The 55,507-nt window shown below is 49.4% G+C and carries 58 protein-coding genes, 1 other RNA gene and 2 pseudogenes (2 of these 61 only partly in view); 21 read left to right on the top strand and 40 right to left on the bottom strand.

Annotated features, from left to right (window positions below):
* Both RTW80_RS00540 and RTW80_RS00535 read left to right on the top strand, forming a co-directional pair.
* Positions 1–363, top strand: the 3' portion of a protein-coding gene (locus tag RTW80_RS00540; RefSeq protein WP_001300423.1) for an NAD(P)H-binding protein. The gene continues 273 nt to the left of window position 1, outside the view; the window shows 363 of its 636 coding nt (coding positions 274–636); the start codon falls outside the window, past its left edge; the stop codon is at positions 361–363.
* Positions 364–435: 72 nt separating this feature from the next.
* On the top strand, positions 436–1,476 hold the full coding sequence (locus tag RTW80_RS00535; RefSeq protein ID WP_032247317.1) for a permease: 1,041 nt from the start codon (positions 436–438) through the stop codon (positions 1,474–1,476).
* A gap of 113 nt (positions 1,477–1,589) precedes the next feature.
* Here the strand turns inward: RTW80_RS00535 and dolP are convergent, their stop codons facing one another.
* The 4 genes from dolP to lpoA are packed head-to-tail and all read right to left on the bottom strand — an operon-like array spanning position 1,590 to position 5,174.
* Positions 1,590–2,165 carry a division/outer membrane stress-associated lipid-binding lipoprotein gene (gene dolP, locus RTW80_RS00530; RefSeq protein WP_000646033.1) on the bottom strand — a complete coding sequence of 192 codons (576 nt, stop codon included), beginning with the start codon at positions 2,163–2,165 and terminating at the stop codon, positions 1,590–1,592.
* Positions 2,166–2,174: 9 nt separating this feature from the next.
* The gene (gene diaA, locus RTW80_RS00525; RefSeq protein ID WP_001158034.1) at positions 2,175–2,765 is read right to left on the bottom strand and encodes a DnaA initiator-associating protein DiaA; all 591 of its coding nucleotides are present in this window, start codon (positions 2,763–2,765) and stop codon (positions 2,175–2,177) included.
* Positions 2,766–2,784: 19 nt separating this feature from the next.
* Complete coding sequence (locus RTW80_RS00520; protein ID WP_000246830.1) at positions 2,785–3,180, bottom strand: YraN family protein; 396 nt, start codon at positions 3,178–3,180, stop codon at positions 2,785–2,787.
* Positions 3,138–5,174 (bottom strand): penicillin-binding protein activator LpoA, encoded by a 2,037-nt coding sequence (lpoA, locus tag RTW80_RS00515; protein WP_000249103.1) that lies wholly within the window; start codon positions 5,172–5,174, stop codon positions 3,138–3,140. Before lpoA ends, RTW80_RS00520 begins: the two co-directional genes overlap by 43 nt.
* A 64-nt stretch (positions 5,175–5,238) precedes the next feature.
* Between lpoA and rsmI the strand changes: the two genes are divergently transcribed.
* Entirely contained in the window at positions 5,239–6,099 is an 861-nt protein-coding gene (gene rsmI, locus RTW80_RS00510; protein WP_000809271.1) for a 16S rRNA (cytidine(1402)-2'-O)-methyltransferase, read from the top strand.
* A 42-nt stretch (positions 6,100–6,141) separates the two neighbouring features.
* On the opposite strand, the gene RTW80_RS00505 is transcribed toward rsmI, so the two are convergent.
* The 16 genes and pseudogenes from RTW80_RS00505 to kbaZ form a co-directional block, all read right to left on the bottom strand.
* Positions 6,142–7,233, bottom strand: coding sequence for a fimbrial protein (locus RTW80_RS00505; RefSeq protein WP_000816992.1), 1,092 nt, complete (start codon positions 7,231–7,233; stop codon positions 6,142–6,144).
* Between the two features lie 10 nt (positions 7,234–7,243).
* Positions 7,244–9,760: a fimbria/pilus outer membrane usher protein gene (locus RTW80_RS00500; protein WP_032264997.1), complete on the bottom strand. Its 2,517-nt coding sequence runs from the start codon at positions 9,758–9,760 to the stop codon at positions 7,244–7,246.
* A gap of 29 nt (positions 9,761–9,789) precedes the next feature.
* Positions 9,790–10,485: a molecular chaperone gene (locus RTW80_RS00495; protein ID WP_000044774.1), complete on the bottom strand. Its 696-nt coding sequence runs from the start codon at positions 10,483–10,485 to the stop codon at positions 9,790–9,792.
* Between the two features lie 79 nt (positions 10,486–10,564).
* Entirely contained in the window at positions 10,565–11,149 is a 585-nt protein-coding gene (locus RTW80_RS00490) for a fimbrial protein (RefSeq protein ID WP_001032614.1), read from the bottom strand.
* A 400-nt stretch (positions 11,150–11,549) separates the two neighbouring features.
* Positions 11,550–12,305, bottom strand: a complete 756-nt coding sequence (locus tag RTW80_RS00485) for a galactosamine-6-phosphate isomerase (protein WP_001338776.1) — start codon at positions 12,303–12,305, stop codon at positions 11,550–11,552.
* Positions 12,306–13,097 (bottom strand): PTS galactosamine transporter subunit IID, encoded by a 792-nt coding sequence (agaD, locus tag RTW80_RS00480; RefSeq protein ID WP_000534351.1) that lies wholly within the window; start codon positions 13,095–13,097, stop codon positions 12,306–12,308.
* Positions 13,087–13,890, bottom strand: a complete 804-nt coding sequence (gene agaC, locus RTW80_RS00475) for a PTS galactosamine transporter subunit IIC (RefSeq protein WP_000544489.1) — start codon at positions 13,888–13,890, stop codon at positions 13,087–13,089. The genes agaD and agaC overlap by 11 nt, the downstream gene beginning before the upstream one ends.
* Positions 13,891–13,928: 38 nt before the next feature.
* Positions 13,929–14,405 (bottom strand): PTS galactosamine transporter subunit IIB, encoded by a 477-nt coding sequence (agaB, locus tag RTW80_RS00470; RefSeq protein WP_000098021.1) that lies wholly within the window; start codon positions 14,403–14,405, stop codon positions 13,929–13,931.
* A 166-nt stretch (positions 14,406–14,571) separates the two neighbouring features.
* Positions 14,572–15,432: a tagatose-bisphosphate aldolase subunit KbaY gene (kbaY, locus tag RTW80_RS00465; protein ID WP_000022766.1), complete on the bottom strand. Its 861-nt coding sequence runs from the start codon at positions 15,430–15,432 to the stop codon at positions 14,572–14,574.
* A gap of 12 nt (positions 15,433–15,444) precedes the next feature.
* Positions 15,445–16,599 (bottom strand): AgaS family sugar isomerase, encoded by a 1,155-nt coding sequence (locus tag RTW80_RS00460; RefSeq protein ID WP_001125706.1) that lies wholly within the window; start codon positions 16,597–16,599, stop codon positions 15,445–15,447.
* Between the two features lie 350 nt (positions 16,600–16,949).
* Positions 16,950–18,083 (bottom strand): N-acetylglucosamine-6-phosphate deacetylase, encoded by a 1,134-nt coding sequence (nagA, locus tag RTW80_RS00455; protein WP_032247314.1) that lies wholly within the window; start codon positions 18,081–18,083, stop codon positions 16,950–16,952.
* Positions 18,080–18,514 (bottom strand): PTS galactosamine/N-acetylgalactosamine transporter subunit IIA, encoded by a 435-nt coding sequence (gene agaF / locus RTW80_RS00450; protein WP_000948824.1) that lies wholly within the window; start codon positions 18,512–18,514, stop codon positions 18,080–18,082. The genes nagA and agaF overlap by 4 nt, the downstream gene beginning before the upstream one ends.
* 17 nt (positions 18,515–18,531) lie before the next feature.
* Positions 18,532–19,409 (bottom strand): annotated as a pseudogene (agaE, locus tag RTW80_RS00445) (PTS N-acetylgalactosamine transporter subunit IID).
* A complete protein-coding gene (gene agaW, locus RTW80_RS00440) occupies positions 19,399–20,178 on the bottom strand; it encodes a PTS N-acetylgalactosamine transporter subunit IIC (RefSeq protein ID WP_000406214.1) in 780 nt (259 codons plus the stop codon). The pseudogene agaE and the gene agaW overlap by 11 nt, the downstream one beginning before the upstream one ends.
* A gap of 10 nt (positions 20,179–20,188) precedes the next feature.
* Positions 20,189–20,662 carry a PTS N-acetylgalactosamine transporter subunit IIB gene (agaV, locus tag RTW80_RS00435; RefSeq protein ID WP_001295547.1) on the bottom strand — a complete coding sequence of 158 codons (474 nt, stop codon included), beginning with the start codon at positions 20,660–20,662 and terminating at the stop codon, positions 20,189–20,191.
* Between the two features lie 22 nt (positions 20,663–20,684).
* The gene (kbaZ, locus tag RTW80_RS00430; protein WP_000681905.1) at positions 20,685–21,965 is read right to left on the bottom strand and encodes a tagatose-bisphosphate aldolase subunit KbaZ; all 1,281 of its coding nucleotides are present in this window, start codon (positions 21,963–21,965) and stop codon (positions 20,685–20,687) included.
* 248 nt (positions 21,966–22,213) lie between these two features.
* On the opposite strand from kbaZ, the gene agaR reads away from it, so the two are divergent.
* The gene (gene agaR / locus RTW80_RS00425; RefSeq protein ID WP_000072187.1) at positions 22,214–23,023 is read left to right on the top strand and encodes an aga operon transcriptional regulator AgaR; all 810 of its coding nucleotides are present in this window, start codon (positions 22,214–22,216) and stop codon (positions 23,021–23,023) included.
* Between the two features lie 54 nt (positions 23,024–23,077).
* Here agaR and yhaV read toward each other — a convergent pair whose 3' ends face one another.
* The 3 genes from yhaV to garD all read right to left on the bottom strand — a co-directional run bounded on the left by yhaV (position 23,078) and on the right by garD (position 25,597).
* Complete coding sequence (gene yhaV / locus RTW80_RS00420; RefSeq protein ID WP_000347251.1) at positions 23,078–23,542, bottom strand: type II toxin-antitoxin system ribonuclease toxin YhaV; 465 nt, start codon at positions 23,540–23,542, stop codon at positions 23,078–23,080.
* Complete coding sequence (gene prlF, locus RTW80_RS00415) at positions 23,542–23,877, bottom strand: type II toxin-antitoxin system antitoxin PrlF (RefSeq protein WP_001307405.1); 336 nt, start codon at positions 23,875–23,877, stop codon at positions 23,542–23,544. The genes yhaV and prlF overlap by 1 nt, the downstream gene beginning before the upstream one ends.
* A gap of 148 nt (positions 23,878–24,025) precedes the next feature.
* On the bottom strand, positions 24,026–25,597 hold the full coding sequence (gene garD / locus RTW80_RS00410) for a galactarate dehydratase (RefSeq protein WP_001273753.1): 1,572 nt from the start codon (positions 25,595–25,597) through the stop codon (positions 24,026–24,028).
* Between the two features lie 374 nt (positions 25,598–25,971).
* Between garD and garP the strand changes: the two genes are divergently transcribed.
* From garP to rnpB, 5 genes are all read left to right on the top strand, one after another.
* Entirely contained in the window at positions 25,972–27,306 is a 1,335-nt protein-coding gene (garP, locus tag RTW80_RS00405; protein WP_124063959.1) for a galactarate/glucarate/glycerate transporter GarP, read from the top strand.
* A 15-nt stretch (positions 27,307–27,321) separates the two neighbouring features.
* Positions 27,322–28,092: a 2-dehydro-3-deoxyglucarate aldolase gene (garL, locus tag RTW80_RS00400; RefSeq protein ID WP_001058209.1), complete on the top strand. Its 771-nt coding sequence runs from the start codon at positions 27,322–27,324 to the stop codon at positions 28,090–28,092.
* Positions 28,093–28,121: 29 nt separating this feature from the next.
* Entirely contained in the window at positions 28,122–29,012 is an 891-nt protein-coding gene (gene garR, locus RTW80_RS00395) for a 2-hydroxy-3-oxopropionate reductase (RefSeq protein ID WP_209150147.1), read from the top strand.
* A gap of 96 nt (positions 29,013–29,108) precedes the next feature.
* Positions 29,109–30,254, top strand: coding sequence for a glycerate 2-kinase (gene garK, locus RTW80_RS00390; RefSeq protein ID WP_001300387.1), 1,146 nt, complete (start codon positions 29,109–29,111; stop codon positions 30,252–30,254).
* A 32-nt stretch (positions 30,255–30,286) separates the two neighbouring features.
* Positions 30,287–30,663: RNase P RNA component class A (gene rnpB, locus RTW80_RS00385), an RNA gene on the top strand.
* Between the two features lie 507 nt (positions 30,664–31,170).
* On the opposite strand, the pseudogene RTW80_RS00380 reads toward rnpB, so the two are convergent.
* From RTW80_RS00380 to tdcR, 3 genes and pseudogenes are all read right to left on the bottom strand, one after another.
* A pseudogene (locus tag RTW80_RS00380) lies at positions 31,171–32,360 on the bottom strand (YhaC family protein).
* Between the two features lie 21 nt (positions 32,361–32,381).
* The gene (gene yhaB, locus RTW80_RS00375) at positions 32,382–32,921 is read right to left on the bottom strand and encodes a protein YhaB (protein ID WP_000675733.1); all 540 of its coding nucleotides are present in this window, start codon (positions 32,919–32,921) and stop codon (positions 32,382–32,384) included.
* Positions 32,922–33,176: 255 nt separating this feature from the next.
* Positions 33,177–33,395 carry a transcriptional activator TdcR gene (tdcR, locus tag RTW80_RS00370; RefSeq protein ID WP_001301311.1) on the bottom strand — a complete coding sequence of 73 codons (219 nt, stop codon included), beginning with the start codon at positions 33,393–33,395 and terminating at the stop codon, positions 33,177–33,179.
* A gap of 314 nt (positions 33,396–33,709) precedes the next feature.
* Here tdcR and tdcA point away from each other — a divergent pair, with 314 nt between their 5' ends.
* The 9 genes from tdcA (at position 33,710) to cyuA (ending at position 45,434) form a co-directional block, all read left to right on the top strand.
* Entirely contained in the window at positions 33,710–34,648 is a 939-nt protein-coding gene (gene tdcA / locus RTW80_RS00365; protein WP_000104211.1) for a transcriptional regulator TdcA, read from the top strand.
* A 98-nt stretch (positions 34,649–34,746) separates the two neighbouring features.
* A complete protein-coding gene (tdcB, locus tag RTW80_RS00360) occupies positions 34,747–35,736 on the top strand; it encodes a bifunctional threonine ammonia-lyase/L-serine ammonia-lyase TdcB (RefSeq protein ID WP_000548347.1) in 990 nt (329 codons plus the stop codon).
* 21 nt (positions 35,737–35,757) lie between these two features.
* Positions 35,758–37,089, top strand: coding sequence for a threonine/serine transporter TdcC (gene tdcC, locus RTW80_RS00355; RefSeq protein WP_000107723.1), 1,332 nt, complete (start codon positions 35,758–35,760; stop codon positions 37,087–37,089).
* Positions 37,090–37,114: 25 nt separating this feature from the next.
* Complete coding sequence (gene tdcD / locus RTW80_RS00350; protein WP_001295545.1) at positions 37,115–38,323, top strand: propionate kinase; 1,209 nt, start codon at positions 37,115–37,117, stop codon at positions 38,321–38,323.
* Between the two features lie 33 nt (positions 38,324–38,356).
* Positions 38,357–40,651, top strand: coding sequence for a 2-ketobutyrate formate-lyase/pyruvate formate-lyase (gene tdcE / locus RTW80_RS00345; RefSeq protein ID WP_000861734.1), 2,295 nt, complete (start codon positions 38,357–38,359; stop codon positions 40,649–40,651).
* A 13-nt stretch (positions 40,652–40,664) separates the two neighbouring features.
* Entirely contained in the window at positions 40,665–41,054 is a 390-nt protein-coding gene (locus tag RTW80_RS00340) for an enamine/imine deaminase (protein ID WP_000719990.1), read from the top strand.
* A 71-nt stretch (positions 41,055–41,125) separates the two neighbouring features.
* Positions 41,126–42,490 carry an L-serine ammonia-lyase gene (gene tdcG / locus RTW80_RS00335; RefSeq protein WP_000622126.1) on the top strand — a complete coding sequence of 455 codons (1,365 nt, stop codon included), beginning with the start codon at positions 41,126–41,128 and terminating at the stop codon, positions 42,488–42,490.
* A 274-nt stretch (positions 42,491–42,764) separates the two neighbouring features.
* Positions 42,765–44,096, top strand: a complete 1,332-nt coding sequence (locus tag RTW80_RS00330; RefSeq protein WP_000401598.1) for an amino acid permease — start codon at positions 42,765–42,767, stop codon at positions 44,094–44,096.
* 27 nt (positions 44,097–44,123) lie between these two features.
* Positions 44,124–45,434 carry a cysteine desulfidase gene (gene cyuA, locus RTW80_RS00325; RefSeq protein WP_000460514.1) on the top strand — a complete coding sequence of 437 codons (1,311 nt, stop codon included), beginning with the start codon at positions 44,124–44,126 and terminating at the stop codon, positions 45,432–45,434.
* 60 nt (positions 45,435–45,494) lie between these two features.
* Here cyuA and yhaL read toward each other — a convergent pair whose 3' ends face one another.
* Both yhaL and RTW80_RS00315 read right to left on the bottom strand, forming a co-directional pair.
* Positions 45,495–45,659 carry a protein YhaL gene (gene yhaL, locus RTW80_RS00320; RefSeq protein WP_001300823.1) on the bottom strand — a complete coding sequence of 55 codons (165 nt, stop codon included), beginning with the start codon at positions 45,657–45,659 and terminating at the stop codon, positions 45,495–45,497.
* 22 nt (positions 45,660–45,681) lie between these two features.
* Complete coding sequence (locus RTW80_RS00315; protein WP_000633576.1) at positions 45,682–46,383, bottom strand: pirin family protein; 702 nt, start codon at positions 46,381–46,383, stop codon at positions 45,682–45,684.
* Between the two features lie 104 nt (positions 46,384–46,487).
* Here RTW80_RS00315 and yhaJ point away from each other — a divergent pair, with 104 nt between their 5' ends.
* Positions 46,488–47,384 (top strand): DNA-binding transcriptional regulator YhaJ, encoded by an 897-nt coding sequence (gene yhaJ, locus RTW80_RS00310; protein ID WP_001041009.1) that lies wholly within the window; start codon positions 46,488–46,490, stop codon positions 47,382–47,384.
* 50 nt (positions 47,385–47,434) lie between these two features.
* On the opposite strand, the gene RTW80_RS00305 is transcribed toward yhaJ, so the two are convergent.
* The 12 genes from RTW80_RS00305 to exuR form a co-directional block, all read right to left on the bottom strand.
* On the bottom strand, positions 47,435–47,791 hold the full coding sequence (locus tag RTW80_RS00305) for a DUF805 domain-containing protein (protein ID WP_001198807.1): 357 nt from the start codon (positions 47,789–47,791) through the stop codon (positions 47,435–47,437).
* 241 nt (positions 47,792–48,032) lie between these two features.
* Positions 48,033–48,398, bottom strand: a complete 366-nt coding sequence (locus RTW80_RS00300; RefSeq protein ID WP_000384145.1) for a DUF805 domain-containing protein — start codon at positions 48,396–48,398, stop codon at positions 48,033–48,035.
* 292 nt (positions 48,399–48,690) lie between these two features.
* Positions 48,691–49,677 (bottom strand): glutathionyl-hydroquinone reductase YqjG, encoded by a 987-nt coding sequence (yqjG, locus tag RTW80_RS00295; protein ID WP_000531210.1) that lies wholly within the window; start codon positions 49,675–49,677, stop codon positions 48,691–48,693.
* A gap of 69 nt (positions 49,678–49,746) precedes the next feature.
* On the bottom strand, positions 49,747–50,139 hold the full coding sequence (locus RTW80_RS00290) for a DoxX family protein (protein ID WP_000732240.1): 393 nt from the start codon (positions 50,137–50,139) through the stop codon (positions 49,747–49,749).
* A 185-nt stretch (positions 50,140–50,324) separates the two neighbouring features.
* Complete coding sequence (locus RTW80_RS00285) at positions 50,325–50,624, bottom strand: YqjK-like family protein (RefSeq protein WP_000096086.1); 300 nt, start codon at positions 50,622–50,624, stop codon at positions 50,325–50,327.
* On the bottom strand, positions 50,614–51,018 hold the full coding sequence (locus RTW80_RS00280; RefSeq protein ID WP_000785722.1) for a phage holin family protein: 405 nt from the start codon (positions 51,016–51,018) through the stop codon (positions 50,614–50,616). The genes RTW80_RS00285 and RTW80_RS00280 overlap by 11 nt, the downstream gene beginning before the upstream one ends.
* Before the next feature lie 2 nt (positions 51,019–51,020).
* Positions 51,021–51,326: a YqjD family protein gene (locus RTW80_RS00275; RefSeq protein WP_000031415.1), complete on the bottom strand. Its 306-nt coding sequence runs from the start codon at positions 51,324–51,326 to the stop codon at positions 51,021–51,023.
* Positions 51,327–51,363: 37 nt separating this feature from the next.
* Complete coding sequence (gene yqjC / locus RTW80_RS00270) at positions 51,364–51,732, bottom strand: DUF1090 family protein YqjC (protein WP_001295543.1); 369 nt, start codon at positions 51,730–51,732, stop codon at positions 51,364–51,366.
* A 146-nt stretch (positions 51,733–51,878) separates the two neighbouring features.
* A complete protein-coding gene (mzrA, locus tag RTW80_RS00265) occupies positions 51,879–52,262 on the bottom strand; it encodes an EnvZ/OmpR regulon moderator MzrA (protein WP_001166761.1) in 384 nt (127 codons plus the stop codon).
* Positions 52,263–52,265: 3 nt separating this feature from the next.
* Positions 52,266–52,928 (bottom strand): DedA family general envelope maintenance protein YqjA, encoded by a 663-nt coding sequence (gene yqjA, locus RTW80_RS00260; protein ID WP_000422149.1) that lies wholly within the window; start codon positions 52,926–52,928, stop codon positions 52,266–52,268.
* Positions 52,929–52,949: 21 nt separating this feature from the next.
* Positions 52,950–53,033, bottom strand: a complete 84-nt coding sequence (gene yqiM, locus RTW80_RS00255; RefSeq protein ID WP_211180508.1) for a protein YqiM — start codon at positions 53,031–53,033, stop codon at positions 52,950–52,952.
* 239 nt (positions 53,034–53,272) lie between these two features.
* Positions 53,273–54,049 carry a transcriptional regulator ExuR gene (gene exuR / locus RTW80_RS00250; RefSeq protein ID WP_000406488.1) on the bottom strand — a complete coding sequence of 259 codons (777 nt, stop codon included), beginning with the start codon at positions 54,047–54,049 and terminating at the stop codon, positions 53,273–53,275.
* A 295-nt stretch (positions 54,050–54,344) separates the two neighbouring features.
* Here exuR and RTW80_RS00245 point away from each other — a divergent pair, with 295 nt between their 5' ends.
* Both RTW80_RS00245 and RTW80_RS00240 read left to right on the top strand, forming a co-directional pair.
* Positions 54,345–55,061 carry a fimbria/pilus periplasmic chaperone gene (locus RTW80_RS00245; RefSeq protein WP_000225857.1) on the top strand — a complete coding sequence of 239 codons (717 nt, stop codon included), beginning with the start codon at positions 54,345–54,347 and terminating at the stop codon, positions 55,059–55,061.
* Positions 55,062–55,090: 29 nt separating this feature from the next.
* Positions 55,091–55,507: the 5' portion of a CS1 type fimbrial major subunit gene (locus RTW80_RS00240; RefSeq protein WP_000755097.1), read on the top strand. It continues 84 nt past the right edge of the window; 417 of the gene's 501 nt are visible here — the first part of the coding sequence; the start codon lies at positions 55,091–55,093; its stop codon lies off the right edge, out of view.

Genomic DNA, 55,507 nt, shown 5'->3' with positions numbered 1-55,507 from the left:
GTGGATACCGCATTAACCGGGCGGCGACTGGGCGCGCAGCATATGTTGGTAGTCAGTGCGATGGGTGCCAATGCCCACTCGCCGTTTTTCTATAACCGCGTCAAAGGGGAGATGGAAGAAGCATTAATCGCCCAGAACTGGCCGAAATTGACCATTGCTCGCCCGTCGATGTTACTGGGCGATCGTAGCAAACAGCGGATGAACGAAACGCTTTTTGCGCCGCTGTTCCGTTTGTTACCAGGTAACTGGAAATCCATTGATGCGAGAGACGTGGCGCGGGTCATGCTGGCAGAGTCGATGCGGCCTGAGCATGAAGGCGTGACGATTTTAAGCTCTTCAGAATTACGCAAAAGAGCTGAATAATTATTCCCAAGAATTGATAGTGAGCGTAATATTCACGCGCTCAATTATCATAACTTATTCCTGGGGAATGCTATGACTGGTCAGTCTTCATCTCAGGCGGCAACGCCCATTCAGTGGTGGAAACCCGCGCTTTTCTTTCTCGTTGTCATTGCCGGTCTCTGGTATGTGAAATGGGAACCTTACTACGGCAAAGCGTTTACTGCTGCCGAAACCCACAGTATCGGTAAATCTATCCTTGCGCAGGCGGATGCTAACCCATGGCAGGCGGCGTTGGATTACGCGATGATCTATTTCCTCGCGGTATGGAAAGCGGCGGTGCTGGGGGTGATCCTCGGTTCGTTGATTCAGGTGCTGATCCCGCGTGACTGGTTGTTGCGTACGCTTGGGCAATCGCGCTTTCGCGGCACGCTGCTGGGAACGCTGTTTTCGTTGCCGGGCATGATGTGTACCTGCTGTGCGGCTCCGGTCGCGGCGGGAATGCGTCGCCAACAGGTGTCGATGGGCGGTGCGCTGGCATTCTGGATGGGCAATCCGGTGTTAAACCCGGCGACGCTGGTGTTTATGGGCTTTGTCCTCGGCTGGGGTTTTGCGGCGATTCGTCTGGTGGCCGGGCTGGTGATGGTGTTGCTGATTGCGACGCTGGTGCAAAAATGGGTGCGTGAAACACCGCAAACGCAGGCACCGGTCGAAATTGACATACCGGAAGCACAGGGCGGGTTTTTTAGCCGCTGGGGCAGGGCGCTATGGACGCTTTTCTGGAGTACGATCCCGGTTTACATCCTTGCAGTACTGGTGTTGGGTGCCGCTCGCGTCTGGTTATTCCCCCATGCCGATGGTGCTGTCGATAACAGCCTGATGTGGGTGGTGGCGATGGCGATAGCAGGATGCTTGTTTGTCATTCCCACGGCAGCAGAAATTCCGATTGTACAAACGATGATGCTGGCAGGTATGGGAACCGCTCCGGCGCTGGCATTGTTGATGACGCTCCCGGCGGTGAGTTTGCCGTCACTGATTATGCTGCGCAAAGCGTTCCCGGCGAAAGCCTTATGGCTGATGGGGGCGATGGTGGCAGTGTCTGGTGTGATTGTCGGCGGGCTGGCGCTGTTGTTCTGATTTGAGGGAAAACATGTCGGATGCGGCGTAAACGCCTTATCTGACCTACGGTTTGTATCGTTGTAGGCCTGATAAGACGCGGCAAGCGTCGCATCAGGCATTACAAGGGGCTGCTATTTAATAAACGTAAACGCCGTAGTTACCCGCTTCACGCCGCTCACCCGGCTGGCAATATCTGCCGCCGCTTTCGCTTCACGTTCAGTCACCAGCCCCATCAGGAACACTTCACCGTTTTCGGTGGTCACTTTCACGTTGGACGATTTCACCAGGTCGCTGGTTAAGAGCTGCGAACGCACTTTGGTGGTGATCCACGTATCGTTAGATGCTTCGCCCAGACCAATCGGCTGGCCCTGACGAATCTCGTTATACACTTCGTTGGCACCGTCTACGCCCATAGCAATCTGTTTGGCGCGAGCCGAAAGTTCAGCATTTGGTGACTGCCCAACCAGCAGCACTTTGCCCTGATAGGCCGTTACATTAATGCGCGCTTCTTTCTTAATCTGTTCGTCTTTCGACAATGCGCTGTTCACGCGCACTTCCAGGGTACCATCGTCCACCTGGGTGCCGACACTGCGTGGGTCAGTTGCGGCTTTGGTACCCACAGCAGCGGTACCCACTACGGCAGCGGCAACACAACCTTGCAACAGCAGCGCGGAAATAAGGACTGCGATTGGCGATAATGCCTTCATGTATTCTCCTTAATCATCCTGGTGAGGGAAAAGCGTGTTATCGATCAGATCGCACAGGCAATTTACCGTCAGCATATGCATTTCCTGAATGCGAGCACTACGATGCGAAGGAATGCGGATCTCCACATCTTGTGGCCCTAACAAACCTGCAAGTTCGCCGCCGTCATAGCCGGTCAATGCCACAATGGTCATATCACGCGTAACGGCAGCTTCTACCGCTTTTACAATATCGCGGCTGTTGCCACGGGTGGAAATGGCTAACAATACATCTCCCGCATGACCCAGCGCCCGCACCTGTTTTGCATACACTTCATCATGTAAGCGATCGTTGGCAATCGCCGTTAAGACAACATTATCAGTATTTAGTGCAATGGCAGGTAAGCTGGGCCGCTCCGTTTCGAAACGGTTGATCATGCTGGCAGCAAAATGCTGTGCATTGGCAGCGGAAGTTCCATTACCACAACAGAGGATTTTGTTGCCATTGAGCAGAGACTGAACCAGCGTCATGGCTGCACGGGAGATGGCATCCGGAAGCGCCTCTGCCGCCGCAATTTGAGTTTGAATGCTTTCAGTGAAGCAAGCTTTAATTCTTTCTTGCACGCTAATCCTTAAACCTTAATTATGAGTGGTCATTAAAGGCATCCTTAATCCACTCAACCTCATTCCCGGTGAAGGCTACCACATCGAACCGGCAATCCACAGTATCAAAACTCCCATTATGACGCGCGAGCCACAAGCGGGCAGTCTGTAATAATTTGTGTTGTTTGCTGCGGGTCACACTGGCTGCCGCGCCGCCATAAAGCGCAGAGCGGCGATAGCGTACCTCGACAAAAATGGTGGTCCGGCCTTCACGCATTATCAGATCGATCTCGCCGCCACGCTCGTTCACGTTAGCGGCGATAAACCGCAGTCCTTTGCCTTCCAGCCAGCGACGCGCTTGTGCTTCCCACGCATCGCCGGTCTGTTTGGTGGTTAACTGACGGGGACTACCTGACCTTGTTGGTACTGTAGCCATGATAACTTCCTGTTAATCACGCAATCCGGGTTAGCCGTCAGGCTTCCGGTATTACCGTTGATTTCAAAACCCTGAACCTGGCGCATTTGTGAGAAATGATTTGCCAGCGACCAGGCATCGACGCCCATCGCATACATGCGAGCCAGTGAATAATCGTTATTCACCGCGCTGAGTGCCTGCTGCATTAACGGTAGATTACCGCCTGCCAGCATCGGGATTTCGCTGTACTGCAAGCCTTCCATCTCCAGTCGGAAATCCGGGCCAGCGGTCCCTTGCGCACTGCGGGAGCTGGCGTACAGCGTTGCACCGCTCTGGCTACCGTTACGCATGGCGATCATCGGTTTGATAAAAGCGATTTCACCCGGCGTTGCCACAATGTACACCGCATCGACACGACCGCCATTATTGGTGAACTGGTCATCGGTTGGCGTGGTTTGCAGCGTTGGATTGTTGGTCGTCATGCCGGAGTCGGTTGTCGCTCTGAGAGTAATCGGGCTACCCGTTAAAGCAATACCAGAACCGCCGTTAACACCCGCGCGTAATTCGCTGGTGGAACCAAATTTTTGTTGCAGAACGGTGCCGCCGCCCAGTTTCTGCCACTCTTGCGCAAACGCATTGGCTACGCGATCGCCCAATGAACTGCGTGGGATCAGCACCAGCGGCGCTTGTTTACCCTGGTCACGAATATGACGCGCTGCATCGCGCGCTTCGTCTTCCGGTGAAAGCGCGAAGTAACAAATATTGACGCGATTTTCGATATTCTCCGGCTGGTTCAGTGCCAGTACGTTCAGCGGAGTGTTGCTCTTCAGCAACTCTTCAACGTTATTTTTCAGCAACGGACCGACCACAATACTCGCGCCATCCTGCTGAACCTGGCTTAAGATCTGGCTAAGTGGTTGTGATGAGGTATCGTAGATTTTCAGCTCTGCGGATGGATTTGCGGGTGCGCTTACCGCTGCGGTGCTTGTCGCCGGGGCGCTTACAGGCACCGGCTGGGCTGCAGGCTGTTCACCGGTCAGATCGCTAACCGAGGCTTGTGCCGGGCTGGCAACGCCATCCACGGTTTGCGGCTGAGGTTGTTCAGCTACGTCTGCGGCAGGTGCGGCAGCTACCTGAGCTGCCACTGGCTGAGTGCCGATATTTTTCGCCGCTTCAAAGCCTTGCTGAATAGTGCGACCAAATACCGCTGCCTGGCCATTCAGTGGCAACAGCAGGGCGATTTTGTTGGTCGAGGCTGGTTTAAACGCTTTTACGTTAACCAACTGCGTTGGCAGCATTTTCGCGCCCGGGTTGTTCGGATAACGTTTCTGCCAGTCGGCGATCCCGGCTTTCATCATGTCGGGATCGTTACGGTTATCAAACCAGACGCGCTGCAGATCCAGCCAGCCTTGCAGAATATTTTCGTCGGCGTTGATCACCAGCGTATTCGCCTGTTCCTGAGTCATGGAGGAGAGCGCCTGCCAGGTGGCGTCAATATTCTGCTGCTTTTCTTTCGCGCCGAGCAGCGGTTCCTGAGCAATTAACGCGCGCAGTAAATCAATGGAAGGACGCCCCTGGCTGGCATCGATTTTTGCCTGCCAGTAACGGGCTTGCTGGTTTTGTTCTAAATCGGCAGGTGTGATTTTCGCCAGCAAGTTTTGCGCGCCAGCAAAATCTTTCTGCGCCAGTTTAATCTCTACCGCCAGCAGTGTTTTCTCGCGGCGCTGAGCATCGTTCAGTTCTTGCGGTAGTTGGTTAAACAACTCCACCGCCTGCCCGGTTTTACCTTCTTTCACCAGTGCACGAATGGCGAGTAATTGCCAGTTGATCCTGGTATCATCAGAGCTTTGCTGCATCTGCTGAAGATAAAAGGCAGAATCAGCCTGCGCCGTACCCTGCATATAAGCAGTGGACTGATCGGGAGTATGGGTGCCACAACCGGCGAAAATCAGGGCTGCCAGAACAACAGGCAGACAACGCGCGGCTTTCAAACGAGAAAATGTTGAGGGTACCATAATGTATCCAGTGATATTTTTTTTACGCAATGCTCAATATTAAATCGGCAATACGGACGACACAATGAAACAACACCAATCGGCGGATAATTCTCAGGGCCAGCTTTACATTGTACCGACGCCAATCGGCAATCTGGCGGATATCACCCAGCGTGCGTTAGAGGTATTACAGGCCGTTGATCTGATTGCCGCCGAGGATACTCGTCACACCGGTTTATTGCTGCAACATTTTGGGATTAATGCCCGGTTGTTTGCGCTGCACGACCATAACGAACAACAAAAAGCTGAAACGCTGCTGGCGAAGCTGCAAGAGGGGCAAAACATTGCGCTGGTTTCCGATGCCGGAACGCCGCTAATTAACGATCCTGGCTACCATCTGGTGCGTACCTGCCGTGAATCGGGGATCCGCGTGGTGCCGCTACCCGGGCCGTGTGCTGCTATCACTGCGTTAAGCGCAGCGGGTTTACCCTCTGACCGTTTCTGTTACGAAGGCTTTTTACCTGCCAAATCAAAAGGCCGCCGTGATGCGCTAAAAGCCATTGAAGCGGAGCCGCGCACGCTGATTTTTTATGAATCTACCCACCGTCTGTTAGATAGCCTGGAAGATATCGTTGCGGTATTAGGCGAATCCCGCTACGTGGTTCTGGCGCGTGAGCTGACCAAAACCTGGGAAACCATTCACGGCGCGCCCGTTGGCGAGCTGCTGGCGTGGGTAAAGGAAGATGAAAACCGTCGCAAAGGCGAAATGGTGCTGATTGTCGAAGGTCATAAAGCACAGGAAGAAGACTTACCCGCCGATGCCCTGCGCACGCTGGCGCTGCTACAGGCAGAACTGCCGCTGAAAAAAGCGGCGGCGCTGGCCGCAGAAATTCACGGCGTGAAGAAAAATGCGCTGTATAAGTATGCGCTGGAGCAGCAGGGGTAACAGTGCCGAAGCGTTGCGTTAATCAAAACGCAACGTCTTCTTTTACCGCACGATGACGGTAATGGTGGCTGTGCCCTGAAATTTTCCTGTTTCCAGCTCACCACCGACCAGATTAACTGGCCAGGCGCGCATATTGACGGTGCCATGCCCGGAAGGATCAACGGGAAGGATACCGTTCTGAAAAGGAATATTTGCAACTCCGCCGCCGAGATTTTCAATACGAATACCGACATCGGGCACATTGTCTGAACTTCTTCGCCTGGCGACCAGGTTGTACTGGTCTACTACCCCAGTTGTACCGTCGATGCGCATTTGCAACGAGTTTTTAATCTTTGAAGTATCACCACAGTCATAAGTGATATCAAAGTCTACTGGAGTAAAACCGTCTGGCATGGCATTGCGGGTGGTAAACTTCTGACCATTGATGAATCCAAAATTAACCTTAATAACATCGCCCTGATTAATTTTGCACGACTGTGGGGCGGTGAGATTTCCCTGAATCGATAACTTGACTAAATCATGGAAGTCACCTGTAGACGGGCTTCCCATTCCATCGACCCACGCGCCTTTAATGACGGCAATATCCGTTTTCGGAATGGTCATCGAGCCGAGAAATGGCTTGGTGACATACAGGGTAAAGGTGGTGTTCGCACCAATATTAACGGGTCCATAACGAGACGTATCACCCTGGCAAACACCCGTTTGGGTTGCAGCAGAATATACCGTGTTGTTTTTTATCTGTGTGAATCGGGTGTTAACAGAGACAACCTGGTCGGTTGTGAGTCCTGGAATGTCGTTTGCCTGTAATGTGGTTTTAATATCCAGGCTGTCATTGAGTTTGTAATATCCTGTCTGATGTCCAGTGGTGGTAAGTACGGGGCTGACCATATAGACAAGTTTAACTGCCTTACCCGCAGAGCAGGAACAGGCGTATTGCCAGTTAGTGCTACTTAGCGTTGCAGAGGTAAACTCCCGTCCTGTCACGTTATCTGTCTGGTTCACCGTAACATCATCAACCACACTGCTGTAATTTGTCGCACCGCTAGTGCTATCGGCTCCACACCCTCCTGAGGAGGCATAAGCGCAGGATGTGGATATCAACAAAAGTCCTGTTATAAGAGGCGCTCTTTTCATTTTTTTATCCTTAATGGCACTGCGCCGTGCCTTGTAATACAGAGGTTGTGGGTTCTGAATCCGGTGTACTAAAAGCAAACTGACATTGTTGATCTGCCTGATTTCCCCAGCGTACAGTCCAGCTTTGTGATTTACTCGATATCCCAGAGAGATATAGTATGCCGCCCTCATCGACGATACTTTGTTGCCCCGTCTCATCGTTGCTGGCAAGAGCGCCAAAGGGCAACGGTTTACCGTTGCGATCGCTGACTGTAACAAGTACGCGATAACCGATATTGGCGTTGAAACGCGCCGCTACCATTGCACCTCTGTTGGGCACCACAAACTGTGTTGTTTGCTCAAGATCGACGTTATCGGGCAGCTGCGTAGTATCTACCGAGAGACGGTTTTCCTGGTAAGTCGTGAGATAAGGAACCACTGCATAGCCAAAGGGATCGGTAGCAATCCCCGGATAGTTTTGTATCCTCACGCCAGAAGCCCCATTAGCATCGATAAGCGCAAAAGCGTTGCCCAGATATTGCGAGAGCGTCACGCCATGAGGATGGATAACCACGCCGCCGGTAACGCCGTAATTGTATTGGCTGCTGTCATTACCGTAGCTGTATCCGGCACTGAAGGTTCCATAAGGTGAACGGTAACTGGCGTTCAGGCTACTGTTATGGTTGTTATCGTCATCCAGACTTTGTTCCAGGCTATAGCTCAGGCGACCATCATCCAGCAGTGAGCCATCAAGACGCATTTCATGTTGGGTTGGGCGATCTTTCTGGCTGGTCATCTGATAGGAAACCCGGCTACGCGGTAACCAGCGTTCTAACGGAATACTGAGATTCAAAGAGAGTGCGCGGTCATTATTTTGATCAGTGTAGCGGCTGTATTGATAATTCAGGCTGTAACCAACTCCCCATTGCTGGCCGGAAACCCCAACAGAGATATTCCTGTTTTTATCGTTATTGCCCCAATAGTCTTGCTGCGAACCGGAGGCATACAGACTTACCCCATCAAATATTGTCTGGCTGATGTTGAATTGAATTTCACTTTTTTGGCGACTGTTATAGTTCCAATTACGGGTATTGGCTTCATCAAAACTAAAATAGCCATCGTTGGTATAGCGATAGTAGCTGACAGCGATATTGGTGTTGGTTTCCGGGATATCTTTGATGTACTGCGTACGCCATTGATAGCCATGAAAAGAGTGCTGGTTATCGAATTGGGTGTCAGCTCTGTTGATATCCATCGACAACGCGCCCAGTGCGCCAAGTGTGCCGCCGATACCGATCCCCAGCGCATAATAATCTTCAGAACCGAGCAGGCCGCCATACAGCGTAAAAGTATTATTCAAACCATATATTGCCGTGGCTTCAGCAAATTCGGGTTCCTTGCTATCACTGTTTGCATCAGCGCGATAGCGTCCAGCGGTCGCGCTATACTTTAGATGCCCAGGTCGCTGCATCATGGGTAATGAAGAATAAGGCTGGATAAAGCGACGTTGCGTACCGTCACTTTCTTCAATCGTGACTTCTAAATCGCCGCTGTTGGAAGAGGGGTAGAGATCGTTAATTTCAAAGGCACCCGCTGGCACGTTGCTTTGATAGATCACATAACCATTTTGCCTGATAGTCACGATTGCACTACTGTTTGCGATACCGCGTACCGTTGGGGCAAATCCGCGCTGGCTGTTTGGCAGCATATTATCGTCGGAAGCGAGTTGAACGCCAGTAAAGGTGTAGCTGGAAAAAATACTGCCGCTGGTGGCGCTTTCTCCCAGAAGCAACTGAGACTTCAATGCCTTGATATCACGTTGTAAATAACTACTGATGGTATTCCAGCTTGATGTCTGATCGTTGCGTGTCCATGTGGAATAGTTGCGTAATCGCCAGGGGCCAAAATTAGCACCATTTTGCATATTCAGGTACTGTCGTTGGCTACGATTGCCCTGGCGGTAACGGTTATCAGAACCTGTAAACGAGTAGTTGGTAAACAGCGTTGGTATACCATCGTCCCAACGAGAAGGGGAGACGTAACCTCTTGCATCACGGTACAGTGCAATTTGGGGAATGCTCAAATTAAGTCGCTGATGATTGAAATCAAATTCAGCAGCTGTACCGGGAATGATTTGTTCAAGCGAGTTGATCACGCTATCGTCATCTTTTTCAGCCAGCGCCGGGATTTCATCCACCTTAATACCCAGCTCACGTAGTTGTTCTACCGTAAACTGTGGCTGCAGAAGTTGCTCTGCATTGGCGGTAAATGTAATTTTTTTCTGTGAAACCTTCTTTTTATTCAGCCAGATATCAACCTGATAAGTTCCTGGTAGTTGTGCGTATTTCTTTGAAAATCGTGACAGATCGGTTGTTTGCATACCACTTTTTGTGGTTTCCAGCATAATGGGGTCGAAATAATACTCTTCGGCGTTAGCGGTAGTGCAAAGCATGCCGCTGCCAGTGAGCACCATCGGCAAACAGCGTTTGATAATGAGCGCCAACTGTTTCGGTGTGCGTTTATGTCCCTGGTGGTGTCGTTGTGGCATTCCCTGATGACCTGTGTTTTTTATATTTGTTATTGCAGTGGACGAGTTTCTGTCCCGGAACTGCCGCCATAATCATTGATCGCAGCCCATTTCACGTTCTTTCCGCCAGATGCAGGAAGTGGTAACTGTTTATGTTCTCCGGGCGCGATATATTCAATTTTGCTTGTGAGATCGATTTTATCGACTGCCAATCCGGCAAATACGACGTAATATTCAGTTGGGTTATATATATTGAGTGAATGATCACTACGTTTAAATTCCAGTGATTTCCACGCATCGTTTACCCGTCCCTTCAGGTGTGCGGGGCGATAAAACATTTTGATCCGTGTTTTAAATACCAGCGTCAACTCGTTAGCATTAACATCATCTGATTTTTTCTTTGCTGGAATGGCACGAACATTAATGTAGAACAGCGACTCTTTATTTTCAGGCAGGTTATCAGCTGTTTTAATAATTCGCAGTGATGAGTCATCGCCAGCCTCAAGACGAAATAGCGGTGGGGTTATAATAAATGGGGCACGGCTTTTACCATCTATATTATCTACCCATGATTGCAGTAAATAAGGCGTTTCTGCGCCTTTGTTTGCGACAGGTAACGCAGCCTCTTTGCGGCTGGCATCATAGATCACTCGCGTTCGCTGTAAAACGATTCCTCCTGCAAGCGCCTGGCCAATACAGAAGCTACACAACAAGGTTAATATCACCGCGAATGTTCGTTTTGACATAGTTATTTTTCAACCTGATACAACGAGAAAGAGGAAGGAAAAGGGCGTTATCTGACAGGTCAGATAACGCCGTAACGTATTAACGGTAATCCAGCGTTACGTTAACGACAGCGTCTGCTTCCCCTGGGGTGATTTCTGATGCTTCAACGGTTGATACGTAGTAAGCGATGAGGTCAACATTGACAATACCATTGGAGTCCGCCGGGATCTGATAAACCGTGTTATCATTGCCCATAGCATTCAGTGGCATAATGTTTCCGCTTTCCGCATCGTCAATACGGATACCCACACCTGTTGCCGCTATGCCAGCAAAAGAGCCTACTTTTGCCAGATTAGGGAAGTTAGGAACGGTACCATTATCCCGCGTTTCTAGCCATAGACGGAAAGACGCTTCAACGTTGCCGTTATCGTGCTCCCACCCAGTCATTGGGCAGTTAACTAAAGGAATAGTGAATGGAATTTTTGGGCTACGATCGCCAACAGAACGAAACTGTTCGGCATTATAGTGACCAAGAGCAACTTCAATTTTCTTATCAGAGTCATTGATTTCACAAGCGGATTTTAAAATCTCGCCATCAAAAACTATTTCACCATCTGTTGCAGCGGCATTACCTGCGAAAAGCGCAAGTAAGCCCGCAATGGCTATTTTTGTACCTTTATTCATATATAACCTTATCCTTGTAACAAGTACATAATCATATTTAATGTGAATATATGTTCAACATCTTTAAAGATTATACAGGCAGAAATATTTCATTGAACATTAAATAGACTGAACTTTAAGATTATATTTATATGCAAATATTTGATATTTTCATTATATTGATATCAATTTTCTATGTATTCAAAAGAGTATAAATGCCTGACTTTGCTGCGCCAGGGGGCGAGTCAGAATACGAGGTGATTTATTAATAGAACAAGTTATATGTATATCTAAAATTAAATTGTTGAACATAACTCCTTTTGCTATCGGCGTTATGTTCAACCCAGTCAAATGTTATTTAATATAATGCGTGACTGTTACATAAGTTAATTTAAACATTTTGAGCAAATTTTTCATCTGGTTAGGTGTTAATTAAACAAATAAAGTTACTGTGCAGCCATAAAAATGAAGCCGGGATAGCGGTAGAGACTTTAGCCGTGAGAAAACGATCTGTCGCATCCTGCTTTCCTTCGCCAGTCACCAGTAACAAAACTTCGCGGGCATTGAGAATATCCTTCAGGCCTAAGGTGATCCCACGAGTCACGGGGCGACCCGCGGTTTTTAACATCTCATGTTGCTGTGTTCTGGCATCAAGTTGACTGATATGGCAGGCCGGTTGCAGGCTTTCTCCCGGTTCGTTCAGCCCAAGATGACCGTTTTTCCCCAATCCGAGAACGCATAAATCCAGACCGCCTTTGCGCGCAATCAGGTTCGTTACCCGTTCGCACTCTGTCTCATTTATCTCTTCGGAGCGAAAGCTGATGAGCTGGTCTTCACGTAGCCCCAGCGGCTGCACGATATGCTGTTGCAGGAAAGTTTCGCAGGTACTAGGCATCGTTAATGGCAGATCCACCCATTCGTCGAGCTTCACGAAGGTGAGCTGGCTGACATCAACCTGCTGCTGGTGGATTTTTTCTACCAGATAATGATACGTCAGTAATGGCGTGGCTCCGGTCGCCAGGCAAATCACGGCATCCGGTTTGCTACGGATCACGGCCAATAAATATTCGCTGGCACGTTCACTTAACGCCGTATAGTTTTCAACTTGCTGAAGGGTTTGCACAGGATGAAATTCCTTAAGTAAAGAGGCACCACCAGACGCAGTGCCTCGTTCCATTTACAAAATGCCGAATGCGGAACAAACAATAGAGAGCACAAAAGTCACGCCGATTAACAGCACCGGATGCGCTTTTTTCACCCGCAGGAAGTAATACATCAGCAGGGTGTAGGCCATCGGTAAAATGTTCGGGAAGACTTTATCGAAGAAATCCTGCTGCAGCGCGACGCTGTGGGTACTGTCGATGGCAAACGATGTCACCACGTTAATATGCACATACGAAGCGATCAGCCCGCCGATTACCGTGATCCCGAGGATGGTTGCCGAACGGGCAATCATCTGCGAGTTCTCTCGCACTTTATCGATCGCCTTCACGCCGACTGAATAACCGACGTGGGTCCAGCCGACGCGCAGGAAAAAGATAAGCAGGTAAACGGCGAAAAATAGAATCGGCCCCAGCAGGTTTCCCTGGCTGGCAAATGATGAGCAAATTCCCGCCATAATCGGCAACAAAGTAAACCAGAAAATCGCATCGCCAATCCCGGCGATTGGGCCAAACAGTGCCACTTTGAGGCCTTTAATGGTGTCGCGGTTTTCTCCTTTTTCTTCCATCGAAATTAATAACCCCATCAGGAATCCGACCAGATTCGGGTGGGTATTAATAAATTCGAGGTTATCTTTCATCGCCGCGCTTAAGCCCGGTTTGTCGTCCTTATAAATCTTTTTCAGGATCGGCAACATCGCCCAAGTAAAACCGCCCGCCTGCATCCTTTCGTAGTTAAAGCTCGCTTGCAGCAGCGACGAACGAAAGCCCAGACGGGTGATATCTTTTTTACTGATTTCAGATCCCATTGCTGTAGTCCTCTTCTTCATTTTTACTGGCAACGGGCTGCGGTTGCGCTTGCTGCCGGGATTTCGCATTGAAAAACTCATACACCGCAAAGCCTGCGCCCAGTACGGCAACCGGCAACAGGTTGCTGACCTGGATGTAGCAAACAAACAGGAAACCAGCGATCAGGTAAGGGATATATTGCGCTTTGAACATTACGCGCAGCAGCAAGCCAAAACCAACGGCAGGCAGAATACCGCCTGCCACTTCAAAGCCGTGGGTCAGCCAGGCGGGCATCGCTTTCACCAGCGCCTGCATCGCCCCCTGTGCCAGGTAAGTACAGAGGAAAGCAATCACCGCATACGCTGAAGCGACGATGAGCATCGTTGTCCAGTTAAGCCGGGAAAACGCTGCCGTATCCGCCTCTTTCGCGCATTTATCGGCTTTGGTCATAAATAATGAGAAAGCGGAATAGAAGAACAGAATGACGTACTGCATTAACAAACTAAACGGCAGGCCAAGACCAATTGCTGTTTTGGCATCAACGCCCGTAGACCATGCAATGACGGTGGTCATCAGACCCGCCATAATCGGGTTGGGCGGCTGAACACCACCTGCAGGGGTTAATCCGGCGAAAGCCAACTCTGTCAGACCACCGGTAATTAAGCCAGTCTGAATATCACCGAGAATAGCGCCAGTTAGGGTACAAACGATTATCGGGCGGAATAAAAATAAGGCTTCCAGCCAAAAATCAATCCCCAGAACAAAAACTAACGCCGCCAGGGATAATCCCTGAAGTAGGGTTATTTCATGCATTTTTATTACCTCAAACCAATATTAAGGCGATTTTAGATTTAGTCAGGGATTTGTTCTTTTTGATCGCCAGGGACGTCATGAATGAAAACATTCACGCCACGTTGTTTAATAAAACGTAAGTCCGCGAGATCCTGGTCATCGACATAAACTTTACTGCTGATTTGCTTTTTCCCTTCCGAGAAATGCATATTGCCGACGTTGACATCTTTCAGGTCAATGCCACCTTCTACCAATTTACGTACCGTTTGTGGCGTACGGCAAATCAGGAAGATCTTCTGATGCGGTGCAGCTTTGCCGATGACGTTAATGGTTTTTTCGATAGTAAAGAAACGAATGCCAAAGCCGTAGGTTTCCGCGGTAATACCCATTAATTTCTGTTGAATATCATCGTTAGCGACAACATCATCCACGACTACCAGCAGATTTGCACCGATGGTGGATGTCCAGGTCACGCCAACCTGGCCATGAACCAGACGGTTATCAATACGGGTTAAGAGAATATTTGGACTGCTCATTGTGTAATCCTCACCATAAAGTTGAATAATATAATTTTTTTAAATATATTATTGTTGCGATATTGTACTGATGTATTTATTAAGGTTTAGTTATCTCCTTTTCCATTAAGGCACTCCCCGATATTAATCGGGAAGTACATTGGGATAAATCATAAAAAACTAATGATTATGCTGAAATTCGATTCGCTGAACCACAGACATTAATTTTATTTCTGACAACTTCTTTCATCGCATCCATTCCGACGCGCATATAATAACGAGGATCATTACCCTGCGGATTTTCCGCAAACCAGGCTTTAACCGCGCCAGCGAAGGCTATTTTTAATTCTGTGGCAACGTTCACTTTTGTGACGCCAAGTTCAATAGTGCGACGGACAAATTCATCCGGAACATCGCTGGCACCATGCAGCACCAGAGGAACATCCACCACTTCACGAATTTCCGCCAGCCGCTGGAAATCAATCTTCGGCGTTTTGCTGTATAAGCCGTGCGCCGTACCAATCGCTACCGCCAGGCTGTCGACGCCAGTCAGTTCGACAAAGCGTTTAGCTTCTTGTGGATCGGTCAGGAATGCACTTTCGGCGTCAACGCTCATGTCATCTTCAACACCGCCCAGGCGGCCCAGTTCTGCTTCCACGCTGCAATCTTGTGAGTGGCAGAAGTCAACAACCGATTTCACCAGCTTCACGTTCTCGGCAAACGGGAAGTGGCTGCCGTCGATCATCGCACTGCGCACACCTGCGTGGACTTTACGGCGAATATCATCCAGCGATTCGTGGTGGTCGAGATGCAGCGCCAGTGGCATGTTGTAGGTTGTGGAATAGGCGCTACACAGGGCGTAGATCTCTTCCAGCGCGATGTGTTTAAAGGTCCCCGGCGTTCCGGCGAGGATCACCGGCGATCGCATTTCACTGCACACTTCGAGGATCGCTTGGATCGTCTCGGCGTTATGAATGTTAAAAGCAGGCACCGCGTAGCCATTGGCCTGGGCGTCCTGTAACAGATATTTAGTGGAGATAATGCTCATAATGCGATCCTCTTATGCCTGCCACGGATGAATGATTACGCCTTGCACCACGCGGTTAACGGTGCCACTGGCTGATGGGGTATCCGGCGTATTGCCCATGTGCAGCGACTGCATCAGTGCAAACGTCTGGGCGTACATCAGGAAGCAAAATGCCTGCTCAACGTCGATAAAGTGACGTGACGGTGGCAGGATGATATGTGGACCGGCAGCGACGATGTCGCTGCTTTCCGCGGCGATGGCGATTACACGCATTGCCTGGTTGTCACGGCGAAGTTCAGCCAGCAGATCAAGATCATACTGACGGGTGTAAGGGTGGCTGGAGACAAATACCACCACCAGCGTTTCGTCATCGACCAGCGATTTTGGTCCATGACGGAATCCGGTTGGAGAATCATAAAAGGCCGCCAGTTTACCCGCCGTCAGTTCCAGCACTTTCAGCGCCGACTCGCGTGCTGCGCCCTGTAAGCCACCGCTACCGAGATAAACGATCCGTTTCCACGGTGCGTAACCAAACACACCTTCGCTGAAATCGCCCAGTGAGGTCAGGATCGCCTGGCAACGATCCGCCACGTCGCGGAAGGTTTGGCTGTTGATCGTCTCAGGTGCGAAAACCGCGAGGCAGCTGGCCATCATGGTGGTAATGCTGCTGGTCATCGCAAAGCCGCGATCGTGCGTTTCTGCGGGCATCAGCAGGGCAAACGCGTTATCGCTGTTGATCGCGTTTTGGTAAAGAGCGCCCGCTTCGTTGCAGGTGATCGGCAGGTGATAGCATTCCGGTACAAATTGATTTGCCAGTTCCACGGCTGCGACGCTTTCCGGGCTGTTGCCGGATCGACCGAAGGAGATCAACAGCAGCGGATGGGCTGGGTTCAGGTAGTCCATCGGATTAGTGACCAGATCGGTGGTCGGTACGGCGCTGAAGTTTTTACCGGTATGGCTGGCGAGCCACGGCGCGATGATGTCACCGATAAATGCCGAGGTTCCGGCTCCGGTCAGGATGATCCGCAGATTCTCTTTGCGCAGTAACGGTTCAAGGAAGTTATTGAGCGCGGAACGTAGCGCGTCGATGTTGGTGAGTGAACGGATCCATGCGCGAGGCTGATGGCGGATCTCTTCTTCAGTCCATGTACCGGTTGCGGCGGCAGCAGGGGTGTAATTTTTTGGCATAACTCAATCCTTAGTCTGATGAACTTGACGTCGGGCGTTGTCGCTTTCACTTGCCTTTCGTTTCATTTCACTTGGTGATGTCTTTCGTTGATTAAAATCTATAGAAAAGAAATCGAAAGTTCAATGGAGAAAAAGGAAATAAAACGAAATCTGTGATCATTGAAAGAAAAGACAAGGGAAGATTAAAGAATTGCGTAATGACGTCGCTATGTTCACCGATTGCTGGATGCGGCGTACCGTAGGTCGCATAAGACGCGTTAGCGTCGCATCCGACACCGCTGCACAGATCAAAACGAAAGAAAAAGAAAGGCCTTACGGGGGAAGTGAAGGCCCAATAAAGGAGCAAACTATCAAAACGAAGCTAATTGACTCTGAATCCAGATTTGTTGCACATGCAGCCCGCTATCCAGCGCAACGATGCTGGCGCGTTTGCCCGGTTTAAGCGATCCCAGAACACCATCAACACCCAGCATTCGCGCCGGATGCAGCGATGCCATATGAATGGCTTCCGCAGGCGTTACGCCCGTCAACTCGACCATGTTGCGCACTGCCGCATCAACAGACAGCGTACTGCCCGCCAGCCCACCGGACGCGGTACGGACAACGCCACCGTGCATCTGCACTTCTTCGCCACATAACGTATAGCGACCATCCGGCATCCCGGCTGCCTGCATCGCGTCGGTGATCAGCACGATTCTCTCTTTTGCACAGCAACAACACAGCGACATCGCCGCCGGATGCACATGATGACCATCGGCTATCAGTTCCAGCCAGGCGCGCTTGTCCGTTAATCCCGAGCCAACCATTCCCGGTTCGCGGTGATGTAAACCTGTCATCCCGTTATAGCAATGCACCAGGCCGTCGGCACCAGCATCAAACGCGGCGCGAGTTTGTTGCCAGGTCGCCGCGCTATGCCCCAGCATCACTCGTACATTTTGCTGTTTAAGATGGCGGATGGCCTGCAATGCCCCCTCTTTTTCCGGTGCCAGCGCTACCACGCGTAAGGTGTGCTGAGAAACGGCAATCAATTGATCCAGCTCGGCAATTTCAAGCTCGCGAAACAACTCCGGCGGATGCGCGCCTTTATTCTGCGGCGTGAAGTACGGTCCTTCGAGATAACTCCCCAGCACTTGCGCACCAGGTCCGCCGCGTTGGCAACGTTGCGCAATACGTTTCAGCGCCGCATGAATGGTATTAAGCGGCGCGGTTACGGTAGTCGGTAACCAACTGCCGACACCTTCGCGTGCCTTGTGCATTGCCAGCTTGTCGAGCACATCCGGCGCGTCATCCATTACATCAACGCCCGCACCACCGTGTACATGGGTGTCGATGTAAGCGGGGCAGAGCAGTTCCGCATCGCGTTCAGTCACGCCCACTGGAATCGGTTCGATTGCTGCGATGACACCGTCAGCAATACGCAACTGATGGTCATCGAGCCATCCCTCTTCAGTCAGCAGCCTTCTGGCGCGCAGAACGTGTGTCATATCCCTTCCTCGACCGGACATTCTTCATGGCAGCGGCCTAACTCGTCCACCAGACTGGTCAGCCCACGATGTCCACACTCCAGTGCCTGTACACGGAATTCTTCACCGCTTAACCCTTCGCGCTCCAGCACCATCTCCAGTAGCAGTTGCAAATTGGTGCCGGTGATCACTTCACAGCCCGGTTTTTGCATCGCCAGCGTTGAAGCTACGCGAAACGGCGTGCCGCCCAGCAAATCCGTCAGAAAAACAATGCCGTCTTCACAATCCAGTTGGGCGATGGCCTCTTCAAGCTGCGATGTAAGCAGCGCGGTGCTTGAGGTTTCCGGAAAATCGATGGCGATAAACTGCGATTGCTCACCGAGAATTTGCTTCATTGCTTTTTCCATGCCGCTGGCAAACCCGCCATGCCCTGTCAAAATAATACTTAACATCTAATACCTCATTGTATTTAAAGGAAATGGCAGAATTTACCGACGATGCCGAGAACCACGGTAACTGCAATCAGACGCAGCGGACTCCAGCCGCGGCGTACCAACCAAAACATGGTCAGGGTGTAGACCAACGGTAAGAAGGCCGGCATCAGTTTGTCGATAACATCAGCCTGTAACTTAACCACTGCGTCGCCCGCCGTGATTTCCAGCGTGGTGCTTAAACGAACATAGGTTGCCACCAGCGCACCGATTACCGTCATCCCAACGATAGACGCAGCATGGCCGACTTTTTTGGTATTCGCTTTAATCAGTGGAATCGCCGCCACGCCCATGCGGTAAGCATAATGCGCAGACCAAAACGCAGCCCCAGGTGTACCACGTTGAACAGCACAATAAAGACGACTGCGCCAAGAATGGAGCCTTGCAATGCCAGACTGGCTCCAATCCCGCCACAAATCGGCAGTAGCGTTAGCCAGAACATTGCATCGCCAATCCCGCCGAGCGGCGCACCGACGGCAATTTTGGTGCTCTGAATACTGTTAACGTCCTGCTTAGAACGCTCCATCGCAAGGATAATGCCGATAACAAATGTCACCAGAAACGGATGGGTATTGAAGAAACCCATATGCCCCTTCATGGCGCGCGCCAGGTCGCGTTTATTAGTGTGGATCTTTTTCAGAGCAGGCAGCAGACCGTACAACCAGCCAGAAGCCTGCATACGTTCGTAGTTAAAAGACGCTTGTAACAGCATGGAACGCCAGGCGACGCGGTTGATATCTTTTTTCGTCAGCTCCGCGCCAATGCTCTGATCTTCATACACGTTTTCATTGACGCCAGTCAGCAATGTTTCTTCGTTTTCACTGACGTTCGGCAGGGTGGTTTGATTAGATGCCATCTTCAAATTCCTCTTTCTGTGCCGCAGGTTGAGTCGGTTCAGGAGATTTACGCAGCAGGTCGATCAGCGCCATCGCCAGCGCAGCGGCAGCAATAGCCAGCACCGGTAACTTGAGCCAGGCTGCGGCAACAAAGCCCAGGATGAAGTAGGGGATGTAGACGTTTTTCATCATGATTTTCAGCAGCACGGCAAAACCGATTGCTGGCATGATGCCGCCCGCGACGCCGAGGCCGTCGATTAATCGTTGCGGCAGGACATCAATGATGGTTTTTGCATGTTCCGCGCCGAAGTAGATAGGCAGGAAAGCGCAGAGAAAATAGAAAGTGCCGAGTGCCAGCAGTGCCAGATAGTTCACGCGTTCAATGCCGCGAGTATCGGCGTTCTCCGCCATCCGGTCGCAGCGAGACATCACGCCGGACATCACCGAGAACAGGAAGGTAATCCCCATCTGTACTGCGACAGCGAAAGGTACGGCGACACCGACTGCGACATCGGGTTTCACGCCAGTAGTAATGGCAAACGCCGTGCCGACGATAGTACCGATAATCACGTTAGGCGGCTGTGCGCCCGCCAGCGGGGCCAGCCCCATCCACACCAGTTCCAGCGTACCGCCGGTTAAAATTCCGGTATGCAGATCGCCAAGTACCAGCCCGACCAACGGGCCGAGGACCACCGGGCGGTGCATATGTGTTAGGCCGTTAAACATATCCAGGCCAGCGATAAAGGCGATAATGCCCAACGCAAATGCCTGCAACAGGCTGATTTCCATGATGAATCCCTCAAAGTAATTTAAAGAGGTCCACAGCAGGCTCTGTCGGGACGCCCTGAACGAAGCATTCCACCCCAGCGGCTTTCAGGTCGTTAAATGCTGCGATATCGCCCGCATCCACAGAAACCGTTTTGGCGATTTGTTGTTTGCCATTGGCGTAGTGCATATTGCCAACGTTAATGCGATTCACCGGAACGCCACCTTTCACCAGCGTCAGGAAATCGGCGGGTGTTTTACAAACCAGCAGGATTTTCTGTCGATCGGCGGCGCGATGAATGTTGTCGATAACTTTTTGCAGCGTCCAGAAACGTACGGCGATCCCTTCTGCCAGTACCATTTCCATCAGGTTTTGTTGTACCGGATCTTCGGCAACCTCATCGTTGGCTACCAGCACCAGATTTGCCCCCGCAAATCCGACCCATTGAACGCCGACCTGACCGTGAATCAAGCGTTCATCAATCCGGCTTAAAACAATATTTGGCATAGCGTGTTCCTCTTTGTTTTGCTTATTGGCCTTCACAGGCTGTGTGGTACTGCGCCAGGATGTCCTGAATATGGTTGATAATGAGTTCCCGTGGCGTTGGCTGCAGCTCGCCGGAGCGAACTTTCACGTACTGCAGCGGCAGATACTGGCTGATCAGCGGCAGCGGAATTGGTGAATCCGCCAGATTACGTACCAGATGAGCGAAAGCGTCATCAATCTGGCTGTCCGGCCAGTAATAGCGCACGCGATCCGAGTAGCTATAACCACGCGCCAGACGACGCGCGTTGCCGTCACCGTGGTAGTGGCTTTGCCAGTATTCCGGGCGGTCGAGCATCACGTCTTCCAGCACCTGACGCAGACCAGAACAGACTTTCGCTGGCACCAGTTCTTCTTCAATCGCCGCCAGAGAGAACAGAGCTTCACGCAGGGCGAAGGTCAGCGCTGGGCCAACTTTCAGAATGGCAAAGTGGTCAATCACCAGCTGGCGCAGCGATTGCGGCGTTTGATAATCGGTAGAGTGCGCTTCGAAAATCAGCGTTTCGTAGTTTTCGACCATCTGGCTTAAGGCGCTCGCTTTAGCGGGCTGATAATCAATAACGTTGGTGTGATCGAATTCGACGCCGGGTTGAACCACCAGGGCAATGATGCGTGGCCAGATGGCATTCAAACCTTGCTTTTCAAAGGCGTGACGATGGGCTTCCAGCGTGGCGCGGGCGGCATCCGGCGTGGTGACCGCCAGCTCGCTTAAGGTTTCATGCGCGCCGCCAGGTACCGGCACTTCGGTACCAATGACATACTCCAGATCGGCTTCGCCAAAGTGTTCAAGACAGGTTTCTTCCGCCACTTTCGCCAGACGGGCGGCGCGTTCAGCCACGATGTCATCAGTTAAGGGAATTGGATCGTCCTGACAGGACATGCTGCAATCAAGGTGGATTTTTTTGAATCCTGCCGCAACGTAGCTTTTAATCAAATCATCGGCATTGGCCATTGCCTGAGCGGCTGGCAGGTTTTGCCAGCGGTTTGGCCCCAGATGGTCACCACCCAGAATCAACGCATCCTGCGGGAAATTCAACGAGTCGGCGAGCTGACAAACAAAGCCGCGAAAATCGGCGGGCGTCATTCCGGTATAACCGCCGAACTGGTCTACCTGATTGGAGGTTGCTTCAATCAGTAACGGCGTTTGGTTTGCACTGGCGTAGCGGATTGCAGCTTCCAGCACCAGCGGATGTGCGGAACAAACGGCATAAATTGCATTTGTTTTGCCCGCTTTGTGCTGTCTCACCATTTCTGTTAGATGTTTCACTTTCCTCTCCAGTTCAGATTACTGCGATATTAATCTTTCGTTTTGTTTCAGTTGATACTGCGTCATGGTGAGATAAAAATAAAACGAAAGACAATAGTTTTCTGATCTGATTCACAAAAGAAACATAATGAAAGTTACTGAAACGAGAGTAGCTTGCGTCAATGGGCAAGGTGGGCTTGCATTTGCTTAATAGAAAGGCGTTAATAGGCAAAACGAAATGAAACGAAAGTTTTACGAAAGGACTTACTATGAGTAATACCGACGCTTCAGGTGAGAAGCGAGTGACAGGCACCAGCGAGCGACGAGAACAGATCATTCAGCGTCTGCGACAGCAAGGGAGTGTGCAGGTTAACGATCTGTCGGCATTGTATGGCGTATCTACCGTGACGATCCGCAACGATCTGGCGTTTCTGGAAAAGCAGGGGATCGCTGTGCGTGCCTATGGTGGCGCGTTGATCTGCGATAGCACGACGCCGTCAGTCGAGCCATCAGTGGAAGATAAAAGCGCACTGAACACCGCGATGAAACGCAGCGTTGCGAAAGCTGCCGTTGAGTTGATTCAGCCAGGTCATCGGGTGATCCTCGATTCCGGGACCACCACTTTTGAGATTGCTCGTCTGATGCGCAAGCACACTGACGTAATTGCGATGACCAACGGTATGAACGTGGCTAATGCTTTGCTGGAAGCGGAAGGCGTTGAGCTGCTGATGACCGGCGGGCATTTGCGCCGTCAGTCGCAATCTTTTTACGGCGATCAGGCTGAACAATCGCTGCAAAATTACCACTTCGATATGCTGTTTCTTGGTGTAGATGCGATCGATCTGGAGCGCGGCGTCAGCACGCATAATGAAGATGAAGCCCGTTTAAACCGCCGGATGTGCGAAGTTGCGGAACGGATCATCGTAGTCACCGATTCCAGTAAGTTCAATCGTTCCAGTTTACATAAGATCATTGATACTCAACGTATCGACATGATCATTGTTGATGAAGGCATTCCTGCGGATAGTCTGGAAGGACTGCGAAAGGCTGGGGTTGAAGTGATTCTGGTCGGGGAGTGAGAAAGGGTGCCCGCTGGTCAACACGAATACGTTCGGCGGGCATTGTGAACACCATCAATGGTTTTCTTCTGTCTCTTGGGTGAGGCTTTCCCAGTCGGCAGGAGGATGTCCTCTTTTTAACATTTTACTGAATACGGTATAGGCATCTGTTTTTTTACCGTAGGTGCGCAGCGTGTTTTCATCGTTCATCCATCCCAGAATGATGACTTTCTCTTTTTCACTGTAACGAAAGAAGAGACGATAGCGACCAGCACCAAATTTTACCCGTGACCAGTCTTTATTTTTCCCAGAGCCTAACGACTTGCCATGACGGAATGCCGGTGATGATGGATTGACCGTGATATGCTCCTCAATCACTTTATGGACCACCGCCAATAACTTTGTGGCAGCTTTTCTCTGATAATTTTCAGGATCTTTTCCCTTTAATGCCTCGACTTCGGCAACTAAAGCATCGTAGGTTTCCTGAAAACAGGGATGAGCATATAGCGCCCAACCATTAACCCTTTGTGGAAAATCCATTATTCGTCGTCGCCAATCTCATCATCAATGTTGACGTCCATGCCAGCGACAAGTTTCTTTCCTTGTTGAATGTTGAATGGACGAGTTTTTTGCGGGTTGTTCTGGATATCTGCATCCAGAAAACGCAAAAATGCATTCATAGTATGATCCTCCTGTTCATCTCCCAGTCGGCACATAAAGACTTGCCCACCAGGCAGAATTTCGTAATGAATGCTGTCCTGGCCTGGCTTCAGTTTTAAGGCCTCACGCACTGGCGCGGGGATAGTTGTTTGTCCGCGTATCGTGACCTTTGATTCAGTGGTCAGTACAGCGTGAGAGCGAGCATTAGCGGGCATGATTCACTGTCCTTTTACAGCCTGTTTTCTGCTCAAATTATAAGCTTGAACTAAGGTAATGCAAATGCATTATTAATGGACGTGGGGGCTTTAAACAATAAAAACATGGCACTAAGGCCATGTTTTGCGAGGGACGTTCCAAAAGAAATCAGGTCACCGGTGCCGGGTTAAACACCGCCAGCTGGTTATGCAGCCCCCATTGATCCGAGAAGGTTTTCTTCTTCCCGCTGGCGACGTCGAGAATAAAGTGGAACAACTTCCAGCCCACCTCTTCAATAGTTTCTTCGCCGGTAGCGATGGTGCCCGCATTAATATCCATTAAATCAAACCAGCGGTTCGCCAGCTCGGTGCGGGTTGCCATTTTAATGACGGGTACCGCCATCAGGCCGTACGGCGTACCACGACCGGTCGTAAACACTTGCACTGTGATACCCGAAGCCACCTGTTGCGTGCCACAGACAAAATCGCTGGCTGGCGTCGCGGCGTAAATTAATCCGCGTTTAGTCGGGCGTTGACCGGGCGACAGCACTTCAACAATTGCGCTTTTACCCGATTTAGCAATGGAGCCGAGTGCCTTCTCTACCACGTTTGCCAGACCGCCTTTCTTGTTGCCCGGCGAAGGGTTGGCGCTGCGGTCGGTTTTTCCCATATTGAGATAGTTATCGTACCACTCCATCTCCTCCAGCAGCCGTTTGCCGACCTCTTCGTTCACTGCGCGTGGTGTCAGCAGATGGATCGCGTCACGCACTTCCGTTACTTCTGAAAACATCACCGTTGCGCCGCAGCGCACCAGTAGATCAGACGCATAGCCAACCGCCGGGTTTGCCGTTACACCAGAAAACGCATCGCTGCCACCGCACTGCATACCAACGACCAGTTCTGAAGCCGGGCAGGTTTCTCGCTGCCGTTGATTCAGTTTTTGTAGATGGCGTTCGGCGATCTGCAAAATATCCTCGACCATGGACTGAAAACCGACATGCTTTTCATCCTGCAAACTGACAATGCTGGCGCTTTCTACTGGAATAGCTTGCACATCATCCGTTCCAGTCAGCAGGCGCTCAGGCTGCAACTTTTCACAACCCAGGCCAATCACCATTACTTCGCCGCCAAAGTTAGGATTCAGCGAAATATTGTGAATGGTACGGATAGGTACAACTGCCGCCGGTGCGTTAATCGCCACGCCACAACCGTACAAATGATTCAGCCCCACCACGCCATCGACGTTCGGGTATTTCGGTAGCAGATCGCGTTCAATGATTTTTACTACATAGTCCACCACGCCTGCCACACAGTGGACGCTGGTGGTGATACCGAGCAGGTTTTTGGTGCCCACGCTGCCATCGGCATTGCGATAGCCCTCAAAGGTGTATCCTTCCAGCGGCGGTAAGGGTTCCGGGACTTTGGTTGCCAGTGGCAGCGTGTGTAACGGCGGCGCTTCCGGTAGTACAACCATTGATTCGTCGATCCAGCTTCCGCGTGGGATTGCACGCACGGCGTAACCAATCACTTCGCCATAACGAATAATTTCACCATTAGCCGGAATGTCCAGCAATGCGACTTTATGCCCCTGGGGAATATGTTCAATTAATTCCAGCCCATCCGGAAAACGCGTTCCTGCTTTCAGGCCATTATCATTAACAATAATTGCCACATTATCTGTGTCGTGAACTTTTATATAAAACGCAGTTGGCGTTTCTTGTCTGATTTCGATGTTGGCCATTGTGCAATATTCTCCAGCCAGGGGTTATTAAAATGAGGACCTGGTCTCATTTAAAAATAAATGACTTCATTGGGTGAAATAAGAATGTCAGGAGTTTAAACGCAGAAATGTGATCAATGTCAATCATTTCAGGGATTGCAGTGCCGCCCGGTAAGGTAAAGCGCAAATCTGTGCTTTAGCGCGCAACCTTATGTGCATATGCTCAAAATAATATTTAAATAGTATTAATTAAATTAGCATTTGCACAATGATTATTATTCTCGCGCTGCTTATACTAATTCCCGAGTTCATTGTCGTTACGGCATAAATGAAACTCATAAATAACACCTTCCCCATAATAATAAAAATCAGCATAAGTACCCGAGGTAAATAAAATGATTCTGGACACCGTTGACGAAAAAAAGAAAGGCGTGCATACCCGCTATTTAATATTACTGATTATTTTTATTGTTACCGCCGTTAACTACGCCGAGCGTGCAACGCTGTCTATTGCTGGTACCGAAGTGGCAAAAGAGTTGCAGTTAAGTGCGGTTTCGATGGGTTACATCTTCTCCGCTTTTGGCTGGGCCTACTTGCTGATGCAAATCCCCGGCGGCTGGCTGCTTGATAAGTTTGGCTCGAAAAAAGTTTACACCTACAGCCTCTTTTTCTGGTCGCTATTCACCTTCCTGCAAGGCTTTGTTGATATGTTCCCGCTGGCCTGGGCAGGGATCTCCATGTTCTTTATGCGCTTTATGCTCGGCTTCTCGGAAGCGCCATCATTCCCGGCGAACGCCCGAATTGTCGCCGCCTGGTTCCCGACGAAAGAACGTGGTACTGCCTCCGCCATCTTTAACTCGGCGCAATATTTCTCGCTGGCGCTCTTTTCGCCGCTGCTTGGCTGGCTGACTTTCGCCTGGGGCTGGGAGCACGTCTTTACCGTTATGGGGGTGATTGGTTTTGTGCTGACGGCGCTGTGGATCAAGTTGATTCATAACCCGACAGATCACCCACGTATGTCTGCGGAAGAGCTGAAGTTTATCTCTGAAAATGGCGCGGTGGTCGATATGGACCACAAAAAGCCGGGCAGTGCGGCAGCAAGCGGACCCAAACTGCATTACATCAAGCAATTGCTCTCTAACCGCATGATGCTGGGCGTATTTTTCGGACAATATTTTATCAACACCATCACCTGGTTCTTCCTCACCTGGTTCCCGATTTATCTGGTGCAGGAAAAAGGCATGTCGATTCTGAAAGTGGGTCTGGTCGCCTCGATTCCAGCACTGTGTGGTTTTGCGGGCGGCGTGCTGGGAGGTGTCTTCTCGGATTATCTGATCAAACGCGGTTTATCCCTGACCCTGGCACGTAAGCTACCGATTGTGCTGGGAATGTTGCTGGCTTCCACCATCATCTTATGTAACTACACCAACAACACCACGCTGGTGGTCATGCTGATGGCGCTGGCTTTCTTTGGCAAAGGATTTGGTGCGCTGGGCTGGCCGGTGATTTCTGACACCGCGCCGAAAGAGATTGTTGGCCTCTGCGGCGGCGTCTTTAACGTCTTTGGCAATGTTGCCTCCATTGTCACTCCACTGGTGATTGGCTACCTGGTAAGTGAACTGCACTCCTTCAATGCAGCACTGGTTTTCGTGGGATGTTCAGCGCTGATGGCGATGGTCTGCTACCTCTTCGTAGTTGGCGACATTAAACGTATGGAATTGCAGAAATAAGCAAAGGTATAAGCGATGAATAACGATGTTTTCCCGAATAAATTCAAAGCCGCACTGGCTGCGAAACAGGTACAAATTGGTTGCTGGTCAGCACTCTCTAACCCGATTAGCACTGAAGTTCTTGGTTTGGCTGGGTTTGACTGGCTGGTGCTGGATGGCGAACATGCGCCAAACGATATCTCCACGTTTATTCCGCAGTTAATGGCCTTGAAAGGCAGCGCCAGCGCGCCAGTAGTGCGAGTGCCGACCAACGAGCCGGTAATTATTAAGCGTCTTCTGGATATCGGTTTCTATAACTTCCTGATTCCTTTTGTAGAAACAAAAGAGGAAGCAGAGCTGGCGGTGGCATCAACCCGTTACCCACCGGAAGGCATTCGCGGCGTCTCCGTTTCTCACCGCGCCAATATGTTTGGCACCGTGGCGGATTATTTCGCTCAGTCGAACAAGAACATCACTATTCTGGTCCAGATAGAAAGTCAGCAGGGCGTAGATAACGTCGATGCCATTGCCGCTACCGAAGGCGTAGACGGCATCTTCGTCGGCCCCAGCGATCTGGCCGCGGCATTAGGCCATCTCGGCAATGCATCACACCCGGATGTACAAAAAGCAATTCAGCACATTTTTAACCGTGCCAGCGCGCACGGCAAACCCAGCGGTATCCTCGCGCCGGTCGAAGCCGATGCGCGTCGTTATCTGGAATGGGGCGCGACGTTTGTGGCTGTCGGCAGCGATCTCGGCGTCTTCCGCTCTGCCACTCAGAAACTGGCTGATACCTTTAAAAAATAACCACCACCGCAACAAGAGAGATGATTGATATGACTATGAAAGTTGGTTTTATTGGCCTGGGGATTATGGGTAAACCAATGAGTAAAAACCTTCTGAAAGCAGGTTACTCGCTGGTGGTTGCTGACCGTAACCCAGAAGCTATTGCTGACGTGATTGCTGCAGGTGCAGAAACAGCGTCTACGGCTAAAGCGATCGCTGAACAGTGCGACGTCATCATAACCATGCTGCCAAACTCCCCTCATGTGAAAGAGGTGGCGCTGGGTGAGAATGGCATTATTGAAGGCGCGAAGCCAGGTACGGTATTGATCGATATGAGTTCTATCGCACCGCTGGCAAGCCGTGAAATCAGCGAAGCGCTGAAAGCGAAAGGCATTGATATGCTGGATGCTCCGGTGAGCGGCGGTGAACCGAAAGCCATCGACGGTACGCTGTCAGTGATGGTGGGCGGCGACAAGGCTATTTTCGACAAATACTATGATTTGATGAAAGCGATGGCGGGTTCCGTGGTGCATACCGGGGAAATCGGTGCAGGTAACGTCACCAAACTGGCAAATCAGGTCATTGTGGCGCTGAATATTGCCGCGATGTCAGAAGCGTTAACGCTGGCAACTAAAGCGGGCGTTAACCCGGACCTGGTTTATCAGGCAATTCGCGGTGGACTGGCGGGCAGTACCGTGCTGGATGCCAAAGCGCCGATGGTGATGGACCGCAACTTCAAGCCGGGCTTCCGTATTGATCTGCATATTAAGGATCTGGCGAATGCGCTGGATACTTCTCACGGCGTCGGCGCACAACTGCCGCTCACAGCTGCGGTTATAGAGATGATGCAGGCACTGCGAGCAGATGGTTTAGGAACGGCGGATCATAGCGCCCTGGCGTGCTACTACGAAAAACTGGCGAAAGTCGAAGTTACTCGTTAATGACGTCGTGCCCGGATGGCGTATTGCAATCCGGGCCTGGAATCCAGGCCGAATAAGAGAAACGCCCTCCGGCGTCATGTGGTAACAGGCATAGGTATGAAAATCGTAATCGCCCCAGACTCTTATAAAGAAAGTTTATCTGCCAGCGAGGTTGCGCAGGCGATAGAAAAAGGATTTCGGGAAATTTTTCCTGATGCACAGTACGTTTCTGTTCCGGTTGCCGACGGTGGCGAAGGAACGGTGGAAGCGATGATTGCAGCCACCCAGGGGGCTGAACGTCACGCCTGGGTTACAGGGCCGCTGGGCGAGAAAGTGAATGCCAGTTGGGGGATCTCCGGCGATGGCAAAACCGCGTTTATTGAAATGGCGGCGGCCAGTGGGCTGGAGCTGGTACCTGCGGAAAAACGCGATCCACTCGTGACCACTTCACGCGGCACAGGCGAGTTAATCCTGCAGGCGCTGGAGAGCGGTGCGACAAACATTATTATCGGCATTGGCGGCAGCGCTACAAATGATGGCGGCGCAGGCATGGTACAGGCGCTGGGGGCGAAATTATGCGACGCCAACGGCAATGAAATTGGTTTTGGCGGCGGTAGTCTTAATACTCTGAATGATATTGATATTTCCGGCCTCGATCCGCGCTTAAAAGATTGCGTCATTCGCGTCGCTTGTGATGTCACCAATCCGCTGGTGGGCGATAACGGCGCATCGCGCATCTTTGGCCCACAAAAGGGAGCCAGTGAAGCGATGATTGTTGAGCTGGACAATAACCTCTCTCACTATGCCGAGGTCATTAAAAAAGCGCTGCATGTTGATGTGAAAGATGTCCCCGGTGCAGGAGCTGCGGGTGGTATGGGCGCGGCGCTAATGGCGTTTCTTGGTGCGGAACTGAAAAGTGGTATTGAAATCGTCACTACGGCGCTGAATCTGGAGGAACATATTCACGATTGTACGCTGGTGATCACCGGTGAAGGGCGTATTGACAGCCAGAGTATTCACGGGAAGGTACCGATTGGTGTCGCAAACGTGGCGAAGAAGTACCATAAACCGGTGATTGGCATTGCGGGTAGCCTGACCGATGATGTTGGCGTTGTACATCAGCATGGCATTGATGCGGTCTTCAGCGTATTGACCAGCATAGGTACGTTGGACGAAGCATTCCGCGGGGCTTATGACAATATCTGCCGTGCTTCACGTAATATCGCCGCGACACTGGCGATTGGAATGCGCAACGCGGGGTGACAAGGGCGCGCAAACCCTCTATACTGCGCGCCGAAGCTGACCAGACAGTCGCCGCTTCGTCGTCGTCCTCTTCGGGGGAGACGGGCGGAGGGGAGGAAAGTCCGGGCTCCATAGGGCAGGGTGCCAGGTAACGCCTGGGGGGGAAACCCACGACCAGTGCAACAGAGAGCAAACCGCCGATGGCCCGCGCAAGCGGGATCAGGTAAGGGTGAAAGGGTGCGGTAAGAGCGCACCGCGCGGCTGGTAACAGTCCGTGGCACGGTAAACTCCACCCGGAGCAAGGCCAAATAGGGGTTCATAAGGTACGGCCCGTACTGAACCCGGGTAGGCTGCTTGAGCCAGTGAGCGATTGCTGGCCTAGATGAATGACTGTCCACGACAGAACCCGGCTTATCGGTCAGTTTCACCTGATTTACGTAAAAACCCGCTTCGGCGGGTTTTTGCTTTTGGAGGGGCAGAAAGATGAATGACTGTCCACGACACTATACCCAAAAGAAAGCGGCTTATCGGTCAGTTTCACCTGATTTAACGAAAACCCGCCAGCGTAAACCGGCGGGTTTTTGCTTTGGGAGGGGCAGAAAGATGAATGACTGTCCACGACGCTATACCCAAAAGAAAGCGGCTTATCGGTCAGTTTCACCTGATGTACGTAATAAACCGTTCCGGCGGGTTTCAGATTGTTGAGTGCGCTTTATTCATGCCGGATGCGGCGTGAACGCCTTATCCTGCCTACAAAAGCACGCAAATTCAATATATTGCAGAGATGGCGTAGGCCTGATAAGCGTAGCGCATCAGGCATTTTTGCGGTTGCCATCAGTTTCAAACCCGCATCGATAAGTTTTTGCTTTTGGTGCACAGGGTAAGAAGCATGAATATTTACGGTATTAATAATAGACTTTGTAAGAAGTTATTAAGTCTATATTGCATTTAAAAGGTCGTAATCATACGTATAGTCCTCTCTGGTAAAATATAGTTCCTCTGAGTTATATGCTTCATGTGTGTTATATTTTTTCGACCTCAAAGTAATTGTCAGAAGAATTATCGTCTTTCTCGATACCATTATCTGAAAGTAACTCTTCTGAGCTAGAGTCTTCTATGTTTAAATCCATAGTATAATTAATTTGGGGAATGACCAGATAAGCATTTTCTTTGATATTTTCATAATCTTCAATGATTATGTCGATATAATCATGTATTTTTTTCTGATGAGAAATCTATCATCTCTGGTAATTTAATTCTGTTCAAGCAATTGTTGATTTTCGATGAGCTTTTATATATTTCTTTTGTTAATTCATTTTCTAATTTATCTGTAAGAGTTGCTCTTGGTATAGATTTTATAATTGCAAATCTCATAATTTTTAATTGTTCTTCGGTAATGTCTCCAGGCTCATTCAAACAACTTTCGACAAACTTGATTTTTTCTTCAGAATACATATCGCTAATGCTTATTAAAACAGGTGTTATTTTTAGTAAATAATCCCAGGAGATTGTGGCGTTTTGTGTTGAACTAACAAAATTAACCTGAAACATGTTGGCATTAGTAAAATTTGTTGAATTCAATTTAAAAGGATTTAAAATAGTATTAGCCATATGTTTATCTGTGAAATCATAATAATCTAAATCGACATTACGTAAGTCCAGAGAGGATAGATCAACGATATCTCCAGTCCCACAACTAAAAATTACGTTTAACCTCCTGATTTAATTGTAAATATCTTTTAATGGGCAATTAATATTGATATTACCTGTGGATATTTCCTGGTTTTTTAACGGTTCATTAATGGTAAGTTCACAAGTATTGTCCGATCGTTGAATAATTTGGGCGTTATAACCTAAAAAATCCAGACGAAGAGACGAGACATTATAAAGAATTACATTTTGTAAGTACGCTAATTCTTTTTGAAAATCACCAGTGATAATGCATTTTCCACCAGGTTGTAACGTGTTAAGTAAAGTGACCATTTCAATAGAGGTCTGTTTTAGTTTTTCTATACCTGGTGCTAGTGCTTCGAGGTTATTTCCTGTTGGGCTTTCAGGAAGGTCATTCATTTTTCGACGGACTAAATCACTACTAATATCATTACCAATTGATGAAACAGGGAACATTATTTTATCCTTTATAAATAATCAATAAAAATCATTATTAAAATGATCGGGTGAAAAAAAGAGAATTTGCCAACAATCTGAAGTAATGCTGGTTTTATTAAAGTGCACAAGGGGTGTTAAGATGGCTTCTTTTCGGGTGAATTTTGCACAATACTTAGAAATTGTCTCCTTAATACATTCCAGCTCTTTTTTATTGACGGCTGAGCAAGTACATTGTTCACCAAAAGGTGCAAAAGTGCCTACATCTAATGTTTGTATGATATAATCATCATGTTCTCCTGTAGAAATATCTATAATGAATGGACTCATATTTTCCGGTTGGATTCGGATCATGACAGAAGGAACATCGCCATGATAGAAATTCAATGCAGTTATTGCAGATAATACTCTCCGCAGTTCATTACTTATACTGTAAATTTTATTAACGTCATTGGTGGAGACAATTTCTGCAAACTTTCTTTTTACCGTCCAATAATCAATATTTCTATTGTGATTGTTAACCACTGCGTGCATTGGCGGGATTGAAGGGTGAAAAATATGCGCAATTGGGAAGCCTTTCATTGATGCCTGCCTTGTCATCATGACAAACAATAATAGATGCTTATTTTCCTCGCAGGGTTCTTTCGCACTATCAAAAAACGCTCATTTACCCGGCGTTACAGTAAACGAAGCAACATTCTGTGGCCTACGCCGATCAAAAGCTCTGTGAAAATTTCCCTTGTTGTCTTTGTCTGACCTTATCGCGGCGATCAGCAATTATTCGTTTTGTGATCCTCAACACAAAATGCTATTCGTCGCCTATGAGGGGAGAAGAATTTATGGAAAACGATTGCATTCACAAAATGACGTCCTGTCAGAAGAGAAAAAGTTGACGTTAATCAATTGTTCGAGATGATCAATACATGTATTCGAAATTTTAAAATATTGATAAAATAAATGTTTGTTCTCCAACAAATAGCGTGAAAAAATGTGACATGCCGCATTATTTATCACTGAAAATGGTTTATTTATAATAAAATTTGAGAACTTGCTCATTAAATTTAACTCAAATTTTGCCTGGTAATTATCCGGTAATTGCTTGAAATATGGTCTCAGCCCCTTTTTTGTATTAACCACATAACGAATGATGTTATCGCCATAAAATATGGTTATCCCCGTCATTTTTTTTGACAAAAATCAGGGTTTATGCTGATTTTTATACTTTAACTTGTTGATATTTAAAGGTATTTAATTGTAATAACGATACTCTGGAAAGTATTGAAAGTTAATTTGTGAGTGGTCGCACATATCCTGTTCATTTCATTTTGATACACTTCATGCCGTCAATGAGGTAATTAACGTAGGTCGTTATGAGCACTATTCTTCTTCCGAAAACGCAGCACCTGGTAGTCTTTCAGGAAGTCATTAGAAGTGGTTCTATCGGCTCGGCTGCAAAAGAATTAGGGTTAACTCAACCGGCCGTCAGTAAAATCATTAACGATATTGAAGATTATTTTGGTGTGGAATTAGTGGTGCGGAAAAATACCGGTGTAACATTAACACCTGCCGGTCAATTGTTACTCTCCCGTTCCGAATCCATTACCCGTGAAATGAAAAATATGGTTAATGAGATAAGCGGTATGTCTTCTGAGGCGGTGGTGGAAGTCTCATTTGGTTTTCCTTCATTGATTGGTTTTACTTTTATGTCAGGGATGATCAACAAGTTCAAAGAGGTGTTCCCGAAAGCGCAGGTTTCTATGTATGAAGCGCAACTGTCTTCGTTCTTACCGGCAATCCGCGACGGTCGACTGGATTTTGCGATTGGTACGTTAAGTGCAGAAATGAAGCTTCAGGATTTACATGTTGAGCCGCTGTTCGAGTCCGAGTTTGTGCTGGTAGCCAGTAAGTCCCGAACATGCACCGGCACCACCACGCTGGAGTCGTTGAAGAACGAACAGTGGGTGTTGCCACAAACTAATATGGGGTACTACAGCGAACTGCTTACTACGTTACAAAGAAATGGCATCAGTATTGAAAACATCGTTAAAACCGACTCAGTCGTGACAATTTATAATCTTGTTCTCAATGCTGATTTCTTAACTGTAATTCCTTGTGATATGACGTCACCTTTTGGTTCTAATCAATTTATTACTATTCCGGTTGAAGAAACATTACCTGTGGCACAATATGCCGCGGTATGGTCGAAAAATTATCGTATTAAAAAAGCAGCATCGGTTTTGGTGGAATTAGCCAAAGAGTATTCATCTTATAATGGGTGTAGACGAAGGCAATTAATAGAAGTTGGTTAGTTATTTGTTTTTATTTAAACATAAATAATCCACCTGTCTGTCTTGCAGGTGTCGGTTACGGTTACCTACATATTTAATTCAGGCGAAGAGGTTTTATAATGCATATTACATACGATCTGCCGGTTGCTATTGATGACATTATTGAAGCGAAACAACGACTGGCTGGGCGAATTTATAAAACAGGCATGCCTCGCTCCAACTATTTTAGTGAACGTTGCAAAGGTGAAATATTCCTGAAGTTTGAAAATATGCAGCGTACGGGTTCATTTAAAATTCGTGGCGCATTTAATAAATTAAGTTCACTGACCGATGCGGAAAAACGCAAAGGCGTGGTGGCCTGTTCTGCGGGCAACCATGCGCAAGGGGTTTCCCTCTCCTGCGCGATGCTGGGTATCGACGGTAAAGTGGTGATGCCAAAAGGTGCGCCAAAATCCAAAGTAGCGGCAACGTGCGACTACTCCGCAGAAGTCGTTCTGCATGGTGATAACTTCAACGACACTATCGCTAAAGTGAGCGAAATTGTCGAAATGGAAGGCCGTATTTTTATTCCACCTTACGATGATCCGAAAGTGATTGCTGGCCAGGGAACGATTGGTCTGGAAATTATGGAAGATCTCTATGATGTCGATAACGTGATTGTGCCAATTGGTGGTGGCGGTTTAATTGCTGGTATTGCGGTGGCAATTAAATCTATTAACCCGACCATTCGTGTTATTGGCGTACAGTCTGAAAACGTTCACGGCATGGCGGCTTCTTTCCACTCCGGAGAAATAACCACGCACCGAACTACCGGCACCCTGGCGGATGGTTGTGATGTCTCCCGCCCGGGTAATTTAACTTACGAAATCGTTCGTGAATTAGTCGATGACATCGTGCTGGTCAGCGAAGACGAAATCAGAAACAGTATGATTGCCTTAATTCAGCGCAATAAAGTCGTCACCGAAGGCGCAGGCGCTCTGGCATGTGCTGCATTATTAAGCGGTAAATTAGACCAATATATTCAAAACAGAAAAACCGTCAGTATTATTTCCGGCGGCAATATCGATCTTTCTCGCGTCTCTCAAATCACCGGTTTCGTTGACGCTTAATTAATTCGTTGAGGATAGGATATGAGTACTTCAGATAGCATTGTATCCAGCCAGACAAAACAATCGTCCTGGCGTAAATCAGATACCACATGGACGTTAGGCTTGTTTGGTACGGCAATCGGCGCCGGGGTGCTGTTCTTCCCTATCCGCGCAGGTTTTGGCGGACTGATCCCGATTCTTCTGATGTTGGTATTGGCATACCCCATCGCGTTTTATTGCCACCGGGCGCTGGCGCGTCTGTGTCTTTCTGGCTCTAACCCTTCCGGCAACATTACGGAAACGGTGGAAGAGCATTTTGGTAAAACTGGCGGCGTGGTTATCACGTTCCTGTACTTCTTCGCGATTTGCCCACTGCTGTGGATTTATGGCGTTACTATTACCAATACCTTTATGACGTTCTGGGAAAACCAGCTCGGCTTTGCACCGCTGAATCGCGGCTTTGTGGCGCTGTTCCTGTTGCTGCTGATGGCTTTCGTCATCTGGTTTGGTAAGGATCTGATGGTTAAAGTGATGAGCTACCTGGTATGGCCGTTTATCGCCAGCCTGGTGCTGATTTCTTTGTCGCTGATCCCTTACTGGAACTCTGCAGTTATCGACCAGGTTGACCTCGGTTCGCTGTCGTTAACCGGTCATGACGGTATCCTGATCACTGTCTGGCTGGGGATTTCCATCATGGTTTTCTCCTTTAACTTCTCGCCAATCGTCTCTTCCTTCGTGGTTTCTAAGCGTGAAGAGTATGAGAAAGACTTCGGTCGCGACTTCACCGAACGTAAATGTTCCCAAATCATTTCTCGTGCCAGCATGCTGATGGTTGCAGTGGTGATGTTCTTTGCCTTTAGCTGCCTGTTTACTCTGTCTCCGGCCAACATGGCGGAAGCCAAAGCGCAGAATATTCCAGTGCTTTCTTATCTGGCTAACCACTTTGCGTCCATGACCGGTACCAAAACAACGTTCGCGATTACACTGGAATATGCGGCTTCCATCATCGCACTCGTGGCTATCTTCAAATCTTTCTTCGGTCACTATCTGGGAACGCTGGAAGGTCTGAATGGCCTGGTCCTGAAGTTTGGTTATAAAGGCGACAAAACTAAAGTGTCGCTGGGTAAACTGAACACTATCAGCATGATCTTCATCATGGGCTCCACCTGGGTTGTTGCCTACGCCAACCCGAACATCCTTGACCTGATTGAAGCCATGGGCGCACCGATTATCGCATCCCTGCTGTGCCTGTTGCCGATGTATGCCATCCGTAAAGCGCCGTCTCTGGCGAAATACCGTGGTCGTCTGGATAACGTGTTTGTTACCGTGATTGGTCTGCTGACCATCCTGAACATCGTATACAAACTGTTTTAATCCGTAACTCAGGATGAGAAAAGAGATGAATGAATTTCCGGTTGTTTTGGTTATTAACTGTGGTTCGTCTTCGATTAAGTTTTCCGTGCTCGATGCCAGCGACTGTGAAGTATTAATGTCAGGTATTGCCGACGGTATTAACTCGGAAAATGCATTCTTATCCGTAAATGGGGGAGAGCCAGCACCGCTGGCTCACCACAGCTACGAAGGTGCATTGAAGGCAATTGCATTTGAACTGGAAAAACGGAATTTAAATGACAGTGTGGCCTTAATTGGCCACCGCATCGCTCACGGCGGCAGTATTTTTACCGAGTCCGCCATTATTACCGATGAAGTCATTGATAATATCCGTCGCGTTTCTCCACTGGCACCCCTGCATAATTACGCCAATTTAAGTGGTATTGAATCGGCGCAGCAATTATTTCCGGGCGTAACTCAGGTGGCGGTATTTGATACCAGTTTCCACCAGACGATGGCTCCGGAAGCTTATTTATACGGCCTGCCGTGGAAATATTATGAAGAGTTAGGTGTACGCCGTTATGGTTTCCACGGCACGTCGCACCGCTATGTTTCCCAGCGCGCACATTCGCTGCTGAATCTGGCGGAAGATGACTCCGGCCTGGTTGTGGCGCATCTTGGCAATGGCGCGTCAATCTGCGCGGTTCGCAACGGTCAGAGTGTTGATACCTCAATGGGAATGACGCCGCTGGAAGGCTTGATGATGGGTACCCGCAGTGGCGATGTCGACTTTGGTGCGATGTCCTGGGTCGCCAGCCAAACCAACCAGAGCCTGGGTGACCTGGAACGCGTAGTGAATAAAGAGTCGGGATTATTAGGTATTTCCGGTCTTTCTTCGGATTTACGTGTTCTGGAAAAAGCCTGGCATGAAGGTCACGAACGCGCGCAACTGGCAATTAAAACCTTTGTTCACCGAATTGCCCGTCATATTGCCGGACACGCAGCTTCATTACGTCGCCTGGATGGAATTATATTCACCGGCGGAATAGGAGAGAATTCAAGCTTAATTCGTCGTCTGGTCATGGAACATTTGGCTGTATTAGGCTTAGAGATTGATACAGAAATGAATAATCGCTCTAACTCCTGTGGTGAGCGAATTGTTTCCAGTGAAAATGCGCGTGTCATTTGTGCCGTTATTCCGACTAACGAAGAAAAAATGATTGCTTTGGATGCCATTCATTTAGGCAAAGTTAACGCGCCCGCAGAATTTGCATAATTTAGTTGAAGTATTGTAGAGAGATTATTTTTCATGAAGGTAGATATTGATACCAGCGATAAGCTGTACGCCGACGCATGGCTTGGCTTTAAAGGTACGGACTGGAAAAACGAAATTAATGTCCGCGATTTTATTCAACATAACTATACACCGTATGAAGGCGATGAATCTTTCCTCGCCGAAGCGACGCCTGCCACCACGGAATTGTGGGAAAAAGTAATGGAAGGCATCCGTATCGAAAATGCAACCCACGCGCCGGTTGATTTCGATACCAATATTGCCACCACAATTACCGCTCATGATGCGGGATATATTAACCAGCCGCTGGAAAAAATTGTTGGCCTGCAAACGGATGCGCCGTTGAAACGTGCGCTACACCCGTTCGGTGGCATTAATATGATTAAAAGTTCATTCCACGCCTATGGCCGAGAAATGGACAGTGAATTTGAATATCTGTTTACCGATCTGCGTAAAACCCATAACCAGGGCGTATTTGATGTTTACTCACCGGATATGCTGCGCTGCCGTAAATCTGGCGTGCTGACCGGTTTACCAGATGGCTATGGCCGTGGGCGCATTATCGGTGACTATCGCCGCGTAGCGCTGTATGGCATCAGTTATCTGGTACGTGAACGCGAACTGCAATTTGCCGATCTCCAGTCTCGTCTGGAAAAAGGCGAGGATCTGGAAGCCACCATCCGTCTGCGTGAGGAGCTGGCAGAGCATCGTCATGCGCTGTTGCAGATTCAGGAAATGGCGGCGAAATATGGCTTTGATATCTCTCGCCCGGCGCAGAATGCGCAGGAAGCGGTGCAGTGGCTCTACTTCGCTTATCTGGCGGCAGTGAAATCGCAAAATGGCGGCGCGATGTCGCTGGGCCGCACGGCATCGTTCCTCGATATCTACATTGAGCGCGACTTTAAAGCTGGCGTACTCAATGAGCAGCAGGCACAGGAACTGATCGATCACTTCATCATGAAGATCCGTATGGTACGCTTCCTGCGTACACCGGAATTTGATTCGCTGTTCTCCGGCGACCCAATCTGGGCGACGGAAGTGATCGGCGGGATGGGGCTGGACGGTCGTACGCTGGTGACCAAAAACTCCTTCCGCTATTTGCACACCCTGCACACTATGGGGCCGGCACCGGAACCTAACCTGACCATTCTTTGGTCGGAAGAATTACCGATTGCCTTCAAAAAATATGCCGCGCAGGTGTCGATCGTCACCTCTTCCTTGCAGTATGAAAATGACGATCTGATGCGTACTGACTTCAACAGCGACGATTACGCGATTGCCTGCTGCGTCAGCCCAATGGTGATTGGTAAGCAAATGCAGTTCTTTGGTGCACGCGCTAACCTGGCGAAAACGCTGCTCTACGCAATTAACGGCGGGGTGGACGAGAAGCTGAAGATTCAGGTCGGGCCGAAAACAGCACCGCTGATGGACGACGTGCTGGATTACGACAAAGTGATGGACAGCCTCGATCACTTCATGGACTGGCTGGCGGTGCAGTACATCAGCGCGCTGAATATCATTCACTACATGCACGACAAGTACAGCTACGAAGCTTCGCTGATGGCGCTGCACGATCGTGATGTCTATCGCACTATGGCATGCGGCATCGCGGGCCTGTCGGTGGCGACGGACTCCCTGTCTGCCATCAAATATGCCCGCGTGAAACCAATCCGTGACGAAAACGGCCTGGCGGTGGACTTTGAAATCGACGGTGAATATCCGCAGTACGGCAACAACGACGAGCGCGTAGACAGCATTGCCTGCGACCTGGTTGAACGCTTTATGAAGAAAATTAAAGCGCTGCCAACCTATCGCAACGCCGTCCCTACCCAGTCGATTCTGACTATCACTTCTAACGTGGTGTACGGCCAGAAAACCGGTAATACGCCGGACGGTCGTCGCGCCGGAACACCGTTCGCGCCGGGCGCTAACCCGATGCATGGTCGTGACCGCAAAGGTGCCGTGGCCTCATTGACGTCGGTGGCGAAACTGCCGTTCACCTACGCCAAAGATGGGATCTCGTACACCTTCTCAATCGTTCCTGCGGCGCTGGGCAAAGAAGATCCAGTACGTAAAACCAACCTTGTCGGCCTGCTGGATGGGTATTTCCACCACGAAGCGGATGTCGAAGGCGGTCAACACCTCAACGTCAACGTAATGAATCGGGAAATGCTGCTGGATGCCATCGAGCACCCGGAAAAATATCCTAACCTGACAATCCGTGTCTCTGGCTACGCCGTGCGCTTCAACGCACTGACCCGTGAACAGCAACAGGATGTTATTTCACGTACCTTTACCCAGGCGCTCTGACGCCGGAGGATGTATGAAAAAGATTATCGAAACGCAACGTGCCCCAGGCGCAATCGGCCCTTATGTTCAGGGCGTTGATTTAGGCAGCATGGTCTTCACCTCCGGGCAAATACCGGTTTGCCCACAGACCGGTGAGATCCCGGCTGATGTGCAAGATCAGGCGCGTTTAAGCCTCGAAAACGTCAAAGCGATCGTGGTTGCTGCCGGGCTGAGCGTGGGCGATATCATCAAGATGACCGTGTTTATCACCGATCTGAATGATTTTGCCACCATCAACGAAGTCTATAAGCAGTTCTTCGATGAGCATCAGGCGACCTATCCGACCCGGAGCTGTGTGCAGGTCGCGCGTTTGCCGAAAGATGTGAAGCTGGAAATTGAAGCCATCGCAGTACGTAGTGCGTAAAGCCTCGTGAGCGGGACGGTCGTAAGGTCGTTCCGCTCCACTTCACTGAACGGCAATCCGAGGGTGTGGATATGATTAGTGCATTCGATATTTTCAAAATTGGGATTGGTCCCTCCAGTTCGCATACCGTGGGGCCAATGAATGCCGGAAAAAGTTTTATTGATCGGCTGGAAAGTAGCGGCTTATTAACCGCGACGAGCCATATTGTGGTCGATCTGTACGGGTCGTTGTCACTGACGGGCAAAGGCCATGCCACGGATGTCGCCATCATCATGGGACTGGCAGGAAACAGTCCGCAGGATGTTGTCATTGATGAGATCCCTGCATTTATAGAGTTAGTAACGCGCAGCGGGCGGCTGCCAGTGGCATCTGGTGCGCATATTGTTGATTTTCCTGTAGCAAAGAACATTATCTTCCATCCCGAAATGTTGCCTCGCCATGAGAACGGAATGCGGATCACTGCCTGGAAGGGACAGGAAGAGCTATTAAGTAAAACCTATTACTCTGTCGGCGGCGGGTTTATTGTCGAAGAAGAACACTTCGGCCTGTCGCACGATGTCGAAACGTCCGTACCTTACGATTTCCACTCAGCAGGTGAACTGCTGAAAATGTGTGATTACAACGGCCTGTCTATATCTGGTCTGATGATGCACAACGAGCTAGCGCTGCGCAGCAAAGCGGAAATTGACGCCGGTTTTGCCCGTATCTGGCAAGTGATGCATGACGGTATTGAACGTGGGATGAACACTGAAGGCGTGCTGCCTGGTCCGCTCAATGTGCCGCGCCGTGCCGTAGCGCTGCGTCGTCAGCTGGTTTCCAGCGATAACATCTCTAACGATCCGATGAATGTCATCGACTGGATCAACATGTACGCGCTGGCGGTTAGTGAAGAAAACGCAGCTGGCGGGCGCGTGGTAACGGCACCGACTAACGGTGCGTGCGGCATTATTCCGGCAGTACTGGCTTATTACGATAAGTTCCGTCGTCCGGTAAACGAGCGGTCAATTGCCCGCTATTTTCTGGCCGCGGGGGCTATTGGCGCGCTGTATAAAATGAACGCCTCCATCTCTGGCGCGGAAGTCGGCTGTCAGGGGGAGATTGGCGTGGCCTGTTCAATGGCGGCGGCAGGGTTAACTGAACTACTGGGCGGCAGTCCGGCGCAGGTATGCAATGCGGCGGAAATCGCGATGGAGCATAACCTTGGGCTGACCTGCGATCCGGTTGCCGGACAGGTACAAATCCCGTGCATTGAACGTAATGCCATTAATGCCGTGAAAGCAGTAAACGCCGCGCGGATGGCGATGCGCCGCACCTCGGCACCGCGTGTTTCACTCGATAAAGTGATCGAGACGATGTATGAAACCGGCAAAGATATGAACGATAAATACCGCGAAACATCACGCGGAGGACTGGCCATTAAAGTGGTCTGCGGCTGACATTGCTGTCAGCTTTCATCCTTGGGTGCACAAATGTGCACCTTTTTTTTGTGATCTGCCGCAAATAGAGAATGAATATTCTCTTGCGATTAATTTAGTAGAAAATTCTTATCCATCTCCGTTATTTCAAAGTCTTGATTGTGAAGATTTTCTCTGACCTCGCGCGTATCATTTCTTTATTCTAATAACTCGCCTGCAAAAACGTAGACCGCATATCGCCTTGATGCGGCTCGGAAAAAAATAATAAGCCCTACAAAATTTTGAGCGAGAAATTATGGAAATTGCATCGAATAAAGGCGTCATTGCAGACGCTTCGACCCCGGCGGGTCGTGCTGGAATGAGTGAGAGCGAGTGGCGAGAAGCGATCAAATTCGACAGTACTGACACCGGCTGGGTGATTATGAGTATCGGGATGGCGATTGGCGCGGGGATTGTTTTTCTCCCGGTGCAGGTCGGTTTGATGGGATTGTGGGTATTTTTGCTCTCATCGGTGATTGGTTACCCGGCAATGTATCTGTTTCAGCGGTTGTTTATTAATACGCTGGCAGAATCACCAGAATGTAAAGATTACCCGAGTGTCATTAGCGGTTATTTAGGTAAAAACTGGGGCATCCTGTTAGGTGCGCTCTATTTCGTAATGCTGGTGATTTGGATGTTCGTCTATTCCACCGCCATCACCAACGATAGTGCTTCCTATCTGCATACCTTCGGCGTGACGGAAGGGTTGCTGTCAGACAGTCCCTTTTATGGTCTGGTACTGATTTGCATTCTGGTGGCGATCTCTTCACGCGGCGAGAAATTGTTATTCAAAATTTCGACCGGCATGGTGCTGACCAAGCTGCTGGTGGTCGCGGCGCTGGGCGTGTCGATGGTGGGAATGTGGCATCTGTATAACGTCGGTTCGCTACCGCCGCTGGGGCTGCTGGTGAAAAACGCCATTATTACGCTGCCGTTTACCCTGACGTCGATTCTGTTTATCCAGACGTTAAGCCCGATGGTGATCTCTTATCGCTCGCGGGAAAAATCAATTGAAGTGGCGCGGCATAAAGCATTGCGGGCAATGAATATCGCGTTTGGCATTTTGTTTGTCACCGTCTTTTTCTACGCCGTGTCGTTCACGCTGGCGATGGGACATGACGAAGCGGTAAAAGCCTACGAGCAGAATATTTCCGCGCTGGCGATTGCCGCACAGTTTATTAGCGGTGACGGCGCAGCGTGGGTGAAAGTGGTCAGCGTCATTCTCAATATCTTTGCTGTCATGACTGCATTCTTTGGCGTCTATTTAGGCTTTCGCGAAGCAACGCAAGGGATCGTAATGAACATCCTGCGTCGCAAGATGCCTGCCGAGAAGATTAACGAAAATCTTGTTCAGCGCGGCATCATGATTTTCGCCATTTTGCTGGCCTGGAGCGCCATCGTACTGAACGCACCGGTGTTGAGCTTCACCTCTATCTGTAGCCCGATTTTCGGCATGGTAGGGTGCCTGATCCCGGCGTGGCTGGTTTACAAAGTACCGGCATTGCACAAATACAAAGGGATGTCTCTGTACCTGATTATCGTCACTGGTTTGTTGCTTTGTGTTTCTCCGTTCCTGGCATTTTCTTGATTTACCTGAAATTTTAAGGTTTTTAATATGTTTGATTCGACTTTAAATCCGTTATGGCAGCGTTACATCCTCGCCGTTCAGGAGGAAGTAAAACCGGCGCTGGGATGTACTGAACCGATTTCACTGGCGCTGGCGGCGGCGGTTGCTGCGGCAGAACTGGAAGGTCCGGTTGAACGTGTAGAAGCCTGGGTTTCGCCAAATCTGATGAAGAACGGTCTGGGCGTCACCGTTCCCGGCACGGGAATGGTGGGGCTGCCGATTGCGGCGGCGCTGGGGGCGTTAGGTGGAAATGCCAACGCCGGGCTGGAAGTGCTGAAAGACGCAACTGCGCAGGCAATTGCCGATGCCAAAGCACTGCTGGCGGCGGGGAAAGTCTCCGTTAAGATCCAGGAACCTTGCAATGAAATCCTCTTCTCACGCGCCAAAGTCTGGAACGGTGAGAAGTGGGCGTGTGTCACCATCGTCGGCGGGCATACCAACATTGTGCATATTGAGACGCACGATGGTGTGGTGTTTACCCAGCAGGCGTGTGTGGCAGAGGGCGAGCAAGAGTCTCCGCTGACGGTGCTTTCCAGAACGACGCTGGCTGAGATCCTGAAGTTCGTCAATGAAGTCCCGTTTGCGGCGATCCGCTTTATTCTCGATTCTGCGAAGCTAAATTGTGCGTTATCGCAGGAAGGTTTGAGCGGTAAGTGGGGGCTGCATATTGGCGCGACGCTGGAAAAACAGTGCGCGCGCGGTTTGCTGGCGAAAGATCTCTCTTCATCCATTGTGATTCGTACCAGCGCGGCATCCGATGCGCGTATGGGCGGCGCTACGCTTCCGGCAATGAGTAACTCTGGCTCGGGTAACCAGGGGATCACCGCAACAATGCCTGTGGTGGTGGTAGCAGAACACTTCGGAGCGGATGATGAACGGCTGGCGCGTGCGCTGATGCTTTCGCATTTGAGCGCAATTTACATCCATAACCAGTTACCGCGTTTGTCTGCACTTTGTGCCGCAACGACCGCAGCAATGGGGGCCGCCGCCGGGATGGCATGGCTGGTGGATGGGCGTTATGAAACTATCTCGATGGCGATCAGCAGTATGATCGGCGATGTCAGCGGCATGATTTGCGATGGAGCGTCGAACAGCTGTGCGATGAAGGTTTCGACCAGTGCTTCGGCTGCGTGGAAAGCGGTGTTAATGGCGCTGGATGATACCGCCGTGACCGGCAATGAAGGGATCGTGGCGCATGATGTTGAGCAGTCGATTGCCAACCTGTGTGCGTTAGCAAGCCATTCGATGCAGCAAACCGATCGGCAGATTATCGAGATTATGGCGAGCAAGGCCAGATAAACGCCAGGTTTTGGGTATTGTGCCGGATAAGGCGTTTTCGCCGCATCCGGCAACTTGTCTTTACGCGGTAGCTTCATCCTCGACTAAACGCGTTTCAGCATCCGCGACGATAGCTTCCAGCTCGCTCAACATCTCTTCATAGCCAAAATTTTTGGCGGTGCGAGCAGGTTCTTTCGCCACCACGGGCTTCACCGGCTGGCGCTTTTTGGCCAATTTTTTACTCATCATCATCTCCCTGTAAAAACAACTAGACAGGCAAATCTATCAGCAAAGCGCGCAGTGGGGAATCGGCAACCAGCGTAATGTTAGCCTCGTCACGAATAAACGCCCCATCACCGCAGGTCAGCGCCGCTTTCTCTTCATGATGCGTAAGCGCATGAAATTTCCCGTGAATCGATTGCAAATACGCGCGTGGCCCATGCAACTGGAAATTCGCACTTTCGCCTTTGTCGAGCACGATATGGTGCAGCCACACTTGCTGGCGTAATTGCAGGCTTCCCATCGCACCCTCTGGCGAGGCGATTAATTGCTGTTTGCCCATATTAAGCGCCAGCTTTTGAATCAGCGGATTCTCTCGCTGCGGGCAGGCGTCCAGCCAAAGCTGCATTCGCGTTAACGGTTTGTCTTTGCTGAGATTGTGTTCGCTATAGCTGACACCCGGCTGGGTAGAGAGTAGCAACGCCTCTCCGGCGCTGGCCTGAACATGATTGCCTTCGCTATCGCGATACTCTGCTTCTCCATCCAGAATCACATTTAAAATATCGACTTTGGGATAGGTTCGCGGCTGAAAGGCGGCACCTGGGGCCAGCACTTCCTGGTTAAGCACACGCAGGGAGGCATAGCCTAACAATTTCGGGTCGAAGTAGTGTCCAAAGGAAAAAGTATACCGGGCCTGCAACCATCCGTAGTCTGCTTGTCCACACTGCCTGGCAGTTCGGGTAGTAATCATAATTCTTGACCTCTCTTTACTTCCTTTTATGGTAAGGGGCTGGACGCTACATTGTTAGCCAGATATTCTGCCCGGTATGTTCAAATTTCCTGAATGAGAACGAAATGGCCAAAGAAAGGGCATTAACGCTGGAAGCACTACGGGTTATGGATGCGATCGATCGCCGGGGCAGTTTTGCGGCGGCGGCGGATGAGCTGGGACGCGTGCCTTCCGCACTTAGCTACACCATGCAAAAACTGGAAGAAGAGCTGGATGTGGTGCTGTTTGACCGCTCGGGCCATCGTACCAAATTCACCAATGTCGGGAGGATGTTGCTGGAGCGAGGGCGCGTTTTGCTGGAAGCCGCAGATAAACTGACTACTGATGCGGAAGCTCTCGCGCGCGGTTGGGAAACGCATCTCACCATTGTGACCGAAGCGCTGGTACCGACACCTGCCTTTTTCCCGTTAATCGACAAACTGGCGGCAAAAGCCAATACCCAACTGGCAATCATCACAGAAGTGCTGGCGGGGGCGTGGGAACGGCTGGAGCAGGGGCGGGCGGATATTGTTATCGCGCCGGATATGCATTTTCGTTCCTCGTCGGAGATCAACTCGCGCAAGCTCTATACGTTAATGAACGTCTACGTTGCCGCGCCTGATCACCCGATTCATCAGGAGCCGGAACCGTTATCTGAAGTGACGCGTGTGAAATATCGTGGAATTGCGGTGGCGGATACCGCTCGTGAGCGCCCGGTGTTGACCGTACAGCTGCTGGACAAACAGCCGCGCTTAACGGTGAGCACGATTGAAGATAAACGTCAGGCATTACTGGCGGGGCTTGGCGTGGCGACGATGCCGTATCCTATGGTCGAAAAAGATATTGCGGAAGGGCGGTTGCGTGTCGTCAGCCCGGAATCGACCAGCGAGATCGATATTATTATGGCCTGGCGTCGTGACAGTATGGGGGAAGCGAAATCCTGGTGTCTGCGGGAAATTCCCAAACTTTTTAACGGAAAATAATATTTATTATTGTTAATAAAAAGGGGCGAAATATCGCCCCAATTCTAAGATTAATTTGAACCAAACTTCGGATCGTTTCCGTAACGATTGCTGCCAGAAGTACCTTCTGTGCAGAAAAAAACCAGAAGCACGAGCCAGCCAATAAACGGAACAAAAAAGAGCAAGGCCCAGGCACCTGAACGGTCGGTATCGTGTAAGCGACGGATAGCAAGCGCAAGGACGGGAAGGAAGGTTGCCAGCAAATAAAGCATAGACAGATATGGAAGCTCCAGACCTAAAATCAATTGAATGACATTGATAATAGCGCCGACGATGGCGTTAATCAGAGTAAACATCCAGTACTCTTTACGACGTGCGCGACCAGAGAAACCAACATAATTTTTTAATACGGACAAATACCACTGCATAAAAACATCCCTTTAATTAAAAGTGATGAAAGTCTATTCCGGGTATTGTGTAAATGCTATTCGTATCTTTCTTTTTCGGATGTTATAAAGGTTTTGATATTTAAGATAAATACATGGTTATTTTTTATAGGTAATTTATATAACGACATTGAAATATTTTAAATAAATATTAGTAAATTATTCATTCATTAACATGATGATAAAAGCCGGATGAGTCAGACATCCGGCGAGCAGATTTGTTTTAAGGTTCCAGTTTTGGATCTGGTCCAAAGCGGTTCTCGCCTGGCGTACCCGCCTGGCAGTTAAAGACGATGATAATAAGCCAGCCGATAAACGGGATTAAGAATAGCAGTGCCCACCACGCCGAGCGGTCGGTGTCGTGCAGGCGGCGGAACTGAACTGCCCACCACGGTAAAAACACCAGAATACCGTAGATTGTCGTCAGGATGCCTTCGCCACCAGCGCGTTGCCAGCCTAACATTTTATCCAGCAGCCCCAGCACGAACGTAAAGATGATGTTGACCAGAATAAACATCCAGTACTCTTTGCGCCGCGCACGACCCCGGAAACCGACATAATTTTTTAGTACTTTCAGATACCAGTCCATTTTTGCCTCAATTTTGCTCAATCACTTGTTTTTAAAGCAGCAAATTAAGAATAGACGTGAATGAAATGGCAGTAAATATTCGTTCAAGGAATTAATAAAGGGCTATGAAGGCGTGCTAAGACTGATGACAAGCGCAAAATCGCCAGATGCGCTACGCTTATCTGGCCTGCGCGGTCATTGCAACATATTGAATATAAATGTTTTGTAGGTTTGATAAGGCGTTCACGCCGCATCCGACATGAACAACATGCACTTAGCTAATTATCAGAGGCACCTCGTAAGGTGCCTTTTTTTAACCGAAGCGAACATCTCGTCCATGCGGTTCATCGAGATCCTGCCACGGACCAATTGAAATAATCCCCGTAGGGTTGATGGTCTTATGGCTGCGGAAGTAATGATTACGGATGTGATCGAAATTGACTGTTTCGGCAATTCCCGGCATCTGGTAGATATCGCGCAGGAAGCCATACAGATTAAGGTAATCGCTGATGCGGTGCTTATCACACTTGAAGTGGGTCACATACACTGGATCAAAACGGACCAGCGTGGTCCACAGGCGAATATCGGCTTCGGTTAGCTGGTTGCCGGTCAGGTAACGATGCTGACCTAAAATCTGTTCCAGTCGCGCCAGCGATTCAAACACTTTCTCCACCGCTTCGTCGTAGGCTTGCTGGCTGGTGGCAAAACCAGCTTTATACACGCCGTTGTTAACGGTGTCATAAATCCAGCCGTTAAGTTCGTCAATTTTCGTTTGCAGGGCTGGTGGGTAGTAATCACCCGCTTTCGCGCCCAGCGCATCAAACGCGGTATTAAACATGCGGATGATTTCTGCTGATTCGTTGCTGACGATGGTGTGGTTCTTTTTGTCCCACAGCACGGGAACAGTAACTCGTCCGCTGTAGTGGGGATCGGCGCGGAGATAAAGCTGATACAAAAATTCATGTTGATAGAGCGTGTCTCCGGTTGCTCCCGGAAAACTGTCATCAAAGGTCCAGCCGTTTTCCAGCATCAGCGGGTTCACTACGGAAACGGAAATAAACGGTTCCAGTCCTTTGAGTTTGCGCATGATCAGCGTGCGGTGCGCCCACGGGCAGGCGAGTGAAACATAGAGATGATAACGATCTTTCTCTGCGATAAAACCGCCTGTGCCAGTGGGGCCAGGAGCGCCATCGGCAGTGAGCCAGTTACGAAATGCGGAAGCTGAACGTTGAAATTTACCGCCGGTAGATTTGGTATCGTACCAGGTGTCATGCCAGACGCCGTCAATCAGTTGACCCATTTTTCTCTCCTCCAATAGCAAAAACGAGGAGCTTCCTCCTCGTTTTTTATCGTTAAGTATAGCGCGTGCTTACCACTTTTTATTCAGCAGGCGGTCGATGCTATACGCGCCCGGACCGGTAATTGCCAGCAGCAGGAATCCGCCAGAAATTGTCAGGTTTTTCATGAACATCAGCGAGTTGACGCCTTCAGCAAAGTTGCTGTGAAATAAAAATGCCGTCAGCAGCGTAAAGCCCGCAGTAAACAGGGCAGTGGTGCGAGTCAGGAAACCGAACAGGATTGCCAGACCACCACCGAACTCAAGCAGAATCACCAGCGGCAGCATAAAACCCGGGACGCCCATTGCTTCCATATATTGTTGGGTACCCGCGTAGCCAGTAATTTTTCCCCAGCCAGCGGTAATAAACAGAATCGGCATTAAAATGCGTGCTACCAGTACACCAACATCTTCTAATTTTTTCATCATACTCTCCACTGCGCCACTCAGGCTGCTGATTGTTTTTTTGTGCAAGGGCGCGGTATTAGCGTCGTTGCTGTCGATGGAGAGAATCATAAACGTGGTGAATGATGATTGTTAGCAAGGAAAACTGTCAAAAATCTTCAAAAAATTTGATGGGTACGGCCGGAATGGCTCCGGCCAGAGGGAAGTTAACCGCGAAGCTGTTGCTGCTTGAGGGTCGTTTTAACCAGACGCCAGGCGCTCCATACGCCAAAACCGCGTCTGGCCCAGCGGACCAGCATATTAGGATGGCGAATCGTCCAGATCGCCATCACGCTACTGCCAACCAGCGCCCAGGAGCGCAGACTTAGCAGCATATTCCAGCGACGATCGTAAGCGCCTGTTGCCTCCAGCCATTCACGACGACTGGCAGAAAGATCCAGCCGTTGTTGCTGGATCTGGCTAAGCAGTTGCGCCTTACGTCGTTCACGTTCGACTTTACTGCTCACGGGACTCCTCCTCGAGCAGCTGCCGATCGTTTGCCAGCTCATGGCGTGTATGGCGCAGCAAGGTGGATTTACGCGATTTACGTAACGTCCAGATACCGCCAATCAGTGCCAGTAGCAGCAACACCACGGTGGTGGCAATCATCGCATTCAGGCGATATTGCGGATCAACCGCCCAAATAATTAGCACCATCAGGCTCATAAGACCAAATGCAGCGAAAAGCATCGTCAGGCCCAGCATCAGTAAAAGTTGAAAGAGATTAGCTTTTTCCTCTTCCAGCTCAACCACCGCCAGCCGCAGACGTGTTTCCACCATTTCAACCATGATGGAAACAATTCGCTGCCCGATGCCCAGAACGCTTTTACCGGGCCCTTGCGCGTGATGAGTGTCCGCCATAATTAACGACGCGACAGCAGAACGCCGAGCACTACACCGATTGCAGCGCCAATGCCCACGCCCGTCCATGGATTTTCACGCACATACTCATCGGCACGCGCCGCCGCGACACGGGTTTGTTTGGCGATGGCATCACCGGTTTCACCCAGGCGATAACGGCTCTGTTTCAGTGCCTGCTCCGCTTTGCTACGAATCTTACTCAACTCTTCTTTCGACTTCTCGCCAGATGAGCTAAGCACCTCTTCCAGCGTATCGGAAAGGGATTTCAACTCAGCACGCAGATGTTCCGTAGTGTGTTCTTTCGACATAGTTTTCTCCAGGTGAGTAAGTAGTGACTATTGTGAGTTAGTAGTCGCGCGCTTCCAGCTTTTTCAGCTCTTCCTGCGCTTCTGCCAGTTTCCGTTCGCGTTTGGCAATCTTATCGGCATCGCCTTTTTGCTTCGCCTCGGCTAAATCTTGCTGGCGTTCCGCCACCTCATCTTTCTGCTTTGCGATTTTCTTCTGATGATCGGCACGCAGCTGGCTATCTGAACAGTTGGCCCGGACTTCACTCAGGGCTTTATTCAGACCGTCAATACGATTCTGGTTTTGGTGTTTTTCGGCATAGCTGATCTCCTTAAGGATATTTTGCTCCTTTTCCTGACACAGGGTAGTGGCATAACTACCAGCACTAAGAGCAAAAAGAGAAACAGCTAAAGCGATGCGGTATTTCATTCTTGAACCTTCCATTGTGATTCGGACCTATTACAAAGGAACGATTGTCCAGACAACGAAGCGGTAGTGTTAACCACCGCCTCATTAATCATAGACAGTTACGGTGAAATCACCAAAGTGAGTGATCTGTTTCGGATAACAGGAAGTTATCCGAAGCGATGAGAGTTATCCCGTAGCCGGGTCAGCCACTGCATAGCCTGACTGTTATTGTCCTGCTGCGCAATGATGTAGCCTTGGGGCAATGTTCTGTCGAGGACCGCTTTTGCAGCGGCGCTCTGGTCGCTGGAGTCAAAGGTAATTAACAGAGTGTCGTTTTTGGGGGTGATACTTTTGAAAGGAATGCCATGAGCGTCAAGGTGATGCCAGATTGAAAAACCGTCTGGCATCGTTGTGCCTTGATGAACGGCACGAATCGCCAGCGTAGACTCTTGCTGGCGAACCGCGGACCAGGCCAGCAACAGCGTGCCGACCAGAAGTAAAACAGCGCCGGACCAGGCTAGCTGGCGAAGCGACATGCGAGGTATTTGCATCCCTTACCCCCGATTTCCATATTTCTTTTTCCATAACACGACCAGAGAACCTGCCAGGCCAAACACCAGCAGCACCACCGGGAGCAGCATCAGGCATGACATCAGCTGGTCCTCGTACTTTAAAAATACCGGCGTTTTGCCGAGCATGTAACCCAGAGTTGTCAGGATCAATACCCACAGCAGACCGCTCATCCAGTTGAAAAACTGAAAGCGCGCGTTATTCAGCCCTGATAACCCGGCAATCGTCGGCAGCAGTGTTCTGACAAACGCAATAAAGCGACCAATTAACAGCGCCGATAAACCGTGTTTATGAAAAAGATGGTGTGCGCGTTGATGATAATGCGCGGGTAAATGAGATAGCCAGTTTTGTACGGTGCGGGTATTGCCCAGCCATCGCCCCTGAATATAGCTGACCCAGCAGCCGAGGCTGGCGGCAACGGTCAGCAGCAGAATCGTTTGCGGATAGCCCATCGCGCCTTTCGCAATCAACACGCCGACCAATACCAGTAAACTGTCGCCCGGTAAAAAGGCCGCCGGAAGCAAGCCGTTTTCAAGGAACAAAATTACAAACAAGACAAAATACAACATGCCAATCATCGACGGATTGGCCAGGGTTTCAAAATCCTGCGCCCACAGGGCTTGCAGCAATTGGGTCAAAAGTTCCATTCATTATTCCTGGTGAATCGGTTAACGCCACGCTGGTTTTAAAAGATGCACTACCGCAATGTTATTGCTGTTTTGGTATGTTCTGCGGGTTTGATACATCAACACAGCCTGAACTATTCCCTGTTAAATCGTGAGATAAGAAAGCATTCAAAAACATAAATTCAAATTGAATCTAATTGTAACAAAGGTCAACGTTGTTCGTTATCAAAATTACATGTCCGTGGAGTCTGATTTTGCTGAATGCAGGGGAGGGTGGCGAGAGGATTTACACAGGCTGACACTTTATACTTTTCGCTTACCGACGAGACAAACAGGCGCGTCGCAGCGCCTGTCGGACAGGTATTTCATTTACTGCCACTGGTGGCCGTATCGAGATGCACTACCGGGTTTTCGGCGAACAGATAACGGTCGGCATTGAACTCGAAGTCGTCGCTGGTTTCGTTAAATAACATGATCTTGGTGTTTTCCAGGTGCTGCCACATTGCCAGCTTAGCAGCATGAGGATCTTTGCGAATCAGCGCCTTGAGGATTTGATCGTGGTCATCACACCAGTTATCGACGGTACGGGAATCAATGTGTTCGTGCAGTTTTTTCCAGTACGGGTTATGGCTACGCTGGGTCCACATTTTTTCAACGATAGCCGCCAGGGCGGAGTTCTGCGTCGCCAGGGCTACCTGAATATGGAACTGCAAATCCCACTCGGAATCACGGAAGCATTGTTCGCCGCGCGCCTGCTCCTGGATGGCCATCAATTTCATGATGTCCTGTTTCGTTACCTGAGTTGCTGCGAACTCGGCAATATTACTTTCGATGAGTTGGCGAGCCTGGAGCAACTCAAACGGACCGTAATTGGCGAATTCCATATTATTGTCCGCAGCCTGCTGATGGCGCGGCTGGTTGGAAACCACGTGAATACCTGAACCTTTACGCACTTCGACATAGCCTTCAACTTCCAGCATGATGATGGCTTCACGAACTACCGTACGGCTGACGTTCTTTTCATCGGCAATAAAGCGCTCGGCAGGCAGTTTATCACCCACCAGATAGACGCCCTGTTCGATGCGCTCTTTCAGGTCAGCGGCAAGTTGTTGATACAAACGGCGTGGTTCAGTGATTTCCATATGCGTCTCCCGGAGTGGAATGCGGACAAAGTTATCATACCACTTTATTTATGGGTATGCCATTGTTGATATATAAATTTGATGATTGAAATAATGTATTTAATCAAGATTGTGAATATTTATAAATTCCTAAAAATGAAGTGTCTCTATTGTGAAAATTGCTATATTTCAGTAAGTTAATTTTTCGCTTTTAAATTTAATATTAACTAAAAATACTTTTTCATGTTGACTTACAATAAATATACACATCTAATGCACTAACTTTTTTGAATCAATATTGTAAGATCAAATCTATATGGTGGCGAAAATTAATCTCTTATCACGGCTTACGCCGCTTTTATTCGTGTTCGCTCCTTTTTTTGCACAGTCAAATATGACTGTTTATCCTATGGCTGTTTCCATTAATAGTCAGGGGGAAGGTAACGTTCGCGTAATATCTAAAAGTAATGAAGTTCAATATATAAAAGCGACGGTATTTCGTATTGATAATCCTTCAACGCCTCAAGAGCAGGAAGTTGAAATAAAATCCGGAGATGCCACTCATCTTGTAGTGATGCCGCCTAAGTTTGCGCTGCCAGCGGGTAGCAGTAAGACTGTGCGCTTTGTTGCAATGGAACCAGAGCAAAAAGAAAAAAATTATCGCGTTAAATTTGAAGCGGTTCCCAGTATTGATGACGTTGCCACGGATAAAAAAGATCTCTCTATGCAGTTAACAGTTAACTTAATTTGGGGGATTGTTGTTAGTGTCCCACCTCAGCAACCTATTGCTAAGTTAGAAGTAAATGCTGCCCAAAAATTAGTTAATGCAGGGAATCAACGCTTAAAGATTTTAACGATCGCTTATTGTAAAAATAATAGCAAAGAAAATTGTAAGATACAGACTGTAAATAAAAATATCTTCCCTGGTCAGGAAAGAAATCTTGAAAGCATATCTGGCTACGACAAAATCGTTGTCAAATATAATAACTGGATCACCAAAGATAATGGCGAGTTTGAACTGGCGGTCCATTAATTATCATTGTAATAAACGAAGGAATAGTAATGAAAAAGGTATTTGCAAAATCTCTTCTGGTCGCAGCGATGTTTTCTGTTGCAGGCTCCGCATTAGCAGTACAAAAGGATATCACTGTAACGGCTAACGTTGATGCCGCTCTGGATATGACACAGACCGATAACACTGCGCTGCCGAAAGCAGTAGAAATGCAATATCTGCCGGGTCAGGGTCTGCAATCTTACCAGTTAATGACCAAAATCTGGTCTAACGACGTTACCAAAGATGTAAAAATGCAGTTAGTTTCCCCGGCGCAACTGGTTCAAAGCCTGGACGCTAGCAAGATTGTTCCGCTGACAGTAACCTGGGGCGGCGAAGAAATTAAAGCTGATGCGGCAACCACTTTTACCGCAACCAAAATCTTTGCTTCCGATGCGTTAACTAATGGTTCTCTGGCTAAAAATCTG

The sequence above is a fragment of the Escherichia sp. AM3 genome (genome assembly GCF_032029835.1).
In the GTDB taxonomy this organism is placed as follows: domain Bacteria; phylum Pseudomonadota; class Gammaproteobacteria; order Enterobacterales; family Enterobacteriaceae; genus Escherichia; species Escherichia coli.
The sequence above is the reverse complement of the archived record's forward strand: the minus strand, read 5'-3'. Positions and strand labels throughout refer to the sequence as shown.

What these genes read in the sequence shown, in the direction of transcription:
- RTW80_RS00535 (WP_032247317.1), top strand. Translation starts at nt 436, where the DNA reads ATGACTGGTCAGTCTTCATCTCAGGCGGCAACGCCCATTCAGTGGTGG.
- dolP (WP_000646033.1), bottom strand. Translation starts at nt 2,165, where the DNA reads ATGAAGGCATTATCGCCAATCGCAGTCCTTATTTCCGCGCTGCTGTTG.
- RTW80_RS00520 (WP_000246830.1), bottom strand. Translation starts at nt 3,180, where the DNA reads ATGGCTACAGTACCAACAAGGTCAGGTAGTCCCCGTCAGTTAACCACC.
- lpoA (WP_000249103.1), bottom strand. Translation starts at nt 5,174, where the DNA reads ATGGTACCCTCAACATTTTCTCGTTTGAAAGCCGCGCGTTGTCTGCCT.
- rsmI (WP_000809271.1), top strand. Translation starts at nt 5,239, where the DNA reads ATGAAACAACACCAATCGGCGGATAATTCTCAGGGCCAGCTTTACATT.
- RTW80_RS00505 (WP_000816992.1), bottom strand. Translation starts at nt 7,233, where the DNA reads ATGAAAAGAGCGCCTCTTATAACAGGACTTTTGTTGATATCCACATCC.
- RTW80_RS00500 (WP_032264997.1), bottom strand. Translation starts at nt 9,760, where the DNA reads ATGCCACAACGACACCACCAGGGACATAAACGCACACCGAAACAGTTG.
- RTW80_RS00495 (WP_000044774.1), bottom strand. Translation starts at nt 10,485, where the DNA reads ATGTCAAAACGAACATTCGCGGTGATATTAACCTTGTTGTGTAGCTTC.
- RTW80_RS00490 (WP_001032614.1), bottom strand. Translation starts at nt 11,149, where the DNA reads ATGAATAAAGGTACAAAAATAGCCATTGCGGGCTTACTTGCGCTTTTC.
- RTW80_RS00485 (WP_001338776.1), bottom strand. Translation starts at nt 12,305, where the DNA reads ATGGAACGAGGCACTGCGTCTGGTGGTGCCTCTTTACTTAAGGAATTT.
- agaD (WP_000534351.1), bottom strand. Translation starts at nt 13,097, where the DNA reads ATGGGATCTGAAATCAGTAAAAAAGATATCACCCGTCTGGGCTTTCGT.
- agaC (WP_000544489.1), bottom strand. Translation starts at nt 13,890, where the DNA reads ATGCATGAAATAACCCTACTTCAGGGATTATCCCTGGCGGCGTTAGTT.
- agaB (WP_000098021.1), bottom strand. Translation starts at nt 14,405, where the DNA reads ATGAGCAGTCCAAATATTCTCTTAACCCGTATTGATAACCGTCTGGTT.
- kbaY (WP_000022766.1), bottom strand. Translation starts at nt 15,432, where the DNA reads ATGAGCATTATCTCCACTAAATATCTGTTACAGGACGCCCAGGCCAAT.
- RTW80_RS00460 (WP_001125706.1), bottom strand. Translation starts at nt 16,599, where the DNA reads ATGCCAAAAAATTACACCCCTGCTGCCGCCGCAACCGGTACATGGACT.
- nagA (WP_032247314.1), bottom strand. Translation starts at nt 18,083, where the DNA reads ATGACACACGTTCTGCGCGCCAGAAGGCTGCTGACTGAAGAGGGATGG.
- agaF (WP_000948824.1), bottom strand. Translation starts at nt 18,514, where the DNA reads ATGTTAAGTATTATTTTGACAGGGCATGGCGGGTTTGCCAGCGGCATG.
- agaW (WP_000406214.1), bottom strand. Translation starts at nt 20,178, where the DNA reads ATGGAAATCAGCCTGTTGCAGGCATTTGCGTTGGGCATTATCGCCTTT.
- agaV (WP_001295547.1), bottom strand. Translation starts at nt 20,662, where the DNA reads ATGCCAAATATTGTTTTAAGCCGGATTGATGAACGCTTGATTCACGGT.
- agaR (WP_000072187.1), top strand. Translation starts at nt 22,214, where the DNA reads ATGAGTAATACCGACGCTTCAGGTGAGAAGCGAGTGACAGGCACCAGC.
- yhaV (WP_000347251.1), bottom strand. Translation starts at nt 23,542, where the DNA reads ATGGATTTTCCACAAAGGGTTAATGGTTGGGCGCTATATGCTCATCCC.
- prlF (WP_001307405.1), bottom strand. Translation starts at nt 23,877, where the DNA reads ATGCCCGCTAATGCTCGCTCTCACGCTGTACTGACCACTGAATCAAAG.
- garD (WP_001273753.1), bottom strand. Translation starts at nt 25,597, where the DNA reads ATGGCCAACATCGAAATCAGACAAGAAACGCCAACTGCGTTTTATATA.
- garP (WP_124063959.1), top strand. Translation starts at nt 25,972, where the DNA reads ATGATTCTGGACACCGTTGACGAAAAAAAGAAAGGCGTGCATACCCGC.
- garL (WP_001058209.1), top strand. Translation starts at nt 27,322, where the DNA reads ATGAATAACGATGTTTTCCCGAATAAATTCAAAGCCGCACTGGCTGCG.
- garR (WP_209150147.1), top strand. Translation starts at nt 28,122, where the DNA reads ATGACTATGAAAGTTGGTTTTATTGGCCTGGGGATTATGGGTAAACCA.
- garK (WP_001300387.1), top strand. Translation starts at nt 29,109, where the DNA reads ATGAAAATCGTAATCGCCCCAGACTCTTATAAAGAAAGTTTATCTGCC.
- yhaB (WP_000675733.1), bottom strand. Translation starts at nt 32,921, where the DNA reads ATGAAAGGCTTCCCAATTGCGCATATTTTTCACCCTTCAATCCCGCCA.
- tdcR (WP_001301311.1), bottom strand. Translation starts at nt 33,395, where the DNA reads ATGAGCAAGTTCTCAAATTTTATTATAAATAAACCATTTTCAGTGATA.
- tdcA (WP_000104211.1), top strand. Translation starts at nt 33,710, where the DNA reads ATGAGCACTATTCTTCTTCCGAAAACGCAGCACCTGGTAGTCTTTCAG.
- tdcB (WP_000548347.1), top strand. Translation starts at nt 34,747, where the DNA reads ATGCATATTACATACGATCTGCCGGTTGCTATTGATGACATTATTGAA.
- tdcC (WP_000107723.1), top strand. Translation starts at nt 35,758, where the DNA reads ATGAGTACTTCAGATAGCATTGTATCCAGCCAGACAAAACAATCGTCC.
- tdcD (WP_001295545.1), top strand. Translation starts at nt 37,115, where the DNA reads ATGAATGAATTTCCGGTTGTTTTGGTTATTAACTGTGGTTCGTCTTCG.
- tdcE (WP_000861734.1), top strand. Translation starts at nt 38,357, where the DNA reads ATGAAGGTAGATATTGATACCAGCGATAAGCTGTACGCCGACGCATGG.
- RTW80_RS00340 (WP_000719990.1), top strand. Translation starts at nt 40,665, where the DNA reads ATGAAAAAGATTATCGAAACGCAACGTGCCCCAGGCGCAATCGGCCCT.
- tdcG (WP_000622126.1), top strand. Translation starts at nt 41,126, where the DNA reads ATGATTAGTGCATTCGATATTTTCAAAATTGGGATTGGTCCCTCCAGT.
- RTW80_RS00330 (WP_000401598.1), top strand. Translation starts at nt 42,765, where the DNA reads ATGGAAATTGCATCGAATAAAGGCGTCATTGCAGACGCTTCGACCCCG.
- cyuA (WP_000460514.1), top strand. Translation starts at nt 44,124, where the DNA reads ATGTTTGATTCGACTTTAAATCCGTTATGGCAGCGTTACATCCTCGCC.
- yhaL (WP_001300823.1), bottom strand. Translation starts at nt 45,659, where the DNA reads ATGAGTAAAAAATTGGCCAAAAAGCGCCAGCCGGTGAAGCCCGTGGTG.
- RTW80_RS00315 (WP_000633576.1), bottom strand. Translation starts at nt 46,383, where the DNA reads ATGATTACTACCCGAACTGCCAGGCAGTGTGGACAAGCAGACTACGGA.
- yhaJ (WP_001041009.1), top strand. Translation starts at nt 46,488, where the DNA reads ATGGCCAAAGAAAGGGCATTAACGCTGGAAGCACTACGGGTTATGGAT.
- RTW80_RS00305 (WP_001198807.1), bottom strand. Translation starts at nt 47,791, where the DNA reads ATGCAGTGGTATTTGTCCGTATTAAAAAATTATGTTGGTTTCTCTGGT.
- RTW80_RS00300 (WP_000384145.1), bottom strand. Translation starts at nt 48,398, where the DNA reads ATGGACTGGTATCTGAAAGTACTAAAAAATTATGTCGGTTTCCGGGGT.
- yqjG (WP_000531210.1), bottom strand. Translation starts at nt 49,677, where the DNA reads ATGGGTCAACTGATTGACGGCGTCTGGCATGACACCTGGTACGATACC.
- RTW80_RS00290 (WP_000732240.1), bottom strand. Translation starts at nt 50,139, where the DNA reads ATGAAAAAATTAGAAGATGTTGGTGTACTGGTAGCACGCATTTTAATG.
- RTW80_RS00280 (WP_000785722.1), bottom strand. Translation starts at nt 51,018, where the DNA reads ATGGCGGACACTCATCACGCGCAAGGGCCCGGTAAAAGCGTTCTGGGC.
- RTW80_RS00275 (WP_000031415.1), bottom strand. Translation starts at nt 51,326, where the DNA reads ATGTCGAAAGAACACACTACGGAACATCTGCGTGCTGAGTTGAAATCC.
- yqjC (WP_001295543.1), bottom strand. Translation starts at nt 51,732, where the DNA reads ATGAAATACCGCATCGCTTTAGCTGTTTCTCTTTTTGCTCTTAGTGCT.
- mzrA (WP_001166761.1), bottom strand. Translation starts at nt 52,262, where the DNA reads ATGCAAATACCTCGCATGTCGCTTCGCCAGCTAGCCTGGTCCGGCGCT.
- yqjA (WP_000422149.1), bottom strand. Translation starts at nt 52,928, where the DNA reads ATGGAACTTTTGACCCAATTGCTGCAAGCCCTGTGGGCGCAGGATTTT.
- exuR (WP_000406488.1), bottom strand. Translation starts at nt 54,049, where the DNA reads ATGGAAATCACTGAACCACGCCGTTTGTATCAACAACTTGCCGCTGAC.
- RTW80_RS00245 (WP_000225857.1), top strand. Translation starts at nt 54,345, where the DNA reads ATGGTGGCGAAAATTAATCTCTTATCACGGCTTACGCCGCTTTTATTC.